Here is a 56,901-nt window from a genome sequence, read left to right on the forward strand (position 1 = left end):
GCGACGTGATGAAGGAGTCGGCGCACATCGCGCTCTCCTACCTGCGGTCGCGCGGCGCCGAACTGGAGCTGCCGGTGACGGGCCTGCGCGAGCGGGGCATCCACCTGCACGTGCCGGCCGGCGCGGTGCCGAAGGACGGCCCGAGCGCGGGCATCACGATGACCACGGCGCTGGCCTCGCTGCTGTCGGGGCGCAAGGTGCGCACCGACGTGGCGATGACCGGCGAGGTGTCGCTGACCGGCCGGGTGCTGCCGATCGGCGGGGTCAAGCAGAAGCTGCTGGCCGCGGACCGGGCCGGGGTCACCACGGTGATCATCCCGAAGCGCAACGAGGCCGATCTGGACGACGTCCCGGCGGAGGTGCTGGAGCGGCTCACGGTGCACGCCGTGGCCGACGTCCGGGAGGTGCTGCGGCTGGCGCTGGAACCGGCGGAAGTGCTGGTCGCGGCCGCCTGACGGTGGCCGGAGGGCCGCGGAGTGTCCACTCCGCGGCCCTCGGTGGTTGCCGATCCGGGCCCGTGGCAGACTTCCGGCATGCCGTCCCCTACGCAGCGCGCGCTGACCGCAGTGCCGGAGTCGTTCCGTCCGTTCCTGGTCAAGCACCGCAAGTTGGTGAAGTTCCTCGTGGTCGGAGGAACGTGCTTCGTGCTCACCATGGTGATCAACTTCGCCCTGAAGATGACCGTGTTCGAGGCCAAGCCGATCGTCGCCCTGACCGTCGCGACCGTGATCGCGACCGGTGTGTCGTATGTGCTGAACCGGCAGTGGTCGTTCCGGGCCGCGGGCAAGCAGCGTGAGGCGATCCTGTTCGTGGTGGTCAGCGCCCTCGCGGTGGGTGTGAACGACCTTCCGCTGGCGGCCTCGCGCTACGTGTTCGACCTGCGCGAGCCGGACGTCAGCCACTTCACCCAGGAGGTCGCCGACTTCGTCAGCGGCATGATCATCGGCACGCTGGTGGCGATGGTGTTCCGCTACTGGGCGATGAACCGGTTCGTGTTCACCCACCTGTCGGACCGGGTGATCTCGGGCGAGCAGGGGCGGGAGCCGGAGCGGGTCTGACCCCCGCCCTGCGCGTGTCGGCCGCTCACGCCTCCGTCGGGGCGGGGCGGCCGAGGAGCGGTCGGCGGGACGCGGCGACGAAGGTGATCGCGACGCCGATGGCGGCCCAGACCGCCAGCACCGTCAGCGGCATCGCCATCGCGGAAGAGCCCAGGTAGGCGACCGAGCGGGTGGCCGAGGTGCCGGCGCCGTTCGGGATCCACTCGCCGATGGCCCGCCAGAACGTCGGCAGCAGCGGCGGCGGGTAGACGCCGCCCGCGCTCGGATTGCCCAGCACCACGAACACCAGCACGGCCAGGCCGATGCCGATGATGTCGAACAGGCACTGCAGCGCCATGGTGAACGCGCCGACCGAGAACACCACCAGCGCGCCGACGGCGCTCAGCGCCAGGATCGAGCCGGGCAGCGCGTTCAGGATCGGCCCGGTGATCAGCGTGCCGCCGAGACCCGCCGCGACCGAGTACAGCGCCAGGGTGCCGAGCCGCAGCCCGGCCCGGTTGACGTTGGCGGGACGGGCGCCGGCGCTGACGCCGAGGATCGAGGCGACCAGGTAGCCGCCGACGCACCAGCCGACCACCAGGTAGAAGCTGGACAGGCCCTTGCCGTCGCCGGAGGCCAGCGGAATGGTGTCCTGCACCTCGACGGTGCGGTGCTGGGCCGCCGCCACCTTGGTGACGATCAGCTCGGCGGCGCCGGACGCGGCCGGGCCGCGGGCCTCGGCGACCAGCAGGGTGTCCTGGGTGCCGGCCGGGTCGAACACCCAGGCGGCGTAGATCTTCTGGTCCTTGATCCGGGCCTGCGCGGTGGCCGCGTCGGGTTCGACGGAGGCGCGCACCGCGTTGTCCGGGACGGACTCCAGGGCAGCGGTCAGCTTCGGGGCGATCTCGGGCGGCGCGACCACGGCGATCGACAGCTCGTGCGGCTTCGGCTGGTGGAGCGCGCCCACGTACGAGGTGATGAAGCCGAGCTGGAGCAGCAGGACGGCCACCACCAGGAAGAACGCGCGGGGGGTCACCGCGTCCTTGAGCTCGCCGACGAAACCCTTCGCAGGCTCTGCCATGGGTGGGCATCTCCCTATCAATCCGGTGCCAGTACGCAAAACGGATACTTCATATCATGAAACAGTTGCGCGCCGAGGGAGGCGCGGCCTGCGCGATACTGAGCGCCATGAACGACCCCGTGGCGGACCCGGACGCCGCCGAACTGGCATTTCTCGCGGTCGAGCGCGAGGTGGCGACGCTGTTCCGGCGCAGCCGGGCGCGGGCGGCCGAGGTCTCCCGGCTGGTGCACCCCGAGCTGGAGGCCGGGGCGTACGTGCTGCTCTCTTTCATCCGGGAGTCCGGGCAGGCCCGGGTGACCGACATCGGGCTGCACTTCGGGGTGGGCAAGGCCACCGTCAGTCGACAGATCCGGGCGATCGAGGAGCTGGGGCTGCTCTGCCGGGAGACCGACCCGCTGGACCGGCGGGCCTCGCTGGTGTCGCTGACCGAGGAGGGCGAGCGGCGGTTCGCGGCGGCCCGGGTGGCGCGGATGGCGCGGTTCCGGGCCTCGCTGGCGGGGTGGGAGCTGGGTGAGCTCGAACACTTCGCGCGGCTGCTGGAGCGCTTCAACGAGCTGACCGAAGGGGTCTGACCAGGGCTTTCGACGGTTCCTTTACCTGGGCTTGAAGAAAGTTGCCCTAGTCAACTATCTGCGTATAGTTGCTTGAGGCAACGAATTTTCAGTCGAAGGAAGCGCATGTCGACGACCCACCCGACCGCCCCGCAAGCCCAGATGTCGCACCGTCAAGTGCTCGAAGCCCTCTCGGGCCTGCTCCTCGGCCTGTTCGTGGCCGTGCTGTCCTCCACGGTCGTCTCCAACGCGCTGCCGCGGATCCTCAACGATCTGCACGGCGGCGAGTCCGCCTACACCTGGGTGGTCACCGCCGCCCTGCTGTCGATCACCGCCGCCACCCCGCTCTGGGGCAAGCTCTCCGACCTGGTCAGCAAGAAGCTGCTGGTCCAGATCGCCATGGTGATCTACGTGCTCTCGTCGGCGCTGGCCGGACTCTCGCAGAGCATCGGCATGCTGATCTTCTGCCGCGTGCTTCAGGGCATCGGCGCCGGCGGTGTGATCGCGCTCGGCCAGATCTGCCTGGCCGCGATGGTCCCGCCGCGCGAGCGCGGTCGCTACAGCGGCTACTTCGGCGCGGTCTTCGCGCTCGCCACCATCGGCGGCCCGCTGATCGGCGGCGTCATCGTGGACACCTCCTGGCTCGGCTGGCGCTGGTGCTTCTACGTCGGCGTCCCGTTCGCCCTGCTCGCCATCCTGGTGCTGCAGCGCACCCTCAAGCTCCCCGAGCACCCCAGCCGCAAGCCGAAGATCGACTACCTGGGCGCGGTGCTGATCACCGCCGCCGTCAGCCTGCTGATGATCTGGATCTCGCTGGCCGGCAAGAACTACGACTGGCTGTCCTGGCAGACCGCGGTGATGGTGATCGGCGGCCTGGCGCTGGCCGGACTGTTCGTCGCCGTCGAGAAGCGCGCCGTCGAACCGCTGATCCCGCTCGGCCTGTTCCGGCACCGCACCGTCGCGCTCGCCTCGGTGGCCTCCGCGTTCGTCGGCGTCGGCATGTACGGCACCACCACCTTCCTCGGCCAGTACTTCCAGCTCGCCAAGGAGAAGACCCCCACCCAGGCCGGCCTGCTCACCCTGCCGATGATCCTCGGCCTCGCGGTCTCCTCGACCGTGGCCGGCAAGCTCATCACCAAGTACGGCAAGTGGAAGGGCTACCTGGTCGGCGGCACCGTCATGCTGGCCGTCGGCCTCGGCCTGATGGGCACCTCCCGGGCCGACACCTCGTACGCGCTGCTCTCGCTCTACATGCTGATCGCCGGCATCGGCCTCGGCCTGACCAGCCAGAACCTGGTGCTCGCGGTGCAGAACACCGTCCCGCGCAACGAGCTCGGCGCGGCCAGCTCGGTGGTCACCTTCTTCCGCACCATGGGCGGCGCGATGGGCGTCTCCGCGCTCGGCGCGCTGCTCGGCCACAAGGTCGCCTCCTACACGGCGGAGAACTTCGCCAAGGCCGGCATCCCCGCCCCGCTGGGCGGCGGCGACGGCATCCCCGACCTGCACAAGCTGCCCGCACCGATCGTCCCGCTGATCACCGACGCGTTCGGGCACGGCGTCGGCACCGTCTTCCTGGTCGCCGCCCCGTTCGCCGCGGTCGGCTTCCTGCTGGTGCTGTTCATCCGCGAGGTGCCGCTGCGCACCGGCGCGGACGAGACCCCGGCTCCGGCCAAGCCGGTGGAACTGGTCGCCGACTGACCTGCCTGTCGACATGCGAGAAGGGCCCCCGCCGGATGGACGGCGGGGGCCCTTCGTCGCACTGGGACCTCGGCGAACGGCGGGGCCGTGCGGCGGGGTCGAGGGCCGTAGCGGCAGGGGCGTTGCCGAGTGGGGCGTGCGGTGGCTGACGGCTGCGCGGGCGTGGGGCTGCCGGGATGGGAGAAGGGCCCTGCCGGGGTGGCGGGCCCTTCGTCGTGTCCGGTGGCGGGTTACTTGGCGGCGATCAGTGAGATGCCGTACGCCACCGCCGCCGCGCAGGCGGCGAAGCACAGGCCTGCGGCGACCAGTGCCGGGGTGCCCTTGCCGGTGCCGGCCTCGACGGCCGCCTCCCGGCGGGACAGCGCCAGGTTGCCCAGCGCGAAGACGGTGACGACGGCGAGGGTGATGGCCAGGCTGACGCCCGCGGTCTCGGCCAGAGCGGCCCACTTGATGTGCATGGTTCGGAGTCCTCTCAGGCCGCGATGGTGGTCTGGCCGGTCGGGCCGCCGGTGACCGGCAGGTCCACCGTCTCGCTGTCGTTCACGTTGTCGGCGTGCACCGGCTGGCGCCGGGAGATCAGCCACATCGAGCCGGCGCCGAGCACCAGCGCCACGCCGACCACGGCCACGCCCCAGTCGCCCTGGTCGGCGATCAGGGCGGCCAGGCCGGACACCACGGCGGCGGCCGGCAGGGTCAGGCCCCAGGTGTAGGCCATGCGGCGGACCATGCCCCAGCGCAGCTTGCCCGACGGGCCGCCCAGGCCCGCGCCCATGATGCCGCCGGAGCAGACCTGGGTGGTGGACAGGCCGTAGCCCATGTGCGAGGAGGTCAGGATGACGGTCGCGGCGGCGGTCTCCGAGGCGAAGCCCTGCGGCGGCCGGATGTCGGCCAGACCGGAGCCCATCGAGCGGATGATCCGCCAGCCGCCCATGTAGGTGCCCAGCGCGATCGCCATCCCGGCGCTGACGATCACCCAGGTCGGCGGGCCGTCGCCCTTGTGCAGCTGTCCGGCCGAGATCAGGGTCAGCGTGATGATGCCCATGGTCTTCTGCGCGTCGTTGGTGCCGTGCGCCAGCGAGATGAGCGAGGAGGAGAAGATCTGGCCTCGGCGGAAGCCCTTCTCGGTGCTCTTCTTCGGGGTGCCGCCGGTGATCAGGTAGGCGATCTTGGTGGCGCCCCAGGACGCCACGCCCGCGATGATCGGGGAGGCCACCGCCGGGATCAGGATCTTGGAGACCACGGTGGTGAAGTTGACCCCGCCGATGCCCGCGCCGACCACGGTCGCGCCGATCAGGCCGCCGTACAGGGCGTGCGAGGAGGACGAGGGCAGGCCCTTCAGCCAGGTCAGCAGGTTCCACAGGATCGCGCCGACCAGGGCGGCGAAGATGATCGAGGGTTGCAGTCCGGCCTTCTCGTTGACGATGCCGCCCGAGATGGTGGTGGCGACCTTCACGGAGAGGAAGGCGCCGGCGAAGTTCAGCACCGCGGCGATGGCGACCGCGACCTTGGGCTTGAGGGCACCGGTGGCGATGGAGGTGGCCATCGCGTTGGCGGTGTCGTGGAAGCCGTTCGTGAAGTCGAAGGCGAGCGCCGTGATGATCACAACGGCCACCAGGAACGTGATGTGTTCCATACCCAAACAATCGTCGAAGTGGTCGGACTGACGTTGCTGTCCGTCGCGACCGTAGGAAGCCTTGGTGAACGGGAGGTTAACTCGGTGCGGAGTCGTGGTTCCGTGAGTGGCGCGGGAGTTGCCGTGTCGTCTGATTTCCGTGGAGATCACGGCAGCCGATGAGAGGGTTGTCACACTCCGGCGAAGGTGAGAATTCACTTCACGCCCCCCAGGGCATCTGCCGGGAACCCCCCTCCGCATGGCAGGATCGGTCCGATCGCCGACGGAGAACCAGGGGAGGGCCGGCCGATGGGGGCAGGGCAGCGCGCGGAATCGACCGGACTGCGGCCGTGGGTACGTGCCGCGCTGCGCTGCGGGGCGGTGATCGCCGTCGCCGCGCTGGCCCTGCCGTTCGCCTCCGCCGCGTACGCCGCGCCCAGCCCGAACACGCCGAGCTCCGCCCCCGCGGCCGACCCGTTGGCCGAGGCCAAGGCCACCCTGGGCCCGCTGCTGGAGCAGCTGCACACCCTGTACCAGGAGGCCGAGGCCGCCACCGAGCAGTACAACGGCACCGCCGCCCGGCTCACCGAGCAGCAGGCCACCGTCCAGGACCTGAACCTCCGGGTGACGCGGCAGCAGGAGGCCGTGGACACCGGCAACGACCTGGCCGCCCAGCTGGCGGGTGCGCAGTACCGCAACAGCCAGATATCCGGGTACGCCGAGCTGCTGCTCGCCAAGGACCCGTACGAGGCGGTGGTGATCGCCGAACTGCTCGACTCCGCCGGGCGCTCGCAGAAGGCGTTCCTGGAGCGGCTGAAGGCCGACCGGGACACCCTGAGCGCCGCGCAGCTGTCCGCCCAGCAGGCGCTGACCGACGCGCAGGCGCTGGCCACCCAGCAGGAGCAGCAGAAGAACGACGTGGCCAAGAAGCTGGCCGACGTGGAGACCCTGGTCGGCTCGCTCACCGGCGCCCAGCGCGGCGAGCTGGAGGAACTGGAGCGGCAGCAGGCCAACGAGGCGCAGCTGGCCTTCCTGGCCTCCGGTGCGCTCGGCAAGGGCGAGCGCACGCCGTCCGCGATGGGCCGCGCGGCGGTGACCTGGGCGCTGAAGCAGCTCGGCAAGGACTACGTGTGGGGCGGCGCCGGGCCGGACGTGTTCGACTGCTCCGGCCTCACCTCGCAGGCCTGGCTGCACGCCGGCAAGGCCATTCCGCGCACCAGCCAGGAGCAGTGGGCGCAGCTCAAGCACGTGCCGCTGAACCAGATGCGCCCCGGTGACCTGGTGGTCTACTACGGCGGCGCCACCCACATCGGGATGTACATCGGCGGCGGGCTGGTCGTGCAGGCCCCGCGCACCGGTGACGTGGTGAAGATCTCGCAGGTCGGCGCGATGCCGATCCTGGGCGCCGTCCGGCCCGACCCGGAGGACAACGCGGACGACGCGGGCGGCGAGTGGAAGGTGCCGGACGTGAAGGTCGGCGGGTCGAAGATCCAGCCCACCAAGCCGTCCAACCTGCCGCCCTCGCCGGCCCCGAGCACCCCGGTGCCCGGCGGTGTCGGCTCGCCGGCCCCGAAGCCCGACAAGCCCGTTCCGTCGCAGCCCGGCGGCAGCGGCTCGCCGAGCGCCGACCCCAGCGGGACGCCCAGCGGCTCGGCCTCCGGTACGCCGAGCGGCTCGGCCTCGGCCTCGGTGTCCGGGTCGGCGTCGGCGAGCGCCAAGAGCTCCGAGTAGGCCTCACCGGCAGGCGTGGGAACGACGGAACGGACGACGGTCGACGACCGTCGTCCGTTCGTCGTTCATCGTCCGTTCGTCGTTCAGGCGGTGGGCTCCAGGCGGACCACCACGGCCTTGGAGGTCGGGGTGTTGCTGACGTCCGCCGTGGAGTCCAGCGGCACCAGCACGTTGGTCTCGGGGTAGTAGGCGGCCGCGCCCCCGCGCGCCACCGGGTAGTGCACCACCCGGAAGTGCGGGGCGCGGCGCTCCACGGCGTCCGTCCACTCGCTCACCAGGTCGACGAACTGCCCGTCGGCGAGGCCGAGTTCGGTCGCGTCGGCGGGGTTGACCAGGACCACGCGGCGGCCGCCGGTGATGCCCCGGTAGCGGTCGTCCAGGCCGTAGATCGTGGTGTTGTACTGGTCGTGCGAGCGCAGCGTCTGGAGCAGCAGGCGGCCCGGCGGGACGTCGGGGGCGGTGAGCGGGTTGACGGTGAAGTTGGCCTTGCCGGTGGCGGTGGGGAAGGTGCGGCTGTCGCGCGGGGCGTGCGGCAGGGCGAAGCCGCCGGGGCGGCGGACCTTGGCGTTGAAGTCGTCGAAGCCTGGGATCACCCGGGCGATGCGGTCCCGGACCAGGTCGTAGTCACGGGCGAAGTCCTCCCACGGCGTGGGGTCCTGCGGGCCGAGTGCGGCCCGGGCCAGCCGGCTGACGATGGCGACCTCGGAGAGCAGGTCGGGTGCGGGCGGGCGCAGGCCGCCGCGCGAGGAGTGCACCATGCCCATGGAGTCCTCGACGGTGACGAACTGCGGGCCGAGCGTGCTGACGTCCCGGTCGGTGCGGCCCAGGGTGGGCAGGATCAGCGCGCGGGCGCCGGTGATCACGTGCGAGCGGTTCAGCTTGGTGGAGACGTGCACGGTCAGCCGGCAGCGGCGCATCGCGGCCTCGGTGGCGTCGGTGTCGGGGCCGGCGGAGACGAAGTTGCCGCCCATCGCGAAGAAGACGCGCACTCGACCGTCGCGCATGGCCCGGATGGTGTCGACGGTGTCGTAGCCGTGGGCGCGCGGCGGCTCGAACGCGAACTCCTTGCCGAGAGCGTCCAGGAACGCCGTGCTGGGGCGTTCGAAGATGCCCATGGTGCGGTCGCCCTGCACGTTGCTGTGTCCGCGCACCGGGCAGACGCCCGCGCCGGGACGGCCCACGTTGCCGCGCAGCAGCAGGAAGTTGACCACCTCGCGGATGGTCGGCACCGAGTGCTTGTGCTGGGTCAGGCCCATCGCCCAGCAGACGATGATCTTCTTCGAGGAGAGCACCAGGCGGTGCAGTTCCTCGATCAGCTCCCAGGGCAGGCCGGTGGCGGCGAGCGTGGCCGGGCGGTCGAGGTCGGCGGCCTCGGCGGCGAACTCCGGGTAGCCGGCGCAGTGTTCGGCGACGAAGGCCTCGTCGACCGCGCCCGGGGTGGTGAGCAGCAGGTGGTTCAGCGCCCGGAACAGCGCGAGGTCGCCGCCGAGGCGGATCTGCAGGAAGAGGTCGGTGAGCTTGGTGCCGCCGCCGACCAGGCCGCGCGGGGTCTGCGGGTTCTTGAAGCGCTCCAGGCCGGCCTCGGGCAGCGGGTTGACGCTGACGATCTTCGCGCCGGCCCGCTTGGCGCGCTCCAGCGCGGAGAGCATCCGGGGGTGGTTGGTGCCCGGGTTCTGGCCCGCGACGATGATCAGATCGGCCTGGTAGAGGTCCTTCAGCGAGACGCTGCCCTTGCCGACGCCGAGGGTCTCGGTGAGCGCCGAGCCCGAGGACTCGTGGCACATGTTGGAGCAGTCGGGCAGGTTGTTGGTGCCCAGCCGGCGGGCGAACAGCTGGTAGGCGAAGGCGGCCTCGTTGGAGGTGCGGCCGGAGGTGTAGAACGCGGCCTCGTCCGGAGAGCCGAGCGCGGTCAGTTCGGCGGCGATCAGCGCGAACGCCTCGTCCCAGCCGATCGGCGTGTAGTGGGTGCCGCCCTCGTCGAGCAGCATCGGCGCGGTCAGGCGGCCCTGCTGGCCGAGCCAGTAGCCGGAGCGGTCGGCGAGTGCGGCGACCGGGTGGGCGGCGAAGAACTCCGGCGCTATTCGGCGTTCGGTGGCCTCCTCGGCGACCGCCTTCGCGCCGTTCTCGCAGAACTCCGCCAGGTGCGGCTTGTCGGGCTCGGGCCAGGCGCAGCCCGGGCAGTCGAAGCCGTTCGGCTGGTTGACCTTGCGCAGGGTGGACAGCACCCGGCCCGGCGACATCTGGTCGGCGGCCATCCGCAGGGTGTGACCGATCGCGGGCAGGCCGGCGGCGGCGTGGGCCGGGGGTCCGACGTGCGGCGCGTCCTGGGCGGGGTCGCGGTGCGGGGGCTGCTTGGCCATGGCGGACTCTCCGGAGGGCTCGGGGTGCTTGGAGCGTATCCGGTGCGGCGGCGGGTGTCGTGGGGTGGCGGTCAGGCGTCCTTCTGCAGCTCGGCGAGCAGTCGTCGGGCGACGGCGTCGTTCTGGCGGAAGGACGGCGCGTCCGTGCGGGGGCGGGCGAAGGCGGCGGGGGCGCGGGTGGTGGTGGGTGCGCCGAGGGCGGTGCGGCGCGGGTGCGGGTGGCCGTCGAGGGCGGGGTCGAACAGCCGGGCGTCGGCGTCGGTGCGGATCAGGCCGGAGCGGTAGGTGTGGCCGTCCGGGTCGCCGAGGTGCTCCTCGGCGATCCGGCCCTCGTGCAGCAGGCGGCGCAGCAGCGGGTCGGCGGTGCGTTCCAGGGCGTGCCGGGGCAGGAAGGCGTCGACCAGGGCGGTGCCGTGGACGTGGTGGCCGGGCAGCGCGGGGGAGGAGGCGCGGAAGCTGCCGTGCCGCTCGTCGAGGTGCACGTGCAGGTCGGGGCCGAGGAAGTGGAGCAGGCCGGCGTCGGCGAGGGCGAGCAGCTGGTCGAGGCGGAAGCCGGGCGGGCCGGAGGTGTAGAAGGAGAAGAAGCCGTTCCACCAGCCGTCGAGGTCGGCGGCGGTGGAGCGGGCGGTGAGCGGGTGCCGGGGCAGCAGCCGGACGAGTTGGCCGTACAGCGAGAGCAGGGCGTGGAAGGCGCCCAGGTCGGCGCTGTGCCGGGGGTCGGAGCGGCGGGCCAGGTCGGCGCGCAGATGGGCGTGCAGGTGCTGCTGGAGTTCGGCGGGGTCGGCGACCCGCAGGCCGGCCAGCGGGCGGTCGAGCCGTTCCAGGTCGAGTCGGTCCTCCGGGTCGGGGACGGCGGCGGCGACCAGCGCCTCGCGCTGCGGGCTGTACCAGTCGAGCGGGTGGTAGGCGGCGAGGAACTCCGCCCAGGGCAGGGTGGTGCGTCCGGGGTGGCCGTGGAACAGCTCGTGGTAGTAGCCGAAGCCGATCTCCTTGGCCATCGCCGGCCACAGGTCGCGGCGGAACTCCAGTGGCCCGTCCGGGAGTCGGGTGTCCGGCCCGAAGTAGCGGGGCAGCGGCGGGGGCGGCCCCTGGAGCCGGTAGCCGGTCTTGGCGTGGTACGGGACGCCGCGCCGGGAGCCCGCGTACAGCACCGGCTCGCGGCCGGACGGGAGGTAGCGCAGGCCGCCGCAGGGCTGCCGGACGAAGCGGCCGCCGCGGCCCTCGGTGAGCAGGGCGACCAGGTCGACGAAGGCCAGGCCGAGGCCGCGGACGATCACCGGCGCGCCGGGGGCCAGGCCGTCCAGGTCGGCGTCGGCGGTGAACGCGGGCGGCAGGTAGGTACGGCCGTGGCGGGCGGCGAAGGCGCGGGCGGCGGCCGTCCCGGGGTCGGGCGCGGAGTCGAGGTGGCCAAGCGCGAGGACCACCCGGTCGGCGAGCAGCACGGTGTCGGAGAGGTGGACGCGCTGCGGGCCGTCCGGGTCGCCGGTGATCCGCCAGGCGGTGTCGCGGTGGACGAAAAGCCGTACGGTGCCCGGGAGTTCGGCGGCGGCCCGGCGGAGCGCCCAGTCCAGGTAGGCGCCCTGGGCGCGCCGGGTGGGGAAGTCGGTGGGCGCGAGGGTGCGCAGTTCGTCGGCGACGTCCGGGTCCTCGACCGGCCGGTACGGCGGGTGCGCGGCCGGCTCGGCGGCCCACTCGGCGAGCGACGGGCCGGGGCGGACCGGGCCCAGCACGGTGGAGCGCTCGTCGGTGAACATGGTGACGTCCTCGGCCATCGAGTTCATCCGCAGCAGCGGCGACTGCGCGTACCGCCAGATCCGGCCGCCGCCGGGCGGGTGCGGATCGACCAGGTGGACGTCCAACTCGACGCCGGGGGCGAGCAGTTCGGGCGCGTTGGCGGCGATCCGCTCCAGCAGGCCGGTGCCGCGCGGACCGGCCCCGACGACGACCAGGACGGGCACCCGGCTCACCGCCCGCCGGCCCGGCGCAGCGCCGCCCGGGCCCGCTGCCACGGGGTGGGCGGCAGCTCGGCGCGGGTGGAGCCGCGGGCGAAGTGCCGCTCCAGGTAGTACTGGCCGATCGAGAGCAGGCTGGTCACGCCCACGTACCAGAGCGTCGCGACCATCAGCAGCGGGATCACCTGGTACGTCCGGTTGTAGATCAACTGGGCGGAGAACAGCAGGTCGTGGACGGCCAGCACGGAGATCACCGAGGTGCCCTTGAGGGTGCCGATCAGCATGTTCCCGGCGGGCGGCAGGATCGCCCGCATCGCCTGCGGCAGCACGATCCGGCGCAGCACCCGGCCGCGTCCGAGGCCGAGCGAGGCGGCCGCCTCCAGCTGGCCCTGGTCGACCGAGAGGACGCCGGAGCGCACCACCTCGGCGGCGAACGCGGCCTCGTGCAGGGTCAGCCCGATCACGGCGGTGAGCACCGGGCCGAGCAGGTCGACCGTCCGCAGCGAGAACAGCTCGCCGGCGAACGGGACGCTCAGTGCGAGCCTCGGGTACAGCGCGCCGATGTTGAACCAGAACAGCAGCTGGACCAGCAGCGGGGTGGCCCGGAAGATCCAGACGAATCCCCAACTCAGGCTCCGCAGGACCGGGTTGCCGGACAGCCGGGCCACCGCCAGGCCGGTGCCGAGGGCGAATCCGGCCGCCATCACGACGGCGGTCAGCCAGAGCGTCAGCCACAGGCCGCGCAGGATCGCGGTGGAGGTCAGGTAGGCGCCCACCACCGGCCACTCGAAGGCCGGGTTGCCGGCCAGCGAGCGCAGCAGCAGCCCGGTGGCGAGCAGCGCCAGGCCGCCGGAGACGTACCGCCAGGGGCGGCGGCGGGGCGCGATCGGCAGCGCGTGGTCGGGCGGGGCCGGGGAGACCCGGGGGAGGGGTGGGGCGGTGGGCGAGGCCATGAGGGCTCCAGGGGCGGCGGGGCAGGCGGTGGCCGCATGCCGTCACTCACGCGCGCCGCGTCCCTCAACGCGGCTGGGCTCGGCGGCAGTTCGCGGCCGGGCCCGGGCAGTACTCGCTCCGCTCCGATGGTACGGGCGGGCCGCTCGGCACTGTCAAGAGCGGCCAGGTTTCGCCCCGTGAACGATGGTTGACGGATCATCGGGGCCACTGCTCAACTGTTCGACATGACTGCCGAGCAGCCCGACCTGGTGACGCGCGGCCACATCGACTTCTGTCGGGTGTGGTCCGCCGCGTGTTGCGGCTGACCCGGCAGCGGGCCGCCTGACCGGCCCTTTCCTCTCCTCCGGGAGTCCTCCCTCGGTCGCCCCGTCGCGGGCCGGGAAGCCGTCCGTCCGGACGGCCCAACAGGCGTACGCTGCCGCCCTTTTCGCGTTCCCGCTCGCTCCGAGCCCCCCGGCGCCCCGTCACGCGCCGACCTGATTCCCGCTGAGTTCCCGCCGTTCCCGTCCCGCCCGCCGAGGCGTCCCCCCGGCATGCCCGGACGCGGAACCGCGCCGACCCGAAGAGGCCCGCCATGCCCGTCGAGTTCCTCGGAATCGCCGCCACCGGCGACGGTTCGGAGACCACCGCCCGCACCACCCACGCCTTCGACCGCGACTACACGCTGCGGCTGGCCCGCGCCCACGAGGACCACGGCTGGGACCGGGTGCTGTTCGCCTACGGCGCCGGCTCCCCGGAGCCCGCCGCCTCCGCCGCGTACCTCGCCGCCAAGCTCGACACCCTGCAGATCCTGCTGGCGCACCGCCCGAACGTCTCCTACCCGACCTTCGCCGCCAAGACCTTCGCCACCCTGGACCGGATCAGCGACGGCCGGCTCACCGTGCACTTCATCACCGGCGGCAACGACCACGAGCAGCAGCGCGAGGGCGACTTCCTGCCCAAGGACCGCCGCTACGACCGCACCCGGGAGTACATCCGGATCGTCAAGCAGGCCTGGACCAGCCGCGAACCCTTCGACCACGACGGCGAGTTCTACCGCTTCAACGACTTCGTCGCGGACGTCTTCCCGGTCCAGCTGCCCCGCCCGAACGTCTCCTTCGGCGGCTCCTCGCCCGCCGCCTTCGCGGCCGGCGGCGCCGAGGCCGACATCTACTGCCTGTGGGGCGAGCCGCTGGCCCGCACCGCCGAGCAGATCGAACTGGTCAAGGCCGCCGCGAAGGCCGCCGGGCGCACCGATGTGCCGCGCATCCAGGCCGCGTTCCGGCCGATCATCGCGCCCACCGAGGAACTCGCCTGGGAGAAGGCGCACCGCACGGTCGGCGCGATCAGGGCCCGGCGGGAGAGCAACGACCTGGTGCGCCGGCGCCTGACCGCCGACCGGCAGCCCGAGAACACCGGCTCGCAGCGGCTGCTGGAGATCGCCGAGGCCGGCGAGCGCTACGACCGCGCCCTGTGGACGCCGACCGCCGCCGCCACCGGCGGCGCGGGCAACTCCAACGCGCTGGTCGGCACCCCCGAGACCGTCGCCCAGGCACTGCTGGACTACTACGACCTCGGCGTGGAGATCCTCTCCGCCCGCGGCTACGACCACATCGACGACGCCATCGACTTCGGCCGGTACGTCATCCCGCTGGTGCGCGAGGAGGTCGCCAAGCGCGACGCCGCCAAGGCCGGGGCCGCCGGCGCATGAGCACGCTCGTCGTGGAGCGGGCCGTCCTCGGCGAGCCCCGCACCGAACCGCTGATCCGCGAACTCACCCACGAGTACGTCACCCGCTACGGCCCGGGCGGCCACGAGGAGATGGCCCGCCACCCCGCCGAGGAGTTCGTCCCGCCGCACGGCCTGCTCCTGCTGCTGCTCCGCGACGGCGAACCCGTCGCGGGCGGCGCCTACCGGCGCTACGACGCGCGGACCGCCGAGCTGAAGCGGATGTGGACCGGCGCCGAGCACCGCCGCCAGGGCCACGCCCGCCGGGTCCTCGCCGCACTGGAGTCCGCCGCCCGGGAGGCCGGCTACCGGCGGATCTTCCTCACCACCGGCTGGCGCCAGCCCGAGGCCAAGGGCCTCTACCTGGCGGCCGGCTACACGCCCCTGTTCGACGTCACCGGGCAGCCGGAGGAATCCCGCCCGCTGCCGTTCGAGAAAGACCTGGCCGCCGCCGCGGCGGCCGGAAAGGCCCCGCTCCGATGAGACGCTTCCACCGCCGACTCCCGTTCGCACCCGCCGTGGCGGCCGTCCTGCTGCTGTCCGGCTGCGGCTCCGACCCGACGGCCGGTCCGGCGGCGGCGCCGGTCGGAGTGCAGCCGAGCCAGGACGTGCTGGGCCAGGTGCGGAAGGACGACGCGGCGGCCGCCCTGCTGCCCGCCGAGGTGCGCGCCGTCGGCACCCTCAAGCTCGGCGGCTCGATCGGCACCCCGCCCGGCGCCTACTACCCCGACTCCTCCCAGCACCGCCCGGTCGGCCTGGACGTGGACATCGTCGACGGCGTCGCCAAGGTGCTCGGGCTGACGGTGCAGCGCGAGGACGCCGCGTTCGAGACCATCCTGCCCGCGCTCGGCAGCGGCAAGTACGACGTCGGCACCGGCAACTTCGGCGTCACCGAGGCCCGGCTGAAGACCGTCGACTTCGTCACCTACATCGACGACGGCCAGGGCTTCGCGGTGCGCGCCGACAACACCGCGCTGACCGACGTCACCGACCTGACCCAGCTGTGCGGACTGACCGTCGGCACCGGCGCGGGCACCACCTTCGAGGCCACCCTGAACGCCAAGAAGGACGTCTGCCCGCAGGCCGGCCGGAAGCCGTACGAGGTGAAGGCGTTCGCCGAGAACGGCGCCACCGTCACCGGCCTCCAGCAGGGCCGGCTCGACGTGGTGATGTCCACCATCAACGGCCTGCGCTACCAGGCCGCCCAGCCCGGTGCGAACGTTCGCTTCCTCGGCGAGTACCACCGCCTCGACGTCGGCTTCGCGTTCAAGAAGGGCTCGCCGCTCACCCCCGCCTTCCAGGCCGCCGTCAACCGCCTCATCCAGGACGGCAGTTACCAGAAGATCCTCGCCAAGTGGGGCACCACCGACTCGGCGATCACCGAATCCCGGATCAACCCGCCCGAGCACTCCTGACCCCGGAGCCCCCGCGATGACCGTCACCACTCTCGACACCCCGCGACAACAGGACGACGGCGCCGCCGAGTTGCCGATCGTCCCGCACCGCCGGCCCTGGCGGCTGGTGGCCGGACTGGCCGCGCTGGTGCTGGTCGCCCAGTTCCTGCACGGCCTGGCCGTCAACCCCGGCTGGGACTGGCCGACCTTCCGCGCCTTCGTGTTCTCCGACAGCATCCTGCGCGCCGTCGGCGTCACCCTCCAACTCACCGCCTGGGGAACGGTGCTGGGCTTCGCCCTGGGCGCGGTCGTCGCCGCGCTGCGACTGTCCGGCAGCCCGATCCTGCGCACCATCGCCTGGACGTACGTGTGGGCGTTCCGGTCCATTCCGCTGATCGTCCAGCTGGTGTTCTGGTTCAACCTCGCCTACCTGTACAAGCGGATCGGCATCGGCATCCCGTTCGGCCCGAGCTTCGTCTCCTTCGGCACCATGGACCTGCTCGGCGCACTCGGCGCCGCCGTCCTCGGCCTCGCCCTGCACCAGGCCGCGTACGCCGCCGAGATCATCCGCGGCGGCGTCCTCGCGGTGGACGCCGGGCAGCTCGAAGCGGCCGCCGCGCTCGGCATCCCGCGCTTCCGGCAGGCCTGGCGGATCGTGCTGCCGCAGGCCATGCGCGGCATCCTGCCGAACGCCGCGAACGAGGTGATCTCGCTGTTCAAGGGCACCTCGATCGTCTACGTGATGGCGATCGGCGAACTCTTCTACCAGGCGCAGGTGATCTACGGCCGCACCGGCCGGGTGGTGCCGCTGCTGCTGGTCGCCACCGCCTGGTACGTGCTGCTCACCACCGCCCTCTCCCTCGTCCAGTACCGCGTCGAGCGCTACTTCGCCCGCGGCAGCGAACGCACCCCGCCGCCCACCCCCTGGCAGCGCCTGCGCGCCGCCGTCACCGAGATCCAGGAGAAACGAGCATGAGCAGCGGTACGGCGATGGTGGAAGTGCGCGGCGTCCACAAGCGGTTCGGACGGCTGGAGGTGCTGCGCGGCATCGACCTCGACGTCCGGCCCGGCACCGTCACGGTGGTGCTCGGACCGTCCGGCTCCGGGAAGTCCACCCTGCTGCGGGCCATCAACCACCTGGAGAAGCTCGACCGCGGCCACGTCCGGGTGGACGGCGAACTGATCGGCTACCGGAAGGCCGGCGACCGGCTGCGCGAACTGCCCGAACGCGAGGTGCTCAAGCAGCGCACCCGGCTCGGCTTCGTGTTCCAGAACTTCAACCTGTTCCCGCACCTCACCGTGCTGGAGAACCTCGTCGAGGCGCCCGTCGGCGCGCTCGGCGTCCCCCGCGAACAGGCCCGCGCCCGGGCCCGCGAGCTGCTGGCCCGGGTCGGCCTCGCCGACAAGGCCGACGCCTACCCGCGCCGGCTCTCCGGTGGCCAGCAGCAGCGCGTCGCCATCGCCCGGGCGCTCGCCCTGGAACCCAAGGTGCTGCTGTTCGACGAACCGACCTCGGCGCTCGACCCCGAACTCGTCGGCGAAGTCCTCGACGTCATCAAGGACCTGGCCCGCACCGGCACCACCATGATCGTGGTCACCCACGAGATCGGCTTCGCCCGTGAGGTCGCCGACACGGTGGTGTTCATGGACGGCGGAGTGGTGGTCGAACAGGGCCCGCCCGCCCAGGTGCTGGACGCGCCGCAGCACGAGCGCACGCGCGCCTTCCTCGCCAAGGTTCTCTGAGTCCCTGCCATCCGTAAGTCTGTTTTTCCGTAAGGGAGTTGTCGTCGTGATCGCTGGTCTTCGTCGCAGTGCCGGTCCGGCCGCCCTGGCCCTCGCCGCCGCCTTTCTGCTCGCCGCCTGCGGCTCCGGCGGCAACGCCGCCGCCGACCTGGGCGGGTCCGGTGCGGGCACCGCGCCCAACGGCGTCAAGGTCAACCTGACGCCCGAGCAGCACCGGATCACCACGCCCAAGGTCGACGCGATCGCCGCGCTGGTGCCCGAGGAGGTCCGCCGAAGAGGCACCCTCCAGGTGGTGGACAACCTCGGCACCGTCCCACCGCTGGACTTCCACGCCACCGACGACCGCACCATCATCGGCGCCGAACCCGACCTGGCGTACCTGATCGGCAACGTCCTCGACCTGAAGGTCGAGCTCACGCCGGTCTCCTGGGAGAACGTCTTCGTCGGCCTGGACAGCGGCAAGTTCGACGTCGGCATCACCAACATCACCGTCACCGAGGCCCGCAAGGAGAAGTACGACTTCGCCACCTACCGGCTCGACATCCTCGGCTTCGAGGCCAAGAAGGGCGGCAGCTGGAAGGTCGAGGGCCCGGCCGACGTCGCCGGACACACCATCGGCGTCGCCTCCGGCACCAACCAGGAGAAGCTGCTGCTCGCCTGGAACGAGCAGAACGTGAAAGCCGGCCTCAAGCCGGTGGACGTGAAGTACTTCCAGACCTCCTCCGACTACTACCTGGCCCTCGGCTCCGGCCGGATCGAGGCCTGGCTCGGCCCCAACCCGTCCGGCGCGTTCCACGCCGCGCAGACCGGCGAGACCGAGATCATCGGCACCTACTCGGGCGCCGGCGACCAGGTCCTCGGCAAGATCGCGGCCACCACGAAGAAGGACAACGGGCTGGTGAAGGCGCTCGGCGCGGCCATCGACGAGCTGATCAGGAACGGGAGCTACGGCGAGGTGCTGAAGCGCTGGGGCCTGGACAACGAGGCCGTGCAGAGCTCCGAGATCAACCCGCCGGGCCTGCCGAAGACCGACTGACGGGCGCCCCGGGCCCGGACCAGCCGTGCGGGATGCGTTCCAGCACCCCGCCCGCGAACACGTCGTACAGCGGCAGCGGCTCCAGGTGCACATAGCCGATGTGGCAGTCGCACTCGCCCAACGGGCAGGCCCGGGGACGCAGTTGGGCCCGGTAGGAGTCGTCGTACAGGTTGCCCAGCGGCGGTCGGACGAAGTGGCAGCGGCGCACCGTGCCGTCCCCGTCCACCGAGACCACGCTCTCCCCGGTGCGGCACGGCAGGCCCGCGCTGCGGTGCGGGTGGCGGCTGTAGCCGAACAGTGGGTCCAGCGCGGTCCACTCGGCCGCCTCGGCGTCGGTGTACGTGAGGCCGTCGGCGGCGTTCACCCACAGGTAGACGGACGGCGGCAGGGCGGCCCGCAGCCGGCGGGCCGCCGCCAGGTGCTCCGGCTGCCCGACCACGCCGACGCTGAACCGCACGCCCAGCGCGGCCAGTTCGGCGCACTTGGCGAGGAAGCGCTGCTCCGTCACCTGGCCCGGGTGGTACGTCACCCAGAGCGCCAGCTTCGACAGGTCCGCCTCGGCCAGCCAACCGGTGCGGCAGCTCGCGTTGGTCTGGATCGCCACCCGCTCCAGGTGCGGCAGCCGGCTCAGCTCCACCATCGCCCGGCGGTACCAGGACCGCACCAGGCCCTCGCCCCACGGCGTGAACAGCACCGAGAGCGGCCCGTGTTCGTACGCCGCCGCCCAGGCGGTGAACCGCTCCAGCGCTGCTCGGTCGGTGCGCAGCAGCTCCGGGGAGTCCCGCCGCTTCGCGAACGGGCAGTACGGGCAGTCGTAGTCGCACGACGACAGCGGGCCCCGGTACAGGATCGTCAGCGCGCTCATTTCGGCGAGTACTCCGTCATCCGCGCGCGCACTCCGGCGGAGAACAGCCGCGGGCCGATCGCGTCCGACCAGGCCAGGCCCTCCGGGCTCAGCAGCAGGCTGTTCCGCGCGTCGTCGGCCAGCCAGCCGTGGGCGGCGAACTCGGCCAGTTCGGCCGGGAAGTCCTGCTCCGGGGTGCTGCCGAAGCGCTCGCGGTAGGCGGTCAGGTCGACGCCCTCGCCCTGCAGGAGGGACTGCACCAGGTGGCGGCGGCGGGTCTCCTCGTCCGTCATCTCCCAGCCCAGTTCGGCGCGCGAGAAGTCCGGGGCGGCGACGTAGTCGTCGATGATCCGGCGCACCTCGCGGGCGTCGACCGCGTAGTCGAAGGAGTAGTGCAGCTTCGAGGTGTACGAGCGCGCCCCGCAGCCGAGGCCGACCATGCCGTCGGTCTGGCAGGCGTACTCGCCGGTGCTCGCGGCCGCCCCGCCGGTGCGGCGGAACATCCGCATGGACACCTGCTGGTAGCCGTTCGCCAGCAGGTGGTCGCGGCCGGCGCGGTAGAGCGTCAGGCGTTGGGCGTCCCAGTCCGCGGTGTCGCCGGTGGTGCCGCCGTCGGTGCCGTCGGTGGTGGAGGCGGGTGCGGTGTGGCGGCCGAGGCCGGTCAGGGGGCGGACGTACAGCGGGTAGAGGTAGAGCTCCTCCGGCCGCCAACTCAGCGCCGCGTCCAGGGACTTGATCCAGCTGGCCACGGTCTGGCCGTCGATGCCGTAGATCAGGTCGATGTTCAGCACCGGGAAGCCGGCGTCGCGGACCCGGCCGAGGGCCGCCTCCACCGCCGCCCGCTTCTGCGGCCGGACGGCCGACTTCGCCTCCTCGTCCAGGAAGGACTGCACGCCCAGGCTGAGCCGCGTGGTGCCGCGCTCGGCCAGCACCCGAAGGCGGTCGGCGGTGGCGGTGTCGGGGGAGGCCTCGACGGAGAGCGGGATCGCGGTGAGGTCGGCGCCCATGCGGTGCTCGGCGATGTCGCACAGCCGCTCCAGCTCGGACGCCGTCAGGTAGGTCGGCGTGCCGCCGCCGAACGCGGCGAGGGCGAACCGGGCGTCGCCGGCGAGGGCCTCGCGCACCTGGCCGGCCTGCCGCTCCAGCGCGTCCAGGTAGGCCGTGGTCAGGCCCTCCGGGCTGCCGATCCGGGTGAACAGGTTGCAGAAGCCGCAGCGCACCTCGCAGAACGGGATGTGCAGGTAGAGCGAGAGGGCGTCCTGCTTCTCGCCCCGCCACAGCCCGGTCAGCGGCGGGCGGTCGGGGAGCGGACGGTACGCCGTCTTGTGCGGGTAGGCGTAGACGTAGGACTGGTACGGGGATTCGGACGCGGTCGGTGTCGTCATCGGTCCTGCCTCGGGGGAGCGGCCGGGAGGGTGAAGTGTGCGTACGGCACCGTCCAGACCACCTCGTGGCCGATCCGGTGACCGGTGTAGCCGTCCTCGCCGTACGCCGTGCCGTGGTCGGAACAGACGATCGCGAAGCACGGGCGGCGCGCGGACATCGCCGCGAACAACCGCCCCAGATGCGCGTCCACGTACTCCAACGCGGCGGCGTGACTGGCCCGCGAGTCGCCGTCCTCGCGGGTCGCGCCCGGGAGGTGGAACCAGTTCGGCTGGTGCAGGGCGGAGACGTTGACGAAGAGGAAGAGCGGCCGGTCCGGGGGCTGCTCGGCGGCGACCCGCTCCGCCACCGCCACCTGCGACTCGAACGAGGTCGGGGACGGGACGCCCAACTCCGGTGCCCAGTGGCTCTCCTGGAACAGGCCGGGGAGGACGGAACCGAGCGGGCCCTGCTTGTTGAAGAAGCCGACACCGCCGATGCAGACCGTGCGGTAGCCGACCCCGGCGAGAGCCGACGGCAGGTCGGGGGCGTCGAACACCCAGGTACGGGACTCGGTCGACTCGGAGCCGGCGAAACGCGCGGCGAAGAGCCGCGGGTGCGGGCCGTCGGGGGACGCCGGCGTGGGCAGGAAGCCGGCCAGGATCGCCTGGTGGGCGGCGTAGGTGAAGCTGCCCGGGGAGTGCCGGCGCTCCCAGACGCCGTTCGGGATCACCCGGGCGAGGTGGGGGAGGCGGCCGGCGGCGAGAAGCTCTTCGGCGACGTCGAAGCGGAGGGTGTCGAGGGTGACGAGGAGGAGGTCGTGGGTGCCGACGATCTCGTTCATGTTCGGTATGTCGTGGTGCAACGAGGGTTCCTTGGGGTTGACGCCTGGCTGTTGAGGGGGCGGGCCTTGGCGGGGTGTCGGGTGCGGCGCAATGCTCTGTGCCGTCGGGGCGTCAACTGGCTCTTGAGTGAGCGGATCTGGCCACGGGGGCGAGGAGGGCCTGCCGGTAGGTCGGCGAAGCCAGCTGCGCGGCGTAGGTGTCGAGGCCCGGGGCCGGGCCGTCGGGGAGGCCGGGGAGGTTGGGAAGGAGGTCGCCGAAGGCGTTGACCTCGCCGACCAGGGTGCGGCGCCAGTGGGAGGTGGGGAGGAGGTCGACGCCGACCATGGGGGTCTGCGGGAAGCGGGCGGCGGCGGCTTCGGCGGTGGCGAGGAGGGCGGGCCAGGCGTCGCCGACGGCGGACCGGAGGGCCGCCGTCTCGCCGCGGGCGCCGCCGAGGTGGAGGTTGGTCATGGGGTGGCGGCTGGTGCGGACCACCACGTGGGTCGCCCGGCCGTCGACGACCAGGACCCGGAGGTCCGCGGTGCGGCCGTGCCGGCCGGACTTGGGGACCCACTGTTCGACGTGCAGGCCCTCCGGGGCGAGGCGGTCGATCAGGGCGGCGACCTCGGCCGCGTCGCGGTAGCGCCGGACGGTGAGCGAGTTGTGCAACCCGTCCGGGGCGACCTCCACCGAGGTGGTGGCCTGGACCCGGCCGTGCGGGCCGAACTCCAGGGCGACCACCCCGGACGCGGAGGAGCCGTGCACCGGCTTGAGGAACACCCGGCGCATCCCGGCGGAGTCCAGCCGTTCGCGCAACTCCTCGAAGGAGGACGGGAGTTCGCCCGGAAGCGCGGCGGGCACCGGGACCCCTGCGGCGGCCAGCGCCGCATGCGCGCGGCGCTTGTCGAACATCACCGCGATCTCCTCCGGATCGCCGAGCATCCGCACCCCCGGCCGGGCGGCCAGTTCGCGCAGCGCGGCGGTGACGCCCGCGTACCAGGCCGGGCCGCCCTCGACCCGGGTGGCCGCGTAACCGTCGCCCAGCGCGGCGCCGCGCAGCAGCCGGTCGGCCTCCGGGTCCTCGCCGGGCGAGTCGACCCGGACGACCGCGCCGGGCGGCAGTTCGTACCGTCCGCGCAGCACCGAGGACCAGGGCAGCACGGTGGGCTCCGGCAGCCCCGCGGCGCGGGCCGCGGCGGCGAACAGGGGGACCCGTCGGTGCCCGGGACAGCCCAGGACGACCAGCTGTGGCGACGTCAACGCAGCGGCCCTGCCTACTCGGAGACGGCGACGTAGCGCCAGTTGTCGTTCGGGTCCTCGGCGCCGGACAGGTCGACCTCGACGCCGGGCAGGGCGTCCCGCAGGCGCTTCTGCATGCCCTCGGTGAGGTAGTGGTGGTGCAGGTCGAGGGTCTTCAGGTGGGTGAGCGGCTGGCCCTCCAGCAGCGCCGCCGCGCCCTCGTCGGTGAGCGCGCCCATGGACAGCGACAGCCCGGTGAGCCGGGGCACCACCGGGGCGTGGGCGACCTCGGCGGCGATCCGGTCCTGGGTCTCGGCGTTCTGCAGGCCGAGGTGCTTCAGCGCGGGCAGGTTGGCGCCGGACAGGAACGGGGCGAGGTCCTCGTTCGTCCAGTTGCCGCCGTAGTTGTCGACGCCCAGCCACAGTTCGAGCTTCTCCAGTGCCGGGAAGTCGCAGGCGCCGACGGCGCGGACCACCGGGCCCGGCAGGCCGCCGGCCTCGAAGCGCAGTGCCTTCAGCTTCTCGTGCCGCACCGGCTTCAGGGCGAGCCGGTCGTTGCCGTCGTAGTCCTCGCCGGCGCCGCGCACCACCAGCTCCTCCAGCTGCGGGAACGCCTCGAAGACCGGCGTGATGTCGCACATCTGGATCCAGGAGATCTCGCACTCCTCGAAGGTGATGTCGCCGAGGAACAGCGCCCGCAGCGCGGGGAAGCGGCCGGCGGACGCGAGGATCAGCGGCAGCGCCTCGGCCAGCGACTCCGGCTCCTCGGAGAACCAGCGGCCGATCACCAGCGCGGTGACCTTCTCCACCGCGACGGTCTCCAGGAACGTCGCCCAGTGCTCGGCGAAGGCGGTCTCGTCGTCCCAGTCCACCCAGACCTTCCACGCGGTGGACGGCGCCTCGGGCAGCTTCCCCTCCTTCGCCGCCTCCAGGAAGTCGGTGACGGGGAGGCCGTGGAACTCCTCGATGTGCTGGTTGATGGTCATGCGCCGCTCCTCGCTGCTCGTCGTGGGGCCGGACCCTGTCTACCAGCCGCCCCCGACGTTCACCCGCACGGGGAATCCTTCGGGCGTGGTGTTGTCGGTGGGGCCGCCTAGTTTTCCGATCGGGACGTCCGGCGCCCGGCCGGACCCGACCGCGGGAGGACTCGCGTGTACCGCCAGGGTGACGTACTGATCGTGCCGACCGAACAGAGCGCGGTACCGGCCTCCGTGGCCCACCTGCCGCGCCAGCCCCGGGACGGCCGCGGCCGGCTGGTGCTGGCGCTCGGCGAAGTCACCGGCCACGCGCACGCGGTGGTCGGCCCCGGCGAACTGCTGCGCGAGGGCGGCCCGTTCGGCCGCGCCTGGCTGCACCTGCCGGAGGGCGGCCGGGTCGTGCACGAGGAGCACGCGACGATCGCGCTGCCCACCGGCTGGTTCCGGGTGGTCCGGCAGCGCGAGTACGTGCCCGGCGCCGTCCGGATCGTCGCCGACTGACCCACCCGTACGAGACGAGGACAGAACTGATGAGCACGCAGCTGACCGGCCGTCCGGCGGACGCCTCGGTGGCGCACTGGCGCGCGGTCGCCGCCGCCACCGGACCGGCCGACCGGGCCACCGCCGAACAGGCCGTCCGGGACGCCTACCGGGCCGCCGGGCTGGCCGAACCCGCCGAGTTCCGCTGGCACCCGTCGCCGCTCGCCGCGGTCACCGAACTGCTCGACCACCGGGACGGGTTCGGCCGATCCGTGCGCGAGCAGGTGCGCACCGCCGCCTGGGAGCGGGCCCGCACCGCCGCGCTCGCCGCACACGGCCCCGGCGGCTGGGCCGAACTGTGGGGCGCGACCGGCGCCGAACTCGCCGCCACCACCGCACTGCCCGCCGAACGCGTCCGCGCCGCGCTGCTCGACCACTTCGCGCCCGAGCCCGCAGCGCAGGGCTGGGAGGAGTCCCGCCGGCCGGAGAACAAGGAGCTCCGCCGGGTGGCCGGCGAGACCCGCGCCACGGTCCGGCTCGCCGTCCTGGACGCCGTCGCCGGCCAGCACGACGCCGCCTGGTTCGCCGCCTTCGACACCGCCGGCACCGGCGACGACGCCCTCGCCGCGCTGGCCGGCGTCGCCCGACAGGCCGGCTGGTGGTGGCCGTTCGAGAACACCGTGCTGCTCAGCGAACGCCCCGTCGCCCTGCACCGCGACGAGGCCGGCCGACTCGACCGCGCCGACGGCCCCGCCCTCGCCTACGCCGACGGCTTCGCGCTGTACGCCTGGCGCGGCATGCCCGTCCCGGCGGACTTCCTGGAGCAGCTCACCGGCCTCACCGTCGAGCGCATCCGCACCGAGGAGAACGCCGAACTGCGCCGCGTCATGCTGGAGCACTTCGGCTACGACCGCTACCTCGCCGAATCCGGGGCGGAGCCGCTGCACCGCGACGAGACCGGCATCCTGTGGCGGATCCAACTCCCGGACGACGAACCGGTCGTGATGGTCGAGGTGGTCAACTCCACCCCCGAACCCGACGGCACCCACCGCACCTACTACCTGCGCGTCCCGCCGCACATCCGCACGGCGAGGGCGGGCGTGGCGTGGACGTTCGGGGTCGAGGAGGAGGCGTACCGGCCGCAGCGCGAAACGTGAGAGACGCCTACAGCCCTATGCTCCGCAGGCGGGCCAGCAGCACCCCCGCGGGGCTCTCCGGGGTCTCCAACTCCAGCCACGGGCGCAGGACTTCGGCGGTCTGGTCGTCGCGGACGGCGGTCGCGGCGGCCATCACCACGAACTGGTCCACCAGCCACCCGCAGAGTGAGTCGACCGGGATCTGGCGGCCCTCGTCCAGCCGGCTGATCGCGGAGGCCTCGACCACCGAGATCCAGGAGCGGACCAGCAGGGTGAGCCGGGGTCCGGCCTCGCCCACGCCCAGGTGGCGCAGGGTGCGTCGGAGCGCGGCGCGGCGGACGTCGTCGACGATGGCCGAGGTGCGGGCGGTCTCCACCACCGAGCCGCCGCGGAGCAGCGCGCCGTAGCCGGCGGCGTGCTCGTCGACGAAGGCGAAGTAGCGCTGCAGGACGGCGCGGAGCTGCTCGGTCGGGGTGCCGGTGAAGCCGTCGGTGCGGAAGCGCCGGACGAGTTCGGAGGCCGCACTGCGCAGCGCGGCCTCGTACAACTGCTGCTTGCCGCCGGCGAAGTAGCGGTAGACGAGCGGGCGGGACGCCCCGGCGGCCTCGGCGACGTCGTCGAGCGAGACGTCCTCGGGCGGGCGGGCGGCGAACAGTTCGAGAGCGACGGCGATGAGCTGCTCGCGCCGCTGCTGGACGGGCAGTCGGCGGTAGGTGGTGCGCCGGGGGCGCTCCGCCTCGGTGGGGGAGGGGGTCGCTGCCATGGGTGCCAGGGTAGTAGTCGGGCGGGCCGGTCCGGCACGGTCGGGACCGGCGGGTTCCTACCGGCCGGGCGGCGTCACCGACCGCAGACTGTGACCAGGTGTCTGCGGATCGTGACGAGGAGCGGCCGGTGCGGTGGGTGCGGGCGGTCTGGCGGTGGATCGGGAAGTCCCCGGGGACGTACGTGTGGCTGCTGCTGCTCGCCGTCACCAGTTTCGTGGTGGCCCGGAAGGACCCGGCGGCCCTGCACTTCTTCCTGCAGCAGCGCTCCACCAACATCGACCAGCTGAACGCCCACCCGGTGCGCGTGCTGCTGGCCAGCCTGATCTGGACCGAGCAGGCGAACTTCCTGTTCTACTTCGTGATGTTCCACCTCTTCCACCTCCCCGCCGAGCGCTGGCTGGGCACCGGCCGGTGGCTGACGGTCGCGCTGACGGCGCACGTGCTGGCGACGTACCTCAGCCAGGGCGTGGTGGCGTGGGGCGTGCACCACGAGGTGCTGCCGATGCGGATGGCGCGCACCGTGGACGTCGGGGTGTCGTACGCGCTGGCCGGGGTGCAGGGCGTGCTGACGTGGAGCCTGGCGGGCGTCTGGCGGTGGGTGTACGGGGGCGGGCTGGTGGTGTTCTACCTGGTGCCGCTGCTGACCTCGCGGACCTTCACCGATCTGGGGCACTTCTGCGCGGTGCTGATCGGACTGGCGTTCCGTCCGATCACCCGGGGCCGGCCGGTCTGGGACCCGTCCCGGACGCTGCGCCGACTGCGCACGGCACGCAGTTGACGCGACCACTTCCAAAGAGGACTTGAATTCGTCCGGCGCTGCGACAGGATGGCCGGATGGCTCATGAACCGAACGATCGTCACGCAGGCGGCTCCACCCCGCGCCGCATCGCCGACGCCTATGTCCACGCCCTCGCCGAGCTCGACCCGCTGACCGCGGTCTACCTCGGCCTCAACCCGGAGGACGACCGGCTGACCGACCTCTCCCCGGCCGGCACCGGCGCCCTCGCCGACCTGGCCCGCCGCACCCTCGCCGAACTGGACGCGCTGGAGGCGTCCGGCCCGGTCGACGGGGAGGAGGAACGCCGCTGCGCCCGGCTGCTGCGCGAGCGGCTGACCGCCGAGATCGCCGTGCACGAGGCCGGCGAGGACTACCGGTCGGTCCGCAACCTGGGCTCGCCGGTCCACAACACCCGCGAGATGTTCACCCTGCTGCCCACCGACACCGACCAGGACTGGCTGCGGCTCGGCCGCCGGCTGGCCCGCTTCCCGGCGGCGATGGCCCAGTACCGGCAGACCCTGGAGGAGGGCCTGCGCCGCGGCCTGTTCTCCGCGCCGCGCCAGGTCGACACCGTGGTCGGCCAGTTCGCCGAGTGGATCGAGTCCGAGCGCCCCGGCGGCTGGTTCGGCGAACTGGTCGCCCCCGCGCCCGAGGACCTGCGGGAGCAGCTGACCGCCACCGCCGTCGAGGCCACCGGGTCCCTCGTCGAGCTGCGCGACTGGCTGCGCGACGTGTACGGCCCCGCCGCCCAGGGCACCCCCGACGCGATGGGCCGCGAGCGCTACACCCGCTGGGTGCGGTACTGGACGGGCGCCGACCTGGACCTGGACGAGGCGTACCGCTGGGCGTGGGAGCAGTTCCACGAGCTGGACGCGCAGATGCGGGTCGAGGCGGAGAAGGTGCTGCCCGGGGCGACCCCGATGCAGGCGATGAAGTGGCTGGAGACCGACGGCCCGGCGATCCGCGGCGAGCAGGAGGTGCAGGAGTACCTGCAGGACCTGATGGACCGGGCGATCAACGACCTGCAGGGCGTGCACTTCGACCTGGCCGACCCGCTGCTGAAGGTCGAGTCGCGGATCGCCCCGCCCGGCAGCGCCGCCGCCCCCTACTACACCCAGCCGTCGCTGGACTTCTCCCGCCCCGGCCGGACCTGGCTGCCCACCCTGGGCCGCGAGGCGTTCCCGGAGTGGGACCTGGTCTCCACCTGGTACCACGAGGGCGTCCCCGGCCACCACCTCCAGCTCGCGCAGTGGACGTACGTGGCGGACCGGCTCTCCACCTACCAGGTCACCCTGGGCGGCGTCAGCGCCAACATGGAGGGCTGGGCGCTGTACGCGGAGCGCCTGATGGACGAGCTCGGCCACCTCACCGACCCGGGCCACCGCCTCGGCTACCTGAACGCCCAGATGATGCGCGCGCTGCGGGTCATCGTCGACATCGGCATGCACGCGGAGCTGGAGTTCCCCGCCGACTCCCCGTTCGCCGCCGGCGAGCCGATGCTGCCGGAGCCCGCCCGCGAGTTCTTCGGCGCGTACTGCGGCCTGTCCGCCGACTTCCTGGACAGCGAACTGGTCCGCTACCTCGGCCTGCCCGGCCAGGCGATCGGCTACAAGCTCGGCGAACGCGCCTGGCTGAGCGGCCGGGCCGCGGCCCGGGCGGCCGCCGAGGCGCGCGGCGAGGAGTTCGACCTGAAGGCGTGGCACATGGCGGCGCTGTCGCAGGGCTCGCTGGGCCTGGACGACCTGGTGACGGAGCTGAGCTCGCTGTAACCGCAGGAGTGTCCCGGGTGGCCGAGCGGCCGGGCACCCGGGTCCCCCGTCCCAAATGCTGACAAAACTGCACATACTGCCTTGCTCGGGACCGGATCGGGCGCTTGGCTGGAGAGAGCGCCGTGAACGCGCGCACCCAGGCCCATTCCCGATTCGGCGGAAGGCGGTCCTCAGGTGACCTCCCCGCACGCCCCCGACACCCAGCAGGCCGACCCGCGCCGCTGGTGGGCCCTGGCGGTCATCGCCATCGCCCAGCTGATGATCGTCCTGGACGCGACGATCGTGAACATCGCCCTCCCGTCCGCCCAGCACGACCTGGGCATCTCCAACGCCAACCGGCAGTGGGTGATCACCGCCTACACGCTGGCCTTCGGCGGCCTGCTGCTGCTCGGCGGCCGGATCGGCGACCTCTTCGGACGCAAACGCACCTTCATCGTCGGCCTGCTCGGCTTCGCACTGGCGTCCTGCCTCGGCGGCTTCGCCACCACCGGCGGCATGCTGTTCGCCGCCCGCGCCCTGCAGGGCGCCTTCGGCGCGCTGCTCGCCCCGTCCGCGCTGTCCCTGCTGTCGATCACCTTCCGCGACCCGCGCGAACGGGCCACCGCGTTCGGCGTGTTCGGCGCCCTGGCCGGCGGCGGCGCGGCGATCGGACTGATCACCGGCGGACTGCTCACCGAGTACCTCAGCTGGCGCTGGTGCCTGTACGTCAACGGCCCGATCGCCGTGGTCACCGCGATCGGCGCCTACTACCTGCTGCGCCGCGACCACATCGACCGCTCCCACCGGGTCCGGCTCGACCTGCCCGGCGCGGTGCTCGGCTGCGGCGGCCTGCTGCTGATCGTCTACGGCACCTCCGAGGCCGTCGACCGCGGCTGGGGCGACTGGCTGGTGCTCACCTCGCTCTGCGTCGGCGTCGTGCTGCTCGCGGTGTTCGCCCTGGTCGAGCGGCGCACCCCGCACGCACTGCTGCCGATGCACCTGATCCGCAACCGCAACCGGGCCGGCAGCGCACTCTCGGTCGGCCTGGCCGTCATCGCCATGTACGGCCTGTTCCTGTTCCTGACGTACTACATGCAGGTCGTGAAGGGCTACTCGCCGATCCGGGCCGGCGTCTCCTTCCTCCCGATGACCGCCGCGATCATCATCGCCTCCGCCGGCATCGGCTCCCGCCTGATGACCCGCGTCCCCACCCGCGCCCTGATGGTCCCCGGCCTGCTGATCGGCGCCGGCGGCATGGCCTGGCTCACCCAGCTGCGGGTGGACAGCTCGTACGCCGGCCTGGTGCTGCCCGCCGAGATCCTGCTCGGCATCGGCCTCGGCCTGGTCTTCATGCCCGCCATCAGCCTGGCCACCCTGGGCGTCGCCCCGCAGGAGACCGGCGCCGCCTCCGCCATCATCAACAGCGCCCAGCAGGTCGGCGGTTCGATCGGCACCGCGCTGCTCAACACCATCGCCGCCAGCGTCACCGCCACCTACCTCGCCACCCGCAACCCGACCGACCCCCTGGTCCAGGCCCAGGGCGCGGTGCACGGCTACGCGGTCGCCACCGCCGTCGCGATGGGCATCCTGCTGCTCGCCGCCGTGGTCGCCTTCCTGATGATCAACCACCGCCCCGCCCCCGGCGAGGCCGAGGGCCGCGCCGCCCAGGAGGGCACCGGAACCGTCGCCCAGGCAGAGGCATAGGCGACCCGACCCGTTCGCCCGGTGCCGCCGTCCGCGCGGTCGGCCCCGGTCATGAGACCCTGCTGTCCGCCACCGGAAATCTCACGAGTCTCCCAGCCAGGAATCACGGCATTTCCAGCTCGGCGACGCATATTCGAGACAGCTAGGGTCGCCCCCGCCCGCCGACGACAACGGCGCGGACGGCGGGGCGGCCTCCGGTCGGGAGGAAACGGGGCACCATGGGACGGCACTCCAGGCAGCGCAAGCGCCGCTCGCTGCGGCCGGTCGCCCTCACCTCGCTGCTCACCGTCGGCGTGGTCGGCGCGATAGCCGCAGCCGGGCTGGTCTCCGTCCACCTGCGCGACCCGCGCCAGCAGTCCAGCTCCGACAGCGTCGCGGCGGCCGGCCCGCTCCCGGCCCCCGCCCCGCTCGGGAGCTCCGGCGCCTTCGCGAGCACGAACACGAGCGCGAGCCCGAGCCCGAGCGCGGAGGCCTCCGCGGGCGAGGCCGGCGGGCAGCCGAGCGCCGACGGCACGGCCGACCCCGCCGGCGGACTCACCCGGCAGATCCCGCCCGTCGCCCCGCCGGACGTCAGGCTCGGCGTCACCGGCAACGCCCCGACCAGCACCGAGTCGATCCGGGTCGGCGCGCTGTTCACCGGTGACGCCACGCCGGGCAACCACTTCTGCACCGCCAGCGTCATCGACAGCCCCGGGCGCAACCTGATCCTCACCGCCGCGCACTGCCTGTCCGGCGTCAACGGCGTCACCTTCGTCCCCGGCTACCACGACGGCCAGGCCCCGTTCGGCAGTTGGCAGGTCACCAAGGCGTACACCGCCGACGGCTGGCAGAACGACGACGACCCCGACGAGGACTTCGCCGTGCTCGCCCTCGCGCCCAACAACGGCATGCGGATCGAGGACGTGGTCGGCGGCAACCAGCTCGGCGTCAACGCCGCCTGGACCGTCCAGACCCGGCTGTACGGCTACCCGAACGGCGCCGAGCGGCCCGTCGTGTGCACCAACGCCACCAGCCGCCAGGACACCTACCAGCGGCACATCGACTGCCCGTCCTTCCCCAGCGGCACCAGCGGCGGCCCGTTCATCGACGCCGCCACCGGCCAGGTGGTCGGCGTCATCGGCGGCTACCAGCAGGGCGGCGACACCGACGACACCTCCTACAGCGCCTACTTCGACCACACCGTCGCCGACCTGGTCGCCCGGGCGAGCTGACCGGCCCTGGAATCCCTCGCCGCCGTCGCCCACAATGGGGCGACGACGCACACGAGGGGGAGGCGCGGTGTTCCGCCGCTGGTGGTTCCTGAAGTCCGCGGGGCCCGCCCCGGCATCCGAACACCACCCGAGCCGCCGGGAGATCCGCGAGCACAACGCCCTGGTGCTGGGCGAGTGGGAAGCCCTCCGCGACCGGCTGCGCGAGCTCGCCACCGAACGCGTCACCGCCGCCGGCACGGTCTTCCAGGCCGCCGAACTCCGGCTCCCCACCGAGGAGTCCGCCGCCCGCCGGGCCTACCAGTGGGCACTGGAGGCGTACGAGGCCGCCGGCCGACTGCTCGACCACGCCGACCACCGGGACACCGACCTGCCCGACCTCGCCGCCGCCGTCGTCCTCGCCGAACAGGCCGTCGAACGCCTCGCCGCCGCCCACCTGCTGCACGCCGGACAGCGGCCCGGCCCGCTCGCCGTCCGCTGCTACTACAACCCGCTGCACGGCCCCGCCGAGACCGCCGACGAAGCGCCCAAGAACCGCAAGACCCGCCAACGGGCCCGCACCGGCGCCCGGGAGGCCGCCGCGGAGCGGCGCCCCGCCTGCCACTCCTGCCGCGCCGCGATCCTGGCCGGCCAGACCCCCGACGTGCTGCCCGCGCTGCTCCCCGCCAAGGCCGCTCCCGGCCGCAAGGGGCCCGTCCTGGTCCCCTACTTCGCCGTCCCCCGCCAGTGGTCCCCGTGGTCCACCACCGGCTGCGGCGCCTACGACCCCGCCACCCCGGCCCTCGTCCTGCGCGGCGACCACCGCAAGCAGAAGCCGAGTTGACGCCCCCTCGGCGCTACGCTTCAGCGCTACGCCTCAGCGCTTCTTGCGCTCGGCCACCCGGCGTTCGACCTCGGCCAGGAAGTGCGGCGGAACCTCGCCGGTGGCCCGCAGGTGCGCGCGTTCCGCGGGGGTGAGTGTCTCGGCCACGATGTCCACGGCGAAGGCGTACTTGTGCAGCTTCCCCGAGGCTGTCTCGCGCCGCAGGTCCGCGGCATCCTCTGCCCGTTCGTTGCCTTCCCAGCTGTCCCGGGTGCGGAACAGCGCGGTCAGCCGGCCGAGCCCGCCGCGCCGACGGGCCTTCCGGTTCACCTGGTCCCGGACGGCCAGCCAGCACAGCCGCTCGTCGGGCAGGTTCGGAACGGTTCTGGTCATGGGTGGTGCCCCCCTCGTTCACATGTCGGGGGAGCGTACCGGTCGGGGGAGTGCGAAGGACAACGAAAAAGGCCCAAGTCCCTTGGACCTGAGCCTCGTTCACGCACTTGCTGCGAAGTGCCCCCGGTAGGATTCGAACCTACGCACCCGCCTCCGGAGGGCGGTGCTCTATCCCCTGAGCTACGGGGGCCTGAGCGATCTGTGATCACCCGGCCTTGCGGGGAAAACACTACCAGGGAAACTCCGTGCTCCGTGCACGGGTTTCCGGGGGACCGGGCCGGACGGGCCGTCAGGGGCAACCGGGAAGTAGCGGAAAGCCCGGACGGGCGGGCTGGGGCGCGGCTACCCTCGGTGAGGTGGCGGCGACGTCGGGGCGGGTCCTCGTGGTGGACGACAGCGAGGTGATCCGCCGGCTGATCAAGGTCAACCTGGAGCTGGAGGGCTTCGAGGTGGTGACCGCCGCCGACGGTGCCGAGTGCCTGGAGGTGGTCCGGGGCGTCGCGCCGGACGTGGTGACCCTGGACGTGATGATGCCCCGGCTGGACGGCCTGCGCACGGCGGCCCGGCTGCGCGCCGCGTGGGAGACCGCGCACCTGCCGATAGCGATAGTGAGCGCCTGCACCCCCGCCGACCTGGAACGCGGCGAGTCGGTGGGCGTGGACGGCTACCTGGCGAAGCCGTTCGACCCGGCGGACCTGGTCGAACTGGTGCACCGGCTGCGGGCGATGGACCGGCCGGCCGCGCCGGGCGCCCGGCGTTTCGCGTACGACTTCGGCGGCGCCGGCCTCGATCGCACCGAACGGAATTTCGCCCTCGGCGAACACGTGCAGGAACTTGTTCCGCCGGACGAGTCACGCCCATGAGATGTGCCGGTCTGCGCCGCTCTCCGACGAGACGAAGCACACCCGGCGCCGCGACGCGCGCCCCGTTGGGCAAACCGAGTGGCGGTCGACCACCCCCTCTCGCCTAGGCTGGGGGCCGTGACACCCGCAGAACTCTCCCAGGCAGTCCAGGCCGCCGTCAGCGCCGCCATCCAGGCCGGCGAGCTGACCGTCGACGTGCCCGCGCACGTGACGGTCGAGCGGCCCAAGAACAGGGACCACGGCGACTACGCCACCAACGTGGCCCTCCAGCTCGCGAAGGCGGCCGGCAAGCCGCCGCGAGCCGTCGCGGAGATCCTCTCCGCCCGCCTGCGAGAGATCACCGGCGTCGCCAAGGTCGACATCGCCGGTCCGGGCTTCCTGAACATCACGCTGGACGCCGCCACCCAGGGCGAGCTGGCGCGCACCATCGTCGAGGCGGGCGAGGCGTACGGCCGCAACGAGGCGCTCAAGGGCCTGGCGATCAACCTGGAGTTCGTCTCGGCGAACCCGACCGGCCCGATCCACATCGGCGGCGTCCGCTGGGCCGCCGTCGGCGACTCGCTGGCCCGCGTCCTCAAGGCGACCGGCGCCGAGGTGTCCACCGAGTACTACCTCAACGACGCCGGCGTGCAGATCACCAAGTTCGCCAAGTCGCTGAAGGCCGCCGCCAACGGGCAGCCGGTGCCGGAGGACGGCTACGTCGGCGAGTACATCGTCGACATCGCCAAGGCCGTCACCGAGGGCGTGCCCGGCATCCTGGAGCTGCCGGAGGACGAGCAGCTGTCGGCCTTCCGCACCGAGGGCCTGAAGCTGATGGTCGCCGAGATCCAGCGGTCGATGGTCGAGTTCGGCGTGCACTTCGACACCTGGTTCTCCGAGCAGACGCTGCACGAGTCCGGCGCCGTCGGCCAGGCCATCGAGCGGCTGCGCGAGCAGGGCCACGTCTTCGACCGGGACGGCGCGATCTGGCTGCGCACCACCGACTTCGGCGACGACAAGGACCGCGTCCTGATCAAGGCCGACGGCGAGACCACCTACTTCGCCGCCGACGCCGCCTACTACCTGAGCAAGCGGGACCGCGGCGCGGAGGTCTCGGTCTACATGCTCGGCGCCGACCACCACGGCTACGTCAACCGCCTCAAGGCCATCGCGGCCTGCGCCGGCGACGACATGGACCGCAACATCGAGGTGATGATCGGCCAGTTCGTGAAGATGCTGCGCGACGGCAAGGAGGTCCGCCTCTCCAAGCGCGCCGGCAACATCATCACGATCGACGACGTGATCGACTGGATCGGCGTGGACGCCGCCCGCTACATGCTGGTCCGGCAGTCCACCGACTCCACCATCACCATCGACATCGACGTGGTCACCAGCCAGACCAAGGACAACCCGGTCTTCTACGTGCAGTACGCGCACGCCCGGATGTGCTCCGTGGCGCGCAACGCCGTGGAGAAGGGCATCACGCGCAGCGCGGACTTCAAACCGGAACTGCTGGACTCCGAGTGGGAGAACGACCTGCTCGGCCAGCTCGGCGAGTTCCCGCGCGTGCTGGCCAAGGCCGGCGAACTGCGCGAGCCGCACCACGTCGCCACGTACCTGGAAGAGCTGTCCCGGGCCTTCCACCGGTTCTACGACAACTGCCACATCCTGCCGAAGAAGGGCGACGACGAGGTCACCGACCTCACGCACGCCCGCCTCTGGCTCGCCGACGCCACGCGAACGACGCTCGCCAACGGCCTCGGTCTGCTCGGCGTATCCGCCCCCGAGCGGATGTAGAGCACCACAACCCCCAAGCGCAGCAGAGCGGGGGCGGCGGACCGGTCGACGGAGACCGGTCGCCGCCCCTTGCCATAGGTCGAGGAAGTTCCGCACATGTCTCGCTCCGCACACCCCGCAGGCCCCCGGCACGGCGACGTCCTGCCCGAGGGCCACTACCAGGCCCCGCCCGCCGACCTGAACGCCCTCGACCCGAAGGTCTGGTCGCGCACCGTCACCCGCAACGCGGAGGGCGTGGCCACCGTCGGCGGCATCGACGTCCGCACCCTGGCCACCGAGTTCGGCACCCCCGCGTACGTGCTGGACGAGGCCGACTTCCGGGCCCGCGCCCGCGCCTGGCGGGACGCCTTCGGCGACCACGCGGACGTGTACTACGCCGGCAAGGCGTTCCTGTCCAAGGCCGTGGTGCGCTGGCTGCACGAGGAGGGCCTCAACGTCGACGTGTGCTCCTCGGGCGAGCTGCAGGTGGCGCTGGCGGCCGGGATGCCGGGGGAGCGGATCGCGCTGCACGGCAACAACAAGTCGGTGCACGAGCTGGAGCAGGCCGTGAAGGCCGGCGTCGGGCACATCGTGGTCGACTCGTTCCAGGAGATCGACCGGCTGGCGGAGATCGCCGAAGCGCAGGGCGTCCGGCAGCCGGTGCTGATCCGGATCACGGTCGGCGTCGAGGCGCACACCCACGAGTTCATCGCCACCGCGCACGAGGACCAGAAGTTCGGCCTGTCGCTCTCCGGCGGCCTGGCCGCCGAGGCGGTCCGCCGGGTGCTGGCCAAGCCCTCCCTGGAGCTGCGCGGCATCCACTCGCACATCGGCTCGCAGATCTTCGACTTCGCCGGTTTCGAGGTGGCCGCCCGCCGGGTGGTCGGCCTGCTCGCCGAGGTCCGCGACGAGCACGGCGTCGAGCTGCCGGAGATCGACCTCGGCGGCGGACTCGGCATCGCCTACACCCCCGACGACGACCCGCGCGAGCCCGCCGAGATCGCCGTCTCGCTCGGCGAGATCGTCCGACGCGAGTGCACCGCAGCGCAGTTGACGCCCCCTCGGATCTCGGTGGAGCCCGGCCGGGCGATCGTCGGCCCGACCGCGTTCACGCTGTACGAGGTCGGCACCGTCAAGCCGCTGGAGGGCCTGCGCACCTACGTCAGCGTGGACGGCGGCATGTCCGACAACATCCGCACCGCGCTGTACGACGCCGAGTACTCGGTGGCGCTGGTCTCCCGCACCAGCGAGGCCGAGCCGATGCTGGTCCGGGTGGTCGGCAAGCACTGCGAGTCCGGCGACATCGTGGTCCGGGACGCCTTCCTGCCGGCCGACCTGGCCGCCGGCGACCTGATCGCGGTGCCCGCCACCGGCGCCTACTGCCGGTCGATGGCGAGCAACTACAACCACGCCCTCAAGCCCCCCGTGCTGGCCGTCGCCGACGGCGCCGCCCGGGTGATCGTCCGCCGCGAGACGGAACAGGATCTCCTGCGCCTCGATATCGGCTGACGAAATTTTCGTCTCATAACGTGGACCGGCCGTAGATCCGTGCGGAAAGTCCCGGAGACTGGTACGGACAGGAAAGCCCCCGGGGACACCGAATCGCCCCGGCGGGGACCGAAAATGCAGAGCGGAGTCGGATGATGCGTACGCGCCCGCTGAAGGTGGCGTTGCTGGGCTGTGGTGTGGTGGGCTCCGAGGTGGCGCGCATCATGACGACGACGGCCGACGACCTCGCCGCGCGCATCGGCGCCCCGGTGGAGCTCGCGGGCATCGCGGTCCGGCGCGCCGGCCGCCCCCGCCCCGGGGTGCCCGAGCACCTGCTCACCACCGACGCCGAGGCCCTCGTCGGCCGCGACGACATCGACGTGGTGATCGAGGTCGTCGGCGGCATCGAGCCGTCCAAATCGCTGATCCTGAAAGCCTTCCGGGGCGGCGCCTCGGTGGTCTCCGCCAACAAGGCGCTGCTCGCCAAGGACGGCGCCGAACTGCACGCCGCGGCCGCCGCGGCCGGCGCCGACCTCTACTACGAGGCCGCCGTGGCCGGCGCCATCCCGCTGCTGCGCCCGCTGCGCGAGTCGCTGGCCGGCGACAAGGTGAACCGGGTGCTGGGCATCGTCAACGGCACCACCAACTTCATCCTCGACAAGATGGACTCCACCGGCGCCGGGTACTCCGAGGCGCTGGAGGAGGCCACCGCGCTGGGCTACGCCGAGGCCGACCCGACCGCCGACGTGGAGGGCTTCGACGCCGCCGCGAAGGCCGCCATCCTGGCCGGGATCGCCTTCCACACCAAGGTGACCGCCGCGGACGTCTACCGCGAGGGCATCACCGAGGTCACCGCCGCCGACATCGCCTCCGCCAAGCAGATGGGCTGCGTCGTCAAGCTGCTGGCGATCTGCGAGCGCTCCGCCGACGGCACCTCGGTCACCGCCCGGGTGCACCCGGCGATGATCCCGCTCAGCCACCCGCTGGCCTCCGTCCGCGAGGCCTACAACGCCGTCTTCGTCGAGGCCGAGGCGGCCGGCCGGCTGATGTTCTACGGCCCCGGCGCGGGCGGCTCGCCCACCGCCTCCGCGGTCCTCGGCGACCTGGTCGCGGTCTGCCGCAACAAGGTCAACGGCACCACCGGCCCCGGCGACTCGGTCTACGCCCAGCTGCCCGCCAAGGCGATGGACGAGGTCGTCACCCGCTACCACGTCAGCCTCGACGTGGACGACCGGGCCGGTGTGCTCGCCCAGGTGGCCTCGGTCTTCGCCGAGCACGGCGTGTCCATCGACACCGTCCGCCAGCAGGGCCGCGACGGCGACGCCGCGCTCGTCGTGGTCACCCACCGCGCCACCGACGCCGCGCTGTCGGCGACGGTCGACAAGCTCCGCGCACTGGACAGCGTGCGCGACGTGGCCAGCATCATGCGGGTCGAAGGGGAGTAACAGGAACCATGAACGCCCTTGCCGGAAACGCTGCCCGAGGCACCCACACCCACCAGTGGCGCGGCCTCATCGAGGAGTACCGCGACCGCCTCCCGGTCACCGACTCCACCCCCGTGATCACCCTGCTGGAGGGCGGCACGCCGCTCGTCCCCGCCCAGGTGCTCTCCGAGCGCACCGGGTGCGAGGTCTACCTCAAGGTCGAAGGCGCCAACCCGACCGGCTCCTTCAAGGACCGCGGGATGACCATGGCCATCTCCAAGGCCAAGGAGGACGGCGCCCAGGCCGTCATCTGCGCCTCCACCGGCAACACCTCCGCCTCCGCCGCCGCCTACGCGGTCCGCGCCGGCATGGTGTCCGCCGTGCTCGTCCCGCAGGGCAAGATCGCCCTCGGCAAGATGGGCCAGGCGCTGGTGCACGGCGCGAAGATCCTCCAGGTCGACGGCAACTTCGACGACTGCCTCACGCTCGCCCGCGAACTCTCCGAGAAGTACCCGGTCGCCCTGGTCAACTCGGTCAACCCGGTGCGCATCGAGGGCCAGAAGACCGCCGCCTTCGAGATCGTCGACATGCTCGGCGACGCCCCCGACATCCACGTCCTCCCGGTCGGCAACGCCGGCAACATCACCGCCTACTGGAAGGGCTACCGCGAGTACGCGGCGGACGGCCTCTCCTCGAAGACCCCCCGGATGTGGGGCTTCCAGGCGTCCGGCTCCGCCCCCATCGTGGACGGCGCCCCGGTGCTCAAGCCGCAGACCATCGCCACCGCGATCCGGATCGGCAACCCCGCCTCCTGGGACTACGCGCTCGCCGCGCGGGACGAGTCCGGCGGCCTCATCGACAAGGTGACGGACCGCCAGATCCTGTCCGCCTACCGCCTGTTGGCCTCGCAGGAGGGCGTCTTCGTCGAGCCCGCGTCCGCCTCCTCGGTGGCCGGCCTGCTCGCCAAGGCCGAGGCCGGACTGGTCGACCCCGGCCAGCGGATCGTCTGCACCGTCACCGGCAACGGCCTCAAGGACCCGGACTGGGCGGTGGCCGGCGCGCCGCAGCCGCAGATCGTCCCGATCGACCCGGAGACGGCCGCCCGCCGCCTCGGCCTGCTGGACTGATCCCGCGTCACGACGGCGAGCGGCAGACCCGATCCGGGTCGGCCGCTCGCCGTCGCATTCGGGCCACCGAGCCACCCTTTCCCGCCGCTTTCAGGTCATCGGACCGGCGCTTTTCCGCTGCTGTGGGCAACACGGCAGATCGGAGTCGGGCAGGGTGTACCGCTCTGGAACCTCTCTTCGATACGCTGGACCCCGGCGGGCCGCGCCACGCTGCGCGCTCCCTTCGACCACCCCGCCGTCGTACCACCGCAGGCCCCGTCGTCCGGGCCGCCCCCACGTTCAGGAGTGTCCACCGCATGGCCGGTCCCGCGTTCCGCGCCGCCGCCGTCCGGGTCCGCGTCCCCGCGACCAGCGCCAACCTCGGCCCCGGCTTCGACGCATTCGGCCTCGCCCTCGGGCTCTACGACGACGTGGTGGTCCGGGTCGCCGAATCCGGTCTGAGCGTGGACATCGCCGGCGAGGGCGCCGACACCCTGCCCCGCGACGAGCGCCACCTGCTGGTCCGCTCGCTGCGCGCGGCCTTCGACCGGCTCGGCGGACAGCCCCGCGGCCTCGAAGTGGTCTGCGCCAACCGCATACCGCACGGCCGCGGCCTGGGCTCCTCGTCCGCCGCGATCTGCGCCGGCATCGTCGCCGCCCGCGCCGTCACCATCGGCGGCGCCTCCGCCCTCGACGACGACGCGCTGCTCGCCCTCGCCTCCGAGCTGGAGGGCCACCCCGACAACGTCGCGGCCTGCCTGCGCGGCAAGTTCACCGTCGCCTGGACCGAGGACGGCACCGCCCGCACCATCGCGCTCGACCCCTCCGACCGGGTGGTGCCGGTCGTGTTCGTGCCCTCCACCGAGGTGCTCACCGAGACGGCCCGCGGTCTCCTCCCCAAGACCGTTCCGCTCGCCGACGCCGCCGTCAACGCCGGCCGCGCCGCCCTGCTGGTCGAGGCGCTCACCCGCCGCCCCGAACTGCTGCTCACCGCCACCGAGGACCGCCTGCACCAGGACTACCGGGCCTCCGCCATGCCCGACAGCGCCGCCCTGGTCGCCGCCCTGCGCGCCGAGGGCGTGCCGGCCGTCATCTCGGGCGCCGGACCGACGGTCCTCGCGCTCACCGACGAGGCCGGCGCCGAGAAGCTCCTCTCCTTCGCGGGGCCGCAGTTCGCGGCGCACCGGCTCGAACTCGACCGCACCGGCGCGACCGTGCTGCCGCTCGACATGTGAGACGGACACGATTGACAAACAAAGGGCTGGGGAATGTGTCAGGGGGTAGGTAGTGTTAACCTCATTGCTGCACCAGATGCCCTCCGGGGCCCGGTGCGACGCATCCCGATCCCGTTCCCCCGTCTGCACGGGGGCCGGAAGCTCGGGATCACGATTCTCCGGGAGCCCGCCACACCGCGTACGCAGCCTGCCTGCGCGACTGCGGCCCATCCGGAGGCCGTGACGGCACCAGACTCCCACCCGCAGCCTCTGCACTGAGGCCTGGTCGGGCGGGGCCCGAACTGCCGCCGCGCGACGGGGGCCGGGCATCAAACAGGCGCAGCGAGGTCGGCACCAGTACCGGCCGTCCGCGCCACTTCGCACCACAGTGCACCGCACTTCGCAGCTCCCCGGAAGGACCAGCCTTCCGCGGGAATCCAGCCCCTGACCAGCGCACAGAGATGCTGGCCAGGACAGCACAACCGGTCGCCGTGCCAGACAGGCCGACGTCCGCTCCAGGGAAGGACCCTTAGTGAGCGACACCACCGATCTGATGGGCGCGCGCCCGGACGCCGAGGCGTCGGACGCAGCCGCCGCCCCGGCGGCTCCGGCGCGACGCCGTCGTACCGCTGCCGCCGGCCTGGACGGCCTGGTCCTGACCGAGCTCCAGAAGCTCGCCTCGACCCTCGGGATCAGCGGTACCGGACGGATGCGCAAGAGCCAGCTGATCGAGGCCATCAAGGAGAAGAGCGGCGGAGACCCGCTGCTCGCGGGCGGCTCCGCCCCCGCCGCTCCGGCCGCCAAGAAGGCCGCCAAGTCGGCTGCTCCCGCCGAGGCCGCCCCGGCCGCCGAGGAGAAGGAGAAGCCGGCCCGCCGCGCCCGCACCGCCGCCGCCACCGAGCCGCAGCCGCAGGCGCAGATCGAGATCCCGGTGCAGGCCGCCGCCGACACCGCGGCCGCCGCCGCCCGGACCGAGCGTCCGCGCCGCCGTGCCACCGCCGCCGCCGGTGCGCCGACCGCCGAGGCCGCTGCCGCAGCCGCAGCCGCCGCCACCGAGCAGGCCCAGCCGGCCGCCGAGGCCAAGGCCGAGGGCCAGCGCCAGGCCGGCGAGGCCGACGGCCGTTCCGAGCGCCGCGAGCGCCGGGACCGCCGCGACCGCCGCGAGGGCGGCGAGCGTACGGAGCGCACCGAGCGCACCGAGCGCACCGAGGCCGCCTCGGCCGAGGGTGACGAGATCCGCGAGTCCCGCCGGGACCGCCGCAACCGCCGCGAGCGCGACCGCGCCGACCGGCAGCAGGGCGGCGGCCAGCAGCAGGACGGCGGCCAGTCCCGCCAGCAGGGCCAGCAGCAGGGTCAGCAGCAGGGCGGCGGCCAGCAACAGCAGGCCGGCGGCGCCCAGCAACAGGGCGGCTACGACGACGACGAGTTCGGCGACGGCCGCCGCGGCCGTCGTGGCCGCTACCGCGACCGCCGGGGCCGTCGCCGTGACGGCTTCGAGGCCGCGGCCGGCCCCGAGGTCCCGCTGAGCGACGACGACGTCCTGATCCCGGTCGCGGGCATCCTGGACATCCTCGACAACTACGCCTTCGTCCGGACCTCCGGCTACCTGCCCGGCCAGAACGACGTCTACGTCTCGCTGGCCCAGGTCCGCAAGCACGGCCTGCGCAAGGGCGACGCCATCACCGGCGCCGTCCGGCAGCCGAAGGACGGCGAGCGCCGCGAGAAGTTCAACGCGCTGGTGCGCCTGGACTCCGTCAACGGCATGGACCCGGACAGCGGCCGAGGCCGCCCCGAGTTCGGCAAGCTGACCCCGCTGTACCCGCAGGAGCGGCTGCGCCTGGAGACCGACCCGGGCGTGCTGACCACCCGGATCATCGACCTGGTGTCGCCGATCGGCAAGGGCCAGCGCGGTCTGATCGTGGCCCCGCCGAAGACCGGCAAGACCATGATCATGCAGGCGATCGCCAACGCGATCACCCACAACAACCCCGAGTGCCACCTGATGGTCGTCCTGGTCGACGAGCGTCCGGAAGAGGTCACCGACATGCAGCGGTCGGTGAAGGGCGAGGTCATCTCCTCGACCTTCGACCGCCCGGCCGAGGACCACACCACCGTCGCCGAGCTCGCCATCGAGCGCGCCAAGCGCCTGGTGGAGCTGGGCCACGACGTGGTGATCCTGCTGGACTCCATCACCCGCCTGGGCCGCGCCTACAACCTGGCCGCGCCCGCCTCCGGCCGCATCCTGTCCGGTGGTGTCGACTCGACCGCGCTGTACCCGCCGAAGAAGTTCTTCGGCGCGGCGCGCAACATCGAGAACGGCGGCTCGCTGACCATCCTCGCCACCGCGCTGGTCGACACCGGCTCGCGCATGGACGAGGTGATCTTCGAGGAGTTCAAGGGCACCGGCAACATGGAGCTCAAGCTCGACCGGAAGCTCTCCGACAAGCGCATCTTCCCCTCCGTCGACGTGGATGCCTCCGGCACCCGCAAGGAGGAGATCCTGCTCGGTCACGAGGAGCTGGCGATCGTCTGGAAGCTCCGTCGCGTGCTGCACGCGCTCGACTCGCAGCAGGCGATCGAGCTGCTGCTGGACAAGATGAAGCAGACCAAGTCGAACGCCGAGTTCCTGATGCAGATCGCCAAGAACACCCCCGGTTCCGGCGACTGATCCGTCGGGCCACAGGCCTGGGACCCCGTACCGCTCCGCGCGGTGCGGGGTCTCAGGCTTTTCTCATCCTCGGTTCAGAACCCGCTCGCCCTACCGGTGCGTCACTTATGCTCGAAAGGTCGCACTGACGGTGGAATGAGGCGATATGGGCGAACACCGGAAGGGCCGCACCCCGCGTCGCCGCGGGCTGCGGATCGCGCTGTTCGCGCTGGTCGGCGTGGTGCTGGTGGCGGCGGGGCTCGGCGGGCTCGCCTACTGGAAGCTCAACGGGAACCTGCACAGCGTCGACATCTCCGGGCAGCTGGGCAGCGCCCGGCCGCCCGCGTCCACCGACGGCTCGTTCAACCTGCTGGTGCTCGGCTCCGACTCGCGGGCGGGCGCCAACGGCAACCTGGCGGGCGGCGACACCGGGGACACCGCGCGCTCGGACACCGCGATGGTGGTGCACGTCAACCAGTCGCACACGGCGGCCTCGGTGGTCTCGATACCGCGCGACACGCTGGTCGCCCGGCCCGCCTGCACCGGCGCCGACGGCAAGGCCGTCCCGGCGGCCCGCAGCGCGATGTACAACTCCGCCTTCGAGGTCGGCGGCCCGGCCTGCGCGGTGAAGACCACCGAGCAGCTCACCGGGATGCGGATGGACCACTTCGTCGAGGTGGACTTCGCCGGCTTCGCCTCGCTGATCGACGCGATCGGCGGGGTGGACGTCACCACCACGGTGCCGATAAGCGACCAGGACAGCGGGCTGCACCTGGCGGCCGGCACCCACCACCTGGGCGGGCAGCAGGCGCTGGCGTTCGTCCGCACCCGGCACGGCGTCGGCGACGGCAGCGACCTGGGGCGGATCGAGCTCCAGAAGGAGATGGTCAGGGCCATGCTCGGCCGGGTGAGGACGCTCGGCCTGGCCACCGACCCGGTGGCGATGTGGAACCTCGGCGACAAGCTGACCAAGTCGCTCACCACCGACTCCGACCTGGCCTCGGTGAGCTCCCTGGTGGGCCTGGCGCAGACCCTGAAGCAGATCGGCCCGGACCAGCTCACCATGGTCACCCTGCCGGTCGGGTACGCCCCCAGCGACCCGAACCGGGTGGTGCCGAAGAGCCCGGACGCCCAGCAGCTGTGGGCCGCGCTGCGGGCCGACCAGCCGGTGCCGACCTCGGTGGTCTCCCAGCAGCCCAGCAACCCGGCGGAGGCCTCGCCGTCCGCCACGGCCTCGGTCAACCCCGGCGAGGCGGCCCTCCGAGGGGGCGCGGAATAGGACGATCGGCCTCCCGGTTTGGGAAGAAGCGGGCAGTGCTGGCACACTGGTCCGTCGGTCCCGGTTCACGTGCGGATGTCCATGTTCGCCGACCCGGTGCCCTCCCGATCAGCTAGGAGAATCCGTTGAAGTCCAACGTTCACCCGGAGTACGTGGTCACCAAGGTGACCTGCACCTGCGGCAACGAGTTCACCACTCGCTCGACCGAGACCAGCGGTGAGATCCGCGCCGAGGTCTGCTCGAGCTGCCACCCGTTCTACACCGGCAAGCAGAAGATTCTGGACACCGGTGGCCGCGTGGCCCGCTTCGAGGCCCGCTTCGGCAAGAAGCTCTCCGGCAACAAGGCCTAGCGCTTCCACGGCGCCGGTCTCGGGCGTTCTCGTGTACTCCACGGGGGCGTCCGGGCCGGCGCCGTTCGCGTCTCTCCCGCCATCACCCCCGTTCGGCACTCACGGAAGTAGGACCACCCGATGTTCGAGGCAGTCGAAGAGCTCCTCGTCGAGCACGCCGACCTCGAAAAGAGGCTGGCCGATCCGTCCGTGCACGCGGACCAGGCGAACGCGCGCAAGCTGGCCAAGCGGTACGCCGAGCTGACCCCGATCACCCGCACCTACCTGGCCTGGAAGCAGGCCGGCGAGGACATCGTCGCCGCCCGTGAACTCGCGGTCGAGGACCCGGACTTCATCGCCGAGGCGAAGGCGTCCGAGGCCCGGCAGGGCGAGCTCACCGAGGAGCTGCGGCTGCTGCTGGTGCCGCGCGACCCCAATGACGACAAGGACGTCATCCTGGAGGTCAAGGCGGGCGAGGGCGGCGAGGAGTCGGCGCTGTTCGCCGGCGACCTGCTCCGGATGTACCTGCGGTACGCGGAGCGGGTCGGCTGGAAGACCGAGATCATCGACGCCAACGAGTCCGACCTCGGCGGCTACAAGGACGTCTCGGTGGCCGTGAAGACCAAGGGCAACGCGGAACCCGGCCACGGCGTCTGGGCGCAGCTGAAGTACGAGGGCGGCGTGCACCGCGTGCAGCGGGTGCCGGCGACCGAGTCGCAGGGCCGCATCCACACCTCCGCCGCGGGCGTGCTGGTCACCCCGGAGGCCGAGGAGGTCGAGGTGGAGATCCACGCCAACGACCTGCGGATCGACGTCTACCGGTCCTCCGGCCCGGGTGGGCAGTCGGTCAACACCACCGACTCCGCGGTCCGGATCACCCACCTGCCGACCGGTATCGTGGCGTCCTGCCAGAACGAGAAGAGCCAGCTCCAGAACCGGGAGCAGGCACTGCGCATCCTGCGTTCGCGGCTGCTGGCCGCCGCGCAGGAGGAGGCCGAGCGGGAGGCGTCCGACGCCCGCCGCAGCCAGGTCCGCACGATGGACCGCTCCGAACGGATCCGGACGTACAACTTCCCGGAGAACCGCATCTCCGACCACCGCACCGGCTTCAAGTCCTACAACCTGGACCAGGTGCTGGACGGCGACCTGAACGCGGTGATCCAGTCCTGTGTGGACGCCGACGCCGCGGCCAAGCTGGCCGCCGCCCAGGAGAACTGAGCCTAGCTAAGGGGCCCGTGGGATGAACCTGCTGCTCGCCGAGGTGGCCCAGGCCACCCAGCGCCTGGCCGCGGCCGGCGTTCCCTCGCCGCGCTTCGACGCGGAGGAACTGGCCGCGCACGTCCACGGCGTGAAGCGCAGCCAGCTGCACACCGTGCCGGACGGGGACTTCGACGCCCGCTACTGGGAGGCGATCTCCCGCCGCGAGCAGCGCGAGCCGCTCCAGCACATCACCGGGCGGGCGTTCTTCCGCTACCTCGAACTGGAGGTCGGCCCCGGGGTGTTCGTGCCCCGGCCGGAGACCGAGAGCGTGGTCGAGTGGGCGATAGAGGCGGTCCGCGCGATGGACGTCGCCGAGCCGCTGGTGGTCGACCTGTGCACCGGCTCCGGGGCGATCGCACTGGCCCTCGCCCAGGAGCTGCCGCGCTCCACGGTGCACGCGTTCGAGCTCGACGAGGGCGCGATCGCCTACACCCGCCGCAACGTCGAGGCCAGCCCCGACCGGGCCCGGATCCACCTGCACCAGGGCGACGCCACCAAGGCGTTCGCCGACGACCGGGCCTGGGACGGCCGGTTCGACCTGGTGATCAGCAACCCGCCGTACATCCCGCTCACCGAGTGGGAGTACGTCGCGCCCGAGGCGCGCGACCACGACCCGCAGATGTCGCTGTTCTCCGGCGAGGACGGACTGGACACCATCCGCGGCATCGAGCGGGTCGCCGCCCGGCTGCTGCGGCCCGGCGGCGCGGTGGTGATCGAACACGCGGACACCCAGGGCGGCCAGGTCCCGTGGATCTTCCGCGAGGAGGGCGGCTGGACGGACGCCGCCGACCACCGGGACCTCAACAACCGCCCGCGCTTCACCACGGCCCGCAGGGCTTCGCTGTGACCGTCGGGCCCGGCACGACCGCGCGTCGCGCTTCGCTGTGGACCACCACTGACATCACCGGAAGGGGATTGCTCCGATGAGCCGCCGATACGACTGCTCCGACGCCCAGGACCGCGCGAGCGGGCTGCGTGAGGCCGCCACGGCGATCCGCCGCGGGGAGCTGGTGGTGGTGCCGACCGACACGCTGTACGGGATCGCCGCGGACGCGTTCTCCCCGGAGGCGGTCGGCGCGCTGCTGGCGGCCAAGGGCCGCGGGCGGAACATGCCCTCGCCGGTGCTGGTCGGCTCGCCGACCACCCTGCACGGGCTGGTCACCGACTTCTCCGAGCAGGCCTGGGAACTGGTGGACGCGTTCTGGCCGGGCGGCCTGACCCTGGTGGCCCGGCACCAACCGTCGCTGCGCTGGGACCTGGGCGAGACCCGCGGCACCGTCGCCGTCCGGATGCCGCTGCACCCGGTGGCGCTGGAGCTGCTGAACGCCACCGGCCCGCTCGCGGTCTCCTCCGCGAACAGGACCGGCGGCCCGTCCCCGTCCACCTGCGACGCGGCCGAGGCGCAGCTCGGCGACGCGGTGTCGATCTACCTCGACGGCGGAACGGCCGACCATGCGACGGCCTCCACCATCGTCGACGTCACCGGCAAGGTGCCGGTGGTGCTGCGGGCGGGCGCGATCAGCGTCGAGCAGCTGAGGGAGGTCGCTCCGGACGTCGAGGCCGGCAGTTGACCGCCGCCCCGTTGTACGGAGCGGGGAGTGCGCTGGCGCCGTTCCCGGCGTCCGGGCCGCTCCCGCTCGACACCTTCCGGATCCTGTTCGTCTGCACCGGCAACATCTGCCGCTCGCCGATCGCCGAGCGGCTGGCCCGGCTGGAGCTGGACTCCCGGCTCGGGGTCCCGGTGGGTCGCCGGATCGTGGTGGAGAGCGCCGGGACCTGGGGCCACGAGGGCGCCCCGATGGAGGCGCACGCGGCCACCGTGCTGGGGGAGTACGGCGCGGACAGCGCCGACTTCGCCGGGCGGGAACTGCTCGACGAGCACGTGATCGACGCCGACCTGGTGCTGACCGCGACCCTGGACCACCGCGCGCAGGTGATCTCGATGGGACACGCGGCGGGTCTGCGCACCTTCACGCTGAAGGAGTTCACCCGGTTGGTGCAAAGGGTCGATCCGCGGACCCTGCCGGACCCCAGGGACGGCGCGCGGCTGACCGAACGCGCCCGCGCGCTGGTCCGCTCGGCCGCCGCCCTGCGGGGCTGGCTGCTGGCCGCCGCGCCGGAATCGGACGAGCTGAGGGACCCGTACGGCGCCCCGATCGGCATGTTCCGCAACTGCGGCGAGGAGATATTCGACGCGCTGGACCCGGTGGTGACCGCGCTGACCGGCGTGGGCCGGTGAGTTGAGCGCCCTCCACTAAAGTTTCGGTGGAGGATTTGTGAAGCCCGCGTGCGCAGGCAGTGCAGGTGACGGGGCGCGGCCGAAAGGCCCAGTCCCGCGTGTGGGGGCGGGCCCGGGGGCAGGGCCCGACCTAGGCTGGAGGGATCTCCGCCCGCACCGGCCCCCTCGCCTTCGGCTGGGGGGACCCCCCACCCGGGAGCCGCAGCATGACGGTCGCCGATGCCCGACAGATCCACTGGCAGGCCGCCGAGGCCCTGCGAACGGCGGACCCGCTGATCGCCGACCTGCTCACCGCCGAGGACGAACGCCGGGCCGAGACCCTGCAACTGCTGGCCGGCGAGAACCTGGCCACCCCCGCCGTACTGGCGGCGCTGGCCGGCCCGCTGGTCGACAAGTACGCCGAGGGCTACCCGGGCCGCCGCCACCACACCGGCTGCGCGCCCGCCGACACCGTCGAGCTGCTGGCCGTCGACCGGGCCCGTGAGCTGTTCGCCGCCCCGCACGCCAACGTCCAACCCCGGTCGGCGACTTCGGCCGTGCTGGCGGCCTACGCGGCGCTGCTGCGGCCCGGCGACGCGGTGCTGGCGATGTCGCTGGAGCACGGCGGCCACCTGAGCGCCGGCTCGCGGGCCAACTTCTCCGGCCGCTGGTTCCAGTTCCACGGCTACGGGGTGCGCGAGGAGGACGGCCTGATCGATGTCGACCAGGTCCGCCGGCTGGCCCACGAACACCGCCCCAAGGCGATCGTCGCGGGCGGCATCTCCTACCCCCGGCACCCGGACTGGGCGGTCTTCCGGGAGATCGCCGACGAGGTGGACGCCTACCTGATCGCCACCGCCGGGCAGACCGCCGGCCTGGTCGCGGCCGGCCTGGCGCCCTCCCCGGTGCCGTACGCGGACGTCACCGTGGTGGCCACCCACAAGCTGCTGCGCGGCCCGCGCGGCGGCCTGCTGCTGTGCGGCGGCGCGCTGGCCGACCGGATCGACCGGGCGGTGTTCCCGTTCTGCCAGGGCGGGGCGGCGATGAACGAGGTGGCCGCCAAGGCGGTGGCGCTGGCCCAGGCCGGCACCCCCGGATTCGCCGAGTACGCCCGCCGGGCGGTGGACGGGGCCCGCGCGCTGGCCGCCGCGCTGTCCGCCGCCGGCGCCGAGCCGCTCACCGGAGGCACCGACACCCACCTGGTGACCGCCGAGGTCGGCAGCCTCGGCCTGACCGGCGTGGAGGCCGAACGCCGGTGCGCCGCAGCCGGGTTGATGCTCGGGCGGTGCGCCGTCCCGTACGACCCGGCACCGGCCACCGAGACCTCCGGGATCCGGCTGGGCACCGGGACGTGCGCCGCCCAGGGGATGGCGGAGACCGAGCTCGGCGAGGTCGGCGAACTGCTCGGACGGGTGCTCGCGGGGGCCCCGGTGGAGCCGGTGCGGGACCGGGTCCGGGAGCTCGCGCGGGACTTCGCGGGGCGCCGCTGAGCATTCGGCGGTCGCGGAGGCGAACCGCGATGCGGGACCCGGGCGTCGGAGTCAATAAGGTGTGCACCGTGGCGACGCACCTCGAACCCCGAACCTGCGCGGGAGTACCCTGCGTACTCGTCCGTCGGACCATGACCCTGGAGGCCAGTGGTGCGTGAGTATCTGCTGGTCCTGTTCGTCTCGGCGGCGGTGACCTACCTGCTGGTCAGCCCGGTACGGAAGTTCGCGATCGCGGCCGGCGCGATGCCCGCCGTACGGGCACGTGACGTGCACCGCGAACCGACCCCCCGGCTGGGCGGCATCGCGATGTTCGGCGGCCTGCTGGCCGGCCTGCTGGCGGCCTCCCAACTCACCAACCTGGGGCGGCTGTTCGTGCAGAGCGCGGACGTCAAGGCGCTGCTGTCCGGGGCCGGCATCATGTTCGTGCTGGGCGTCCTGGACGACAAGTGGGGCGTGGACGCGCTGGTGAAGCTCGGCGGTCAGATGATCGCGGCCGGCGTGATGGTGTGGCAGGGCGTCACGGTGATCTCCATCCCGGTCCCCGGCTACGGCACCGTCACCTTCACCCCCACCCAGGGCATGCTGATCTCGGTCACGCTGGTGGTCGTGATGGTGAACGCGGTGAACTTCATCGACGGCCTGGACGGCCTGGCGGCGGGCATGGTGTGCATCGCCGCGATCGCGTTCTTCCTGTACTCGTACCGGCTCTGGCTGGGCTACGGGATCAACGACGCCGCGCCGGCCGCGCTGTTCACCGCCGTGCTGATCGGCATGTGCCTGGGCTTCCTGCCGCACAACCTGCACCCGGCGCGGATCTTCATGGGCGACTCCGGCTCGATGATGCTGGGCCTGATGCTGGCCGTCGCCGCGATCTCCATCACCGGCCGCGTCGACCCCGACCTGGTCTCGTCCCGGACCGGTTCGCAGACCATCACGGTGCACGCCCTGGTGCCGATCTACATCCCGCTGCTGCTGCCGCTGACGGTGATCGCGCTGCCGCTGGCCGACCTGCTGCTGGCCGTGGTGCGCCGCACCTGGGCGGGCAAGTCGCCGTTCGCGGCGGACAAGCAGCACCTGCACCACCGGCTGCTGGAGGTCGGGCACTCGCACAGCCGGGCCGTGCTGATCATGTACTTCTGGGCCGCGCTGATCGCCTTCGGCACCGTCGCGGTCTCGGTCACCAACACCGGCCGCACGGTGGTCCTGACGATGGCGGGCCTGTGCCTGGTGGGCCTCGCGGTGCTGCTGATGCCGCGCTTCCGGCCGCGTGCCCCGAAGGCCGTCCAACCGTTCGTGCCGCCCCGCTACCGCAGCCGCGGGCTGCGCGCCGCGCGGGCCGCCCGGGCCACCGCGAAGGTCTCGGCGAAGGGCGGCGTCGAGCGGGCCGAGGACGAGGCCCCCGAGACGCCGGCGATGGCCGAGCTGTCGGCCGAGGACAAGGCGCTGCTGGGGCGGATCGGCACCGGCGCGACGGCGTCCGGCCGGCGGGGCGAGCAGGACTCCTGAGGGATCGTCAACTCCCGTTCCGCCGAACGGGGCCACCCGTTCGGCGGCACCCGTGGGTCGATGGTGTGACAGGTGCCACATCTTCATGGTAAAGCTCTCATCAAATAGTTTGTGATACCGTTCACGAGTACCGAGAACGCGCCGAAAGACCTGACATGGAGGACTTCCGTCCCCGGTCGGTCTCCCTCGACGGGCTCGCCCTCAACGGCGGTCTGCGGTGTGGTGCTCGTCCAAGTACTTCCGCCCCTTGCCGCCGACATGCCGCCGGAGCTGCCGACATGCCGTCCCACGACGCCCGGATCCTCCGTGGCGCCGCAATTCCCACTGCGGCCGCCGGAGTGATCGCCATGGTGATCTCTTTCGTTGTCGCCCAGGGGAAGGGCCTGCTCGGCGCGGTGCTCGCGACCGTGGTGGTGCTGGGCTTCTTCAGCTTCGGCCAGTACGCGCTGGACCGCCTGACCCGCAACAACCCGCAGATGATGATGGCCGCCGCGCTGCTGGTCTACACGACCCAGATCTTCGCGATCGGCATCCTGCTCGCGGTGGCCAAGCATCTGACGTTCTTCGACCGCAAGGTCTTCGGGTTCACCCTGCTAGGGCTCGCGCTCATCTGGACCGCGTTCCAGGTCCGGGGTGCGCTGAAGGCGAAGATCTACTACGTGGAGCCCGGCGACAAGCCGAAATCCGGGCGTCAACCGTGAGCGGGGCTTGCTGTCCCCCTCGCGAGGGGGGCGGTGTTTATGCCCTCCTGACGGGCTGCTATCGTCCGTCCCAACGGCGGAGTACGGGATGCGGCCAGGTCTCTCCGAGAATCGGACGGATCGCCCCCCGGCTCCACGAAGCTTTCGAAGATCCCGCGGCGGGGATATGCGCCGCGCCGGGTCCGCGAGAAATCCAACTAGTTCCAGTGCCGCACCGTGGCCGCAGGCCACGCCGACACACCGAGGTTGCCGTAACCATGCGTCAGAACGAAGGAGTCTGTGGTGGGTGCTGACGTTCAGCTCGCCTCCGAGGCCGGTTGCCACCTTTTCTCCGGCTGCGGCTTCCCGGCCCCCGGCCTGAACGAGTTCGACTTCAAGCCGATCTTCACGGTCGCCGGCGTCGACTTCACCAAGCCGATGCTGCTGTCGATCATCTGTGCGCTGCTGGTGGTCGGCTTCTTCTGGGCCGCGTTCGCCAAGCCGAAGCTGCTTCCGGGCAAGCTCCAGCTGGTCGGTGAGATCGGGTACGACTTCGTCAAGCGGAGCATCGTGCTGGAGACGATCGGCAAAAAGGGCGAGAAGTACGTCCCGATGCTGGTCTCGATGTTCTTCTTCGTATGGATCATGAACATCATGTCCATCATCCCGTTCGCCCAGTTCCCGGTGATGTCGCGCATCGCGTTCCCGGTCGGGCTCGCGGCGATCGTGTGGATCACCTACATGACGCTGACCTTCAAGAAGCACGGCTTCGTCGGCGGCATGAAGAACCTCTGCTGGCCGTCGGGCATCCCGGGCTGGGTCATGTTCATCCTGGTGCCGATCGAGTTCTTCTCGAACATCTTCGTGCGCCCCTTCACCCTCGCGGTCCGAGCCTTCGCCAACATGTTCGCCGGTCACCTGCTGATCGTCGTCTTCTCGGTGGCCTCGTGGTACCTGCTGAGCCCCACCATCGGCGCCCTGTACGGCTCGGTGTCCTTCGTGGTGACCGTCGGCCTGACCGGCTTCGAGCTGCTGGTGCAGTTCCTGCAGGCGTACATCTTCGTGATGCTCGCCAGCAGCTACATCGCCGGTGCCCTGGAAGAGGCGCACTGAGCCCCGCGGCTCCGGCCGCGCCCCTGAACTCCCGGTGGCCAACACCCACCGGTATTCCATCCCCGCAAAGGATTAGCTGAGATGTCCGCTCTCGCTGAAGGTATCCACGGCTCCGTCGCTTCCATCGGCTACGGCCTCGCTGCGATCGGCCCCGGCATCGGCGTCGGTCTGATCTTCGGTAACGGCGTGCAGGCGATGGCCCGTCAGCCCGAGGCCGCTGGCCTGATCCGTACCAACATGTTCATCGGCTTCGCCCTGACCGAGGCCCTCGCCCTGATCGGCATCGTCATGCCGTTCGTCTACGGCCAGTGAGCCAGGCGCACCGGTAGTCAATTCCGACGAAAGGTTCTGATATGACCCCCGAGGTTCTCCTCGCGGCTGAAGAGAAGATGAACCCTCTTCTCCCCGCGTGGCCCGAGGTCATCATCGGCCTGCTCTGCTTCTTCATCGTCTTCGGTCTTCTCGGCAAGAAGCTCCTCCCCAGCATCGAGAAGGTGCTGGAGGAGCGCCGTGACGCCATCGAAGGCGGCATGAAGCGCGCGGAGACCGCTCAGGCCGAGGCCCAGGCCATGCTTGAGCAGTACCGTGCCGAGCTGGCCGAGGCGCGTCACGAGGCCGCTCGGATCACCGAGCACGCCCGTGAGCAGGGTGCTGTCCTGATCGCCGACATGCGCGAGGAGGGCCAGCGTCAGCGTGAGGCCATCGTCGCCGCCGGCCACGCGCAGATCGACGCCGACAAGAAGCAGGCGACCGCCGCCCTGCGCCAGGACGTGGGCTCGCTGGCCTCCCAGCTGGCCTCCCGCATCGTCGGTGAGTCCCTGGAGGACCACGCCCGCCAGAGCGGTGTCATCGACCGCTTCCTGGACGAGCTGGAGTCCAAGGCCGCCGCTGCCCAGGGTGCGTCCAAGTGATCGGCGCGAGCCGCGAGGCCCTCGCCGCCGGTCGCGAGAACCTTGAGAGCCTGACCGACAACACCTCGGTGGACGCGGCCAAGCTCGCCGAGGAACTCGCCTCCGTCACCGCGCTGCTGGACCGCGAGGTGTCGCTGCGCCGCGTGCTTACCGACCCGTCCCGGGCCGGTCAGGACAAGGCCCAGCTGGTCTCCTCGCTGCTGGCCGGTCAGGTCTCGGGCGAGACCGTCGACCTGGTCTCCGGCCTGGTGCGCTCGCGCTGGTCCGGTTCGCGTGACCTGGCCGACGCGGCCGAGCAGCTGACCGCGTACGCCGAGGTCATCGCTGCCGACAAGTCGGGCGCGCTGGACGACGTCGAGGACGAGCTGTTCCGGTTCGGCCGGGTGGTGGCGGGCTCGCACGAGCTGCGCGCCGCGCTGACCGAGCCGAAGGCCGACGCCGCCGCCAAGGCGGCGCTGATCCGCAAGCTCCTCGGCGGCAAGGCCAACGCGGGCACCGTCCGCCTGGTCACCAGCCTGATCACCGCTCCCCGGGGCCGTAGCCTGGAGGGTGGCCTGGAGTCCTACTCCAAGCTCGCCGCCTCCCGGCGGGGCCGCGTGGTGGCGCAGGTCACCAGCGCCGTGCCGCTGTCGGACCGCCAGAAGGAGCGGCTCGCCGCTGCCCTGGCCGGCCTGCACGGCCGCCCGGTCCACCTGAACATCGACGTGGACCCCGAGGTCCAGGGCGGTGTCCGGGTGCAGATCGGCGACGAGGTCATCGACGGCACGGTCTCGAGCCGCCTCGAAGGCGCTCGTCAGGGCCTCGAAGGCTGACACCAGCACTATCCGACCCTCGGTCGGGCGTCGGTCCACACCAGGTGGGCCGGCAAAACGTACGGCCGGTTCACCCGACCCGGCCGAGAGTCGAGCACTTGCGGCCCTCAATGGCGGGCCGAGGATCGCAAACTAGGAGAGCAGGGAAGCCTGATGGCGGAGCTTACGATCCGTCCGGAGGAGATCCGGGACGCGCTGGCCGACTTTGTCCAGTCGTACCAGCCGGACGCCGCTTCTGTGGAAGAGGTCGGCAAGGTCACCGACGCTGCGGACGGCATCGCGCATGTCGAGGGTCTGCCCTCGGTCATGGCGAACGAGCTGCTGAAGTTCGAGGACGGCACGCTCGGCCTCGCGCTGAACCTCGACACCCGCGAGATCGGTGTCGTCATCCTCGGTGAGTTCGGCGGCATCGAAGAGGGCCAGACCGTGCGCCGCACCGGCGAGGTCCTCTCGGTTCCGGTCGGCGACGGCTACCTCGGCCGCGTCGTGGACCCGCTGGGCAACCCGATCGACGGCCTGGGCGACATCGCCTCCACCGGCCGTCGCGCCCTGGAACTGCAGGCCCCCGGCGTCATGGCCCGTAAGTCGGTCAAGCAGCCGCTGCAGACCGGCATCAAGGCCATCGACGCGATGACCCCGATCGGCCGCGGCCAGCGCCAGCTGATCATTGGTGACCGTCAGACCGGCAAGACCGCCGTCGCCGTCGACACCATCATCAACCAGCGCGACAACTGGCGTTCGGGCGACCCGGAGAAGCAGGTCCGCTGCATCTACGTCGCCGTGGGCCAGAAGGGCTCCACCATCGCGTCCGTCCGCGGCGCCCTGGAGGAGGCCGGCGCGCTGGAGTACACCACCATCGTGGCTGCTCCCGCCTCCGACCCGGCCGGCTTCAAGTACCTCGCCCCGTACACCGGTTCGGCCATCGGCCAGGAGTGGATGTACGACGGCAAGCACGTCCTGATCGTCTTCGACGACCTGTCGAAGCAGGCCGAGGCCTACCGCTCCGTCTCCCTGCTGCTGCGCCGCCCGCCGGGCCGCGAGGCCTACCCGGGTGACGTCTTCTACTTGCACTCCCGCCTGCTGGAGCGCTGCGCCAAGCTGAACGATGCCCTCGGCGGCGGCTCGATGACCGGTCTGCCGATCATCGAGACCAAGGCCAACGACGTCTCGGCGTACATCCCGACCAACGTCATCTCCATCACCGACGGCCAGTGCTTCCTGGAGTCCGACCTGTTCAACGCCGGCATCCGCCCGGCCGTGAACGTCGGTATCTCGGTCTCCCGCGTCGGTGGCTCCGCCCAGATCAAGGCCATGCGTTCGGTCGCCGGCCGCCTGCGCCTGGACCTGGCCCAGTACCGCGAGCTGGAGGCGTTCGCCGCCTTCGGTTCCGACCTGGACGCGGCCTCCAAGGCCCAGCTGGAGCGCGGTGCGCGCATGGTCGAGCTGCTGAAGCAGGGCCAGTACCAGCCGTTCCCGGTCGAGGAGCAGGTCGTCTCGATCTGGGCCGGCACCACCGGTCAGCTGGACGACGTCCCGGTCGCCGACATCCGCCGCTTCGAGCGCGAGTTCCTGGACCACGTGCGCCTGGAGCACAAGGGCATCCTGGCCGGCATCGTCGAGACGGGCCTGCTGGAGCAGGGCACCGTCGACGCGCTGACCTCCGCCATCACCGGCTTCAAGCAGGGCTTCAC

The 56,901-nt window shown here is 72.2% G+C and carries 52 protein-coding genes and 1 tRNA gene (2 of these 53 only partly in view); 39 read left to right on the plus strand and 14 right to left on the minus strand.

Annotated features, from left to right (window positions below; genetic code table 11):
* Together lon and ACFV4P_RS06330 are read left to right on the plus strand one after the other, a co-directional pair.
* Positions 1-455: the 3' end of an endopeptidase La gene (lon, locus tag ACFV4P_RS06325; protein ID WP_380467890.1), read on the plus strand. Its footprint begins 1,939 nt before the window's first position; the window shows 455 of its 2,394 coding nt (coding positions 1,940-2,394); its start codon lies off the left edge, out of view; the stop codon is at positions 453-455.
* A gap of 78 nt (positions 456-533) precedes the next feature.
* Positions 534-1,058, plus strand: coding sequence for a GtrA family protein (locus ACFV4P_RS06330; RefSeq protein ID WP_380467892.1), 525 nt, complete (start codon positions 534-536; stop codon positions 1,056-1,058).
* Between the two features lie 25 nt (positions 1,059-1,083).
* Here ACFV4P_RS06330 and ACFV4P_RS06335 read toward each other — a convergent pair whose 3' ends face one another.
* Positions 1,084-2,118: a DUF3533 domain-containing protein gene (locus ACFV4P_RS06335; protein ID WP_380467893.1), complete on the minus strand. Its 1,035-nt coding sequence runs from the start codon at positions 2,116-2,118 to the stop codon at positions 1,084-1,086.
* A 107-nt stretch (positions 2,119-2,225) separates the two neighbouring features.
* Between ACFV4P_RS06335 and ACFV4P_RS06340 the strand changes: the two genes are divergently transcribed.
* Both ACFV4P_RS06340 and ACFV4P_RS06345 read left to right on the plus strand, forming a co-directional pair.
* Positions 2,226-2,690 (plus strand): MarR family winged helix-turn-helix transcriptional regulator, encoded by a 465-nt coding sequence (locus tag ACFV4P_RS06340; RefSeq protein ID WP_073814315.1) that lies wholly within the window; start codon positions 2,226-2,228, stop codon positions 2,688-2,690.
* Positions 2,691-2,795: 105 nt separating this feature from the next.
* Entirely contained in the window at positions 2,796-4,367 is a 1,572-nt protein-coding gene (locus ACFV4P_RS06345) for an MDR family MFS transporter (RefSeq protein WP_380467895.1), read from the plus strand.
* 230 nt (positions 4,368-4,597) lie between these two features.
* Here the strand turns inward: ACFV4P_RS06345 and ACFV4P_RS06350 are convergent, their stop codons facing one another.
* Positions 4,598-4,825 (minus strand): hypothetical protein, encoded by a 228-nt coding sequence (locus tag ACFV4P_RS06350; protein ID WP_073814311.1) that lies wholly within the window; start codon positions 4,823-4,825, stop codon positions 4,598-4,600.
* Between the two features lie 14 nt (positions 4,826-4,839).
* On the minus strand, positions 4,840-6,000 hold the full coding sequence (locus tag ACFV4P_RS06355) for an anion permease (RefSeq protein WP_380467897.1): 1,161 nt from the start codon (positions 5,998-6,000) through the stop codon (positions 4,840-4,842).
* A gap of 288 nt (positions 6,001-6,288) precedes the next feature.
* Here ACFV4P_RS06355 and ACFV4P_RS06360 point away from each other — a divergent pair, with 288 nt between their 5' ends.
* Positions 6,289-7,710, plus strand: a complete 1,422-nt coding sequence (locus ACFV4P_RS06360) for an NlpC/P60 family protein (protein WP_380467899.1) — start codon at positions 6,289-6,291, stop codon at positions 7,708-7,710.
* A gap of 83 nt (positions 7,711-7,793) precedes the next feature.
* Here the strand turns inward: ACFV4P_RS06360 and ACFV4P_RS06365 are convergent, their stop codons facing one another.
* From ACFV4P_RS06365 to ACFV4P_RS06375, 3 genes are all read right to left on the minus strand, one after another.
* Complete coding sequence (locus ACFV4P_RS06365; protein WP_380467901.1) at positions 7,794-10,070, minus strand: FdhF/YdeP family oxidoreductase; 2,277 nt, start codon at positions 10,068-10,070, stop codon at positions 7,794-7,796.
* 71 nt (positions 10,071-10,141) lie between these two features.
* Positions 10,142-12,028, minus strand: a complete 1,887-nt coding sequence (locus ACFV4P_RS06370) for an FAD/NAD(P)-binding protein (RefSeq protein WP_380467903.1) — start codon at positions 12,026-12,028, stop codon at positions 10,142-10,144.
* A gap of 5 nt (positions 12,029-12,033) precedes the next feature.
* A complete protein-coding gene (locus tag ACFV4P_RS06375; protein WP_380467905.1) occupies positions 12,034-12,975 on the minus strand; it encodes an amino acid ABC transporter permease in 942 nt (313 codons plus the stop codon).
* Between the two features lie 575 nt (positions 12,976-13,550).
* On the opposite strand from ACFV4P_RS06375, the gene ACFV4P_RS06380 reads away from it, so the two are divergent.
* From ACFV4P_RS06380 to ACFV4P_RS06405, 6 genes are read left to right on the plus strand one after another with little or no spacing between them, the layout of a single operon-like run.
* Positions 13,551-14,666 (plus strand): LLM class flavin-dependent oxidoreductase, encoded by a 1,116-nt coding sequence (locus ACFV4P_RS06380; RefSeq protein WP_380467907.1) that lies wholly within the window; start codon positions 13,551-13,553, stop codon positions 14,664-14,666.
* Positions 14,663-15,166: a GNAT family N-acetyltransferase gene (locus tag ACFV4P_RS06385; RefSeq protein ID WP_380467909.1), complete on the plus strand. Its 504-nt coding sequence runs from the start codon at positions 14,663-14,665 to the stop codon at positions 15,164-15,166. Before ACFV4P_RS06380 ends, ACFV4P_RS06385 begins: the two co-directional genes overlap by 4 nt.
* On the plus strand, positions 15,163-16,098 hold the full coding sequence (locus ACFV4P_RS06390; protein ID WP_380467911.1) for an ABC transporter substrate-binding protein: 936 nt from the start codon (positions 15,163-15,165) through the stop codon (positions 16,096-16,098). Before ACFV4P_RS06385 ends, ACFV4P_RS06390 begins: the two co-directional genes overlap by 4 nt.
* Positions 16,099-16,114: 16 nt before the next feature.
* The gene (locus ACFV4P_RS06395) at positions 16,115-17,053 is read left to right on the plus strand and encodes an amino acid ABC transporter permease (protein ID WP_380467913.1); all 939 of its coding nucleotides are present in this window, start codon (positions 16,115-16,117) and stop codon (positions 17,051-17,053) included.
* Positions 17,050-17,820, plus strand: coding sequence for an amino acid ABC transporter ATP-binding protein (locus ACFV4P_RS06400; protein WP_073814292.1), 771 nt, complete (start codon positions 17,050-17,052; stop codon positions 17,818-17,820). Before ACFV4P_RS06395 ends, ACFV4P_RS06400 begins: the two co-directional genes overlap by 4 nt.
* A gap of 46 nt (positions 17,821-17,866) precedes the next feature.
* Positions 17,867-18,856, plus strand: coding sequence for an ABC transporter substrate-binding protein (locus ACFV4P_RS06405; protein ID WP_380467916.1), 990 nt, complete (start codon positions 17,867-17,869; stop codon positions 18,854-18,856).
* On the opposite strand, the gene ACFV4P_RS06410 is transcribed toward ACFV4P_RS06405, so the two are convergent.
* The 5 genes from ACFV4P_RS06410 to ACFV4P_RS06430 all read right to left on the minus strand — a co-directional run bounded on the left by ACFV4P_RS06410 (position 18,825) and on the right by ACFV4P_RS06430 (position 24,111).
* The gene (locus tag ACFV4P_RS06410) at positions 18,825-19,721 is read right to left on the minus strand and encodes an STM4011 family radical SAM protein (RefSeq protein WP_380467918.1); all 897 of its coding nucleotides are present in this window, start codon (positions 19,719-19,721) and stop codon (positions 18,825-18,827) included. The two genes, ACFV4P_RS06405 and ACFV4P_RS06410, sit on opposite strands and share 32 nt — an antisense overlap.
* On the minus strand, positions 19,718-21,085 hold the full coding sequence (locus tag ACFV4P_RS06415; protein WP_380467920.1) for an STM4012 family radical SAM protein: 1,368 nt from the start codon (positions 21,083-21,085) through the stop codon (positions 19,718-19,720). Before ACFV4P_RS06415 ends, ACFV4P_RS06410 begins: the two co-directional genes overlap by 4 nt.
* Complete coding sequence (locus tag ACFV4P_RS06420; RefSeq protein WP_380468174.1) at positions 21,082-21,906, minus strand: STM4013/SEN3800 family hydrolase; 825 nt, start codon at positions 21,904-21,906, stop codon at positions 21,082-21,084. Before ACFV4P_RS06420 ends, ACFV4P_RS06415 begins: the two co-directional genes overlap by 4 nt.
* Before the next feature lie 112 nt (positions 21,907-22,018).
* The gene (locus ACFV4P_RS06425; protein WP_380467922.1) at positions 22,019-23,146 is read right to left on the minus strand and encodes an STM4014 family protein; all 1,128 of its coding nucleotides are present in this window, start codon (positions 23,144-23,146) and stop codon (positions 22,019-22,021) included.
* A 14-nt stretch (positions 23,147-23,160) separates the two neighbouring features.
* Positions 23,161-24,111: an STM4015 family protein gene (locus tag ACFV4P_RS06430; protein WP_380467923.1), complete on the minus strand. Its 951-nt coding sequence runs from the start codon at positions 24,109-24,111 to the stop codon at positions 23,161-23,163.
* 165 nt (positions 24,112-24,276) lie between these two features.
* Here ACFV4P_RS06430 and ACFV4P_RS06435 point away from each other — a divergent pair, with 165 nt between their 5' ends.
* Positions 24,277-24,603: a hypothetical protein gene (locus ACFV4P_RS06435; RefSeq protein ID WP_380467925.1), complete on the plus strand. Its 327-nt coding sequence runs from the start codon at positions 24,277-24,279 to the stop codon at positions 24,601-24,603.
* Positions 24,604-24,632: 29 nt separating this feature from the next.
* Positions 24,633-25,739 (plus strand): DUF6745 domain-containing protein, encoded by a 1,107-nt coding sequence (locus ACFV4P_RS06440; protein ID WP_380467927.1) that lies wholly within the window; start codon positions 24,633-24,635, stop codon positions 25,737-25,739.
* A gap of 7 nt (positions 25,740-25,746) precedes the next feature.
* Here ACFV4P_RS06440 and ACFV4P_RS06445 read toward each other — a convergent pair whose 3' ends face one another.
* Positions 25,747-26,481 (minus strand): TetR/AcrR family transcriptional regulator, encoded by a 735-nt coding sequence (locus ACFV4P_RS06445; protein ID WP_380467928.1) that lies wholly within the window; start codon positions 26,479-26,481, stop codon positions 25,747-25,749.
* Positions 26,482-26,579: 98 nt separating this feature from the next.
* On the opposite strand from ACFV4P_RS06445, the gene ACFV4P_RS06450 reads away from it, so the two are divergent.
* The 5 genes from ACFV4P_RS06450 to ACFV4P_RS06470 all read left to right on the plus strand — a co-directional run bounded on the left by ACFV4P_RS06450 (position 26,580) and on the right by ACFV4P_RS06470 (position 32,743).
* Positions 26,580-27,260: a rhomboid-like protein gene (locus ACFV4P_RS06450; RefSeq protein WP_380467930.1), complete on the plus strand. Its 681-nt coding sequence runs from the start codon at positions 26,580-26,582 to the stop codon at positions 27,258-27,260.
* A gap of 56 nt (positions 27,261-27,316) precedes the next feature.
* Positions 27,317-29,029, plus strand: a complete 1,713-nt coding sequence (locus ACFV4P_RS06455; RefSeq protein WP_380467932.1) for a DUF885 domain-containing protein — start codon at positions 27,317-27,319, stop codon at positions 29,027-29,029.
* A gap of 258 nt (positions 29,030-29,287) precedes the next feature.
* Complete coding sequence (locus ACFV4P_RS06460) at positions 29,288-30,712, plus strand: MFS transporter (protein WP_380468176.1); 1,425 nt, start codon at positions 29,288-29,290, stop codon at positions 30,710-30,712.
* 218 nt (positions 30,713-30,930) lie between these two features.
* The gene (locus ACFV4P_RS06465; RefSeq protein WP_380467934.1) at positions 30,931-31,923 is read left to right on the plus strand and encodes a trypsin-like serine peptidase; all 993 of its coding nucleotides are present in this window, start codon (positions 30,931-30,933) and stop codon (positions 31,921-31,923) included.
* Positions 31,924-31,990: 67 nt separating this feature from the next.
* Positions 31,991-32,743, plus strand: a complete 753-nt coding sequence (locus ACFV4P_RS06470; RefSeq protein WP_380467936.1) for a hypothetical protein — start codon at positions 31,991-31,993, stop codon at positions 32,741-32,743.
* Positions 32,744-32,776: 33 nt separating this feature from the next.
* Here the strand turns inward: ACFV4P_RS06470 and ACFV4P_RS06475 are convergent, their stop codons facing one another.
* Positions 32,777-33,115 (minus strand): hypothetical protein, encoded by a 339-nt coding sequence (locus ACFV4P_RS06475; RefSeq protein ID WP_380467938.1) that lies wholly within the window; start codon positions 33,113-33,115, stop codon positions 32,777-32,779.
* A gap of 118 nt (positions 33,116-33,233) precedes the next feature.
* A tRNA-Arg gene (locus ACFV4P_RS06480) sits at positions 33,234-33,305 on the minus strand.
* A gap of 166 nt (positions 33,306-33,471) precedes the next feature.
* Here ACFV4P_RS06480 and ACFV4P_RS06485 point away from each other — a divergent pair.
* The 21 genes from ACFV4P_RS06485 to atpA form a co-directional block, all read left to right on the plus strand.
* Positions 33,472-33,978 (plus strand): response regulator, encoded by a 507-nt coding sequence (locus tag ACFV4P_RS06485; RefSeq protein ID WP_380467940.1) that lies wholly within the window; start codon positions 33,472-33,474, stop codon positions 33,976-33,978.
* 117 nt (positions 33,979-34,095) lie between these two features.
* On the plus strand, positions 34,096-35,754 hold the full coding sequence (argS, locus tag ACFV4P_RS06490) for an arginine--tRNA ligase (RefSeq protein WP_380467942.1): 1,659 nt from the start codon (positions 34,096-34,098) through the stop codon (positions 35,752-35,754).
* 96 nt (positions 35,755-35,850) lie between these two features.
* Positions 35,851-37,242: a diaminopimelate decarboxylase gene (lysA, locus tag ACFV4P_RS06495; protein ID WP_380467944.1), complete on the plus strand. Its 1,392-nt coding sequence runs from the start codon at positions 35,851-35,853 to the stop codon at positions 37,240-37,242.
* A 131-nt stretch (positions 37,243-37,373) separates the two neighbouring features.
* The gene (locus ACFV4P_RS06500; protein WP_380467946.1) at positions 37,374-38,666 is read left to right on the plus strand and encodes a homoserine dehydrogenase; all 1,293 of its coding nucleotides are present in this window, start codon (positions 37,374-37,376) and stop codon (positions 38,664-38,666) included.
* An 8-nt stretch (positions 38,667-38,674) separates the two neighbouring features.
* Positions 38,675-39,772 (plus strand): threonine synthase, encoded by a 1,098-nt coding sequence (gene thrC, locus ACFV4P_RS06505; protein WP_073814258.1) that lies wholly within the window; start codon positions 38,675-38,677, stop codon positions 39,770-39,772.
* A gap of 296 nt (positions 39,773-40,068) precedes the next feature.
* Positions 40,069-40,986 (plus strand): homoserine kinase, encoded by a 918-nt coding sequence (gene thrB, locus ACFV4P_RS06510; protein ID WP_380467948.1) that lies wholly within the window; start codon positions 40,069-40,071, stop codon positions 40,984-40,986.
* A gap of 511 nt (positions 40,987-41,497) precedes the next feature.
* Positions 41,498-43,633: a transcription termination factor Rho gene (gene rho / locus ACFV4P_RS06515; protein WP_380467950.1), complete on the plus strand. Its 2,136-nt coding sequence runs from the start codon at positions 41,498-41,500 to the stop codon at positions 43,631-43,633.
* 145 nt (positions 43,634-43,778) lie between these two features.
* Positions 43,779-44,891 carry an LCP family protein gene (locus ACFV4P_RS06520; protein ID WP_380467952.1) on the plus strand — a complete coding sequence of 371 codons (1,113 nt, stop codon included), beginning with the start codon at positions 43,779-43,781 and terminating at the stop codon, positions 44,889-44,891.
* 125 nt (positions 44,892-45,016) lie between these two features.
* Complete coding sequence (gene rpmE / locus ACFV4P_RS06525) at positions 45,017-45,241, plus strand: 50S ribosomal protein L31 (protein WP_073814250.1); 225 nt, start codon at positions 45,017-45,019, stop codon at positions 45,239-45,241.
* Between the two features lie 120 nt (positions 45,242-45,361).
* Positions 45,362-46,438, plus strand: coding sequence for a peptide chain release factor 1 (prfA, locus tag ACFV4P_RS06530; RefSeq protein ID WP_380467954.1), 1,077 nt, complete (start codon positions 45,362-45,364; stop codon positions 46,436-46,438).
* A 22-nt stretch (positions 46,439-46,460) separates the two neighbouring features.
* Positions 46,461-47,327: a peptide chain release factor N(5)-glutamine methyltransferase gene (prmC, locus tag ACFV4P_RS06535; RefSeq protein ID WP_073814246.1), complete on the plus strand. Its 867-nt coding sequence runs from the start codon at positions 46,461-46,463 to the stop codon at positions 47,325-47,327.
* A 76-nt stretch (positions 47,328-47,403) separates the two neighbouring features.
* Positions 47,404-48,051, plus strand: coding sequence for an L-threonylcarbamoyladenylate synthase (locus ACFV4P_RS06540; RefSeq protein WP_380467957.1), 648 nt, complete (start codon positions 47,404-47,406; stop codon positions 48,049-48,051).
* A gap of 32 nt (positions 48,052-48,083) precedes the next feature.
* Entirely contained in the window at positions 48,084-48,719 is a 636-nt protein-coding gene (locus ACFV4P_RS06545) for a protein-tyrosine-phosphatase (protein ID WP_073814502.1), read from the plus strand.
* A 206-nt stretch (positions 48,720-48,925) separates the two neighbouring features.
* Positions 48,926-50,188: a serine hydroxymethyltransferase gene (glyA, locus tag ACFV4P_RS06550; RefSeq protein ID WP_380467959.1), complete on the plus strand. Its 1,263-nt coding sequence runs from the start codon at positions 48,926-48,928 to the stop codon at positions 50,186-50,188.
* A gap of 150 nt (positions 50,189-50,338) precedes the next feature.
* Positions 50,339-51,694, plus strand: a complete 1,356-nt coding sequence (locus tag ACFV4P_RS06555) for a glycosyltransferase family 4 protein (RefSeq protein ID WP_380467961.1) — start codon at positions 50,339-50,341, stop codon at positions 51,692-51,694.
* Positions 51,695-52,041: 347 nt separating this feature from the next.
* Entirely contained in the window at positions 52,042-52,395 is a 354-nt protein-coding gene (locus ACFV4P_RS06560; protein ID WP_380467963.1) for a hypothetical protein, read from the plus strand.
* Positions 52,396-52,674: 279 nt separating this feature from the next.
* Entirely contained in the window at positions 52,675-53,487 is an 813-nt protein-coding gene (gene atpB, locus ACFV4P_RS06565) for a F0F1 ATP synthase subunit A (protein WP_380467965.1), read from the plus strand.
* Positions 53,488-53,568: 81 nt separating this feature from the next.
* Complete coding sequence (gene atpE / locus ACFV4P_RS06570; RefSeq protein ID WP_380467967.1) at positions 53,569-53,799, plus strand: ATP synthase F0 subunit C; 231 nt, start codon at positions 53,569-53,571, stop codon at positions 53,797-53,799.
* A 41-nt stretch (positions 53,800-53,840) separates the two neighbouring features.
* On the plus strand, positions 53,841-54,398 hold the full coding sequence (locus ACFV4P_RS06575; protein WP_380467969.1) for a F0F1 ATP synthase subunit B: 558 nt from the start codon (positions 53,841-53,843) through the stop codon (positions 54,396-54,398).
* On the plus strand, positions 54,395-55,210 hold the full coding sequence (locus ACFV4P_RS06580) for a F0F1 ATP synthase subunit delta (protein WP_380467971.1): 816 nt from the start codon (positions 54,395-54,397) through the stop codon (positions 55,208-55,210). The genes ACFV4P_RS06575 and ACFV4P_RS06580 overlap by 4 nt, the downstream gene beginning before the upstream one ends.
* A 153-nt stretch (positions 55,211-55,363) precedes the next feature.
* Positions 55,364-56,901, plus strand: the 5' portion of a protein-coding gene (gene atpA / locus ACFV4P_RS06585) for a F0F1 ATP synthase subunit alpha (protein ID WP_073814230.1). It continues 37 nt past the right edge of the window; 1,538 of the gene's 1,575 nt are visible here — the first part of the coding sequence; its start codon is at positions 55,364-55,366; its stop codon lies beyond the right edge, outside the window.

Source organism: Kitasatospora sp. NPDC059795 (assembly GCF_042732175.1).
Lineage (GTDB): Bacteria > Actinomycetota > Actinomycetes > Streptomycetales > Streptomycetaceae > Kitasatospora.

Coding starts and splice junctions, on each gene's coding strand:
- ACFV4P_RS06330 (WP_380467892.1), top strand. CDS start 534: ATGCCGTCCCCTACGCAGCGCGCGCTGACCGCAGTGCCGGAGTCGTTC.
- ACFV4P_RS06335 (WP_380467893.1), bottom strand. CDS start 2,118: ATGGCAGAGCCTGCGAAGGGTTTCGTCGGCGAGCTCAAGGACGCGGTG.
- ACFV4P_RS06340 (WP_073814315.1), top strand. CDS start 2,226: ATGAACGACCCCGTGGCGGACCCGGACGCCGCCGAACTGGCATTTCTC.
- ACFV4P_RS06345 (WP_380467895.1), top strand. CDS start 2,796: ATGTCGACGACCCACCCGACCGCCCCGCAAGCCCAGATGTCGCACCGT.
- ACFV4P_RS06350 (WP_073814311.1), bottom strand. CDS start 4,825: ATGCACATCAAGTGGGCCGCTCTGGCCGAGACCGCGGGCGTCAGCCTG.
- ACFV4P_RS06355 (WP_380467897.1), bottom strand. CDS start 6,000: ATGGAACACATCACGTTCCTGGTGGCCGTTGTGATCATCACGGCGCTC.
- ACFV4P_RS06360 (WP_380467899.1), top strand. CDS start 6,289: ATGGGGGCAGGGCAGCGCGCGGAATCGACCGGACTGCGGCCGTGGGTA.
- ACFV4P_RS06365 (WP_380467901.1), bottom strand. CDS start 10,070: ATGGCCAAGCAGCCCCCGCACCGCGACCCCGCCCAGGACGCGCCGCAC.
- ACFV4P_RS06375 (WP_380467905.1), bottom strand. CDS start 12,975: ATGGCCTCGCCCACCGCCCCACCCCTCCCCCGGGTCTCCCCGGCCCCG.
- ACFV4P_RS06380 (WP_380467907.1), top strand. CDS start 13,551: ATGCCCGTCGAGTTCCTCGGAATCGCCGCCACCGGCGACGGTTCGGAG.
- ACFV4P_RS06385 (WP_380467909.1), top strand. CDS start 14,663: ATGAGCACGCTCGTCGTGGAGCGGGCCGTCCTCGGCGAGCCCCGCACC.
- ACFV4P_RS06390 (WP_380467911.1), top strand. CDS start 15,163: ATGAGACGCTTCCACCGCCGACTCCCGTTCGCACCCGCCGTGGCGGCC.
- ACFV4P_RS06395 (WP_380467913.1), top strand. CDS start 16,115: ATGACCGTCACCACTCTCGACACCCCGCGACAACAGGACGACGGCGCC.
- ACFV4P_RS06400 (WP_073814292.1), top strand. CDS start 17,050: ATGAGCAGCGGTACGGCGATGGTGGAAGTGCGCGGCGTCCACAAGCGG.
- ACFV4P_RS06410 (WP_380467918.1), bottom strand. CDS start 19,721: ATGAGCGCGCTGACGATCCTGTACCGGGGCCCGCTGTCGTCGTGCGAC.
- ACFV4P_RS06415 (WP_380467920.1), bottom strand. CDS start 21,085: ATGACGACACCGACCGCGTCCGAATCCCCGTACCAGTCCTACGTCTAC.
- ACFV4P_RS06420 (WP_380468174.1), bottom strand. CDS start 21,906: ATGAACGAGATCGTCGGCACCCACGACCTCCTCCTCGTCACCCTCGAC.
- ACFV4P_RS06430 (WP_380467923.1), bottom strand. CDS start 24,111: ATGACCATCAACCAGCACATCGAGGAGTTCCACGGCCTCCCCGTCACC.
- ACFV4P_RS06440 (WP_380467927.1), top strand. CDS start 24,633: ATGAGCACGCAGCTGACCGGCCGTCCGGCGGACGCCTCGGTGGCGCAC.
- ACFV4P_RS06445 (WP_380467928.1), bottom strand. CDS start 26,481: ATGGCAGCGACCCCCTCCCCCACCGAGGCGGAGCGCCCCCGGCGCACC.
- ACFV4P_RS06455 (WP_380467932.1), top strand. CDS start 27,317: ATGGCTCATGAACCGAACGATCGTCACGCAGGCGGCTCCACCCCGCGC.
- ACFV4P_RS06460 (WP_380468176.1), top strand. CDS start 29,288: ATGATCGTCCTGGACGCGACGATCGTGAACATCGCCCTCCCGTCCGCC.
- ACFV4P_RS06465 (WP_380467934.1), top strand. CDS start 30,931: ATGGGACGGCACTCCAGGCAGCGCAAGCGCCGCTCGCTGCGGCCGGTC.
- ACFV4P_RS06475 (WP_380467938.1), bottom strand. CDS start 33,115: ATGACCAGAACCGTTCCGAACCTGCCCGACGAGCGGCTGTGCTGGCTG.
- lysA (WP_380467944.1), top strand. CDS start 35,851: ATGTCTCGCTCCGCACACCCCGCAGGCCCCCGGCACGGCGACGTCCTG.
- ACFV4P_RS06500 (WP_380467946.1), top strand. CDS start 37,374: ATGATGCGTACGCGCCCGCTGAAGGTGGCGTTGCTGGGCTGTGGTGTG.
- thrC (WP_073814258.1), top strand. CDS start 38,675: ATGAACGCCCTTGCCGGAAACGCTGCCCGAGGCACCCACACCCACCAG.
- thrB (WP_380467948.1), top strand. CDS start 40,069: ATGGCCGGTCCCGCGTTCCGCGCCGCCGCCGTCCGGGTCCGCGTCCCC.
- ACFV4P_RS06520 (WP_380467952.1), top strand. CDS start 43,779: ATGGGCGAACACCGGAAGGGCCGCACCCCGCGTCGCCGCGGGCTGCGG.
- prfA (WP_380467954.1), top strand. CDS start 45,362: ATGTTCGAGGCAGTCGAAGAGCTCCTCGTCGAGCACGCCGACCTCGAA.
- prmC (WP_073814246.1), top strand. CDS start 46,461: ATGAACCTGCTGCTCGCCGAGGTGGCCCAGGCCACCCAGCGCCTGGCC.
- ACFV4P_RS06540 (WP_380467957.1), top strand. CDS start 47,404: ATGAGCCGCCGATACGACTGCTCCGACGCCCAGGACCGCGCGAGCGGG.
- glyA (WP_380467959.1), top strand. CDS start 48,926: ATGACGGTCGCCGATGCCCGACAGATCCACTGGCAGGCCGCCGAGGCC.
- ACFV4P_RS06560 (WP_380467963.1), top strand. CDS start 52,042: ATGGTGATCTCTTTCGTTGTCGCCCAGGGGAAGGGCCTGCTCGGCGCG.
- atpE (WP_380467967.1), top strand. CDS start 53,569: ATGTCCGCTCTCGCTGAAGGTATCCACGGCTCCGTCGCTTCCATCGGC.
- ACFV4P_RS06575 (WP_380467969.1), top strand. CDS start 53,841: ATGACCCCCGAGGTTCTCCTCGCGGCTGAAGAGAAGATGAACCCTCTT.